Annotated in this window: 41 protein-coding genes (2 of these 41 only partly in view); 27 read left to right on the top strand and 14 right to left on the bottom strand. The window is 62.5% G+C overall.

Annotated features, from left to right (window positions below; all coding sequences use genetic code 11):
• From IPM12_09300 to IPM12_09270, 7 genes are all read left to right on the top strand, one after another.
• On the top strand, window positions 1-4,247 hold the 3' portion of the coding sequence (locus IPM12_09300) for a hypothetical protein (GenBank protein ID MBK9147994.1). 622 nt of this gene lie to the left of the window's left edge; 4,247 of the gene's 4,869 nt are visible here — the last part of the coding sequence; its start codon lies beyond the left edge, outside the window; its stop codon occupies window positions 4,245-4,247.
• Window positions 4,177-4,986, top strand: coding sequence for a hypothetical protein (locus IPM12_09295; protein ID MBK9147993.1), 810 nt, complete (start codon window positions 4,177-4,179; stop codon window positions 4,984-4,986). Before IPM12_09300 ends, IPM12_09295 begins: the two co-directional genes overlap by 71 nt.
• Complete coding sequence (locus tag IPM12_09290; GenBank protein ID MBK9147992.1) at window positions 4,869-8,438, top strand: hypothetical protein; 3,570 nt, start codon at window positions 4,869-4,871, stop codon at window positions 8,436-8,438. The genes IPM12_09295 and IPM12_09290 overlap by 118 nt, the downstream gene beginning before the upstream one ends.
• Before the next feature lie 92 nt (window positions 8,439-8,530).
• A complete protein-coding gene (locus IPM12_09285; GenBank protein ID MBK9147991.1) occupies window positions 8,531-10,396 on the top strand; it encodes a polysaccharide biosynthesis protein in 1,866 nt (621 codons plus the stop codon).
• Window positions 10,397-10,428: 32 nt separating this feature from the next.
• Window positions 10,429-10,926: a DinB family protein gene (locus IPM12_09280; protein MBK9147990.1), complete on the top strand. Its 498-nt coding sequence runs from the start codon at window positions 10,429-10,431 to the stop codon at window positions 10,924-10,926.
• 10 nt (window positions 10,927-10,936) lie between these two features.
• Window positions 10,937-11,383 carry a DUF2214 family protein gene (locus IPM12_09275; GenBank protein ID MBK9147989.1) on the top strand — a complete coding sequence of 149 codons (447 nt, stop codon included), beginning with the start codon at window positions 10,937-10,939 and terminating at the stop codon, window positions 11,381-11,383.
• A gap of 51 nt (window positions 11,384-11,434) precedes the next feature.
• On the top strand, window positions 11,435-14,329 hold the full coding sequence (locus IPM12_09270; GenBank protein MBK9147988.1) for a carboxypeptidase-like regulatory domain-containing protein: 2,895 nt from the start codon (window positions 11,435-11,437) through the stop codon (window positions 14,327-14,329).
• Here IPM12_09270 and IPM12_09265 read toward each other — a convergent pair whose 3' ends face one another.
• From IPM12_09265 to IPM12_09225, 9 genes are all read right to left on the bottom strand, one after another.
• The gene (locus tag IPM12_09265) at window positions 14,330-16,969 is read right to left on the bottom strand and encodes a valine--tRNA ligase (GenBank protein ID MBK9147987.1); all 2,640 of its coding nucleotides are present in this window, start codon (window positions 16,967-16,969) and stop codon (window positions 14,330-14,332) included.
• A 175-nt stretch (window positions 16,970-17,144) separates the two neighbouring features.
• Window positions 17,145-18,749 (bottom strand): S8 family serine peptidase, encoded by a 1,605-nt coding sequence (locus IPM12_09260; protein ID MBK9147986.1) that lies wholly within the window; start codon window positions 18,747-18,749, stop codon window positions 17,145-17,147.
• A gap of 73 nt (window positions 18,750-18,822) precedes the next feature.
• The gene (locus IPM12_09255) at window positions 18,823-20,433 is read right to left on the bottom strand and encodes a GMC family oxidoreductase (protein ID MBK9147985.1); all 1,611 of its coding nucleotides are present in this window, start codon (window positions 20,431-20,433) and stop codon (window positions 18,823-18,825) included.
• 35 nt (window positions 20,434-20,468) lie between these two features.
• Window positions 20,469-22,133 carry an MBOAT family protein gene (locus tag IPM12_09250; protein ID MBK9147984.1) on the bottom strand — a complete coding sequence of 555 codons (1,665 nt, stop codon included), beginning with the start codon at window positions 22,131-22,133 and terminating at the stop codon, window positions 20,469-20,471.
• Window positions 22,133-23,368 (bottom strand): hypothetical protein, encoded by a 1,236-nt coding sequence (locus tag IPM12_09245; protein MBK9147983.1) that lies wholly within the window; start codon window positions 23,366-23,368, stop codon window positions 22,133-22,135. The genes IPM12_09250 and IPM12_09245 overlap by 1 nt, the downstream gene beginning before the upstream one ends.
• 1 nt (window position 23,369) lies before the next feature.
• Complete coding sequence (locus IPM12_09240; GenBank protein ID MBK9147982.1) at window positions 23,370-24,854, bottom strand: hypothetical protein; 1,485 nt, start codon at window positions 24,852-24,854, stop codon at window positions 23,370-23,372.
• Entirely contained in the window at window positions 24,851-26,341 is a 1,491-nt protein-coding gene (locus tag IPM12_09235; protein ID MBK9147981.1) for a LysM peptidoglycan-binding domain-containing protein, read from the bottom strand. Before IPM12_09235 ends, IPM12_09240 begins: the two co-directional genes overlap by 4 nt.
• 87 nt (window positions 26,342-26,428) lie before the next feature.
• Entirely contained in the window at window positions 26,429-27,466 is a 1,038-nt protein-coding gene (locus IPM12_09230) for an agmatinase family protein (protein MBK9147980.1), read from the bottom strand.
• Window positions 27,467-27,490: 24 nt separating this feature from the next.
• Window positions 27,491-27,958: a DUF4293 domain-containing protein gene (locus IPM12_09225; GenBank protein ID MBK9147979.1), complete on the bottom strand. Its 468-nt coding sequence runs from the start codon at window positions 27,956-27,958 to the stop codon at window positions 27,491-27,493.
• Window positions 27,959-28,153: 195 nt separating this feature from the next.
• On the opposite strand from IPM12_09225, the gene rho reads away from it, so the two are divergent.
• Complete coding sequence (gene rho / locus IPM12_09220; protein ID MBK9147978.1) at window positions 28,154-29,962, top strand: transcription termination factor Rho; 1,809 nt, start codon at window positions 28,154-28,156, stop codon at window positions 29,960-29,962.
• Between the two features lie 96 nt (window positions 29,963-30,058).
• Window positions 30,059-30,538, top strand: coding sequence for a hypothetical protein (locus tag IPM12_09215; protein ID MBK9147977.1), 480 nt, complete (start codon window positions 30,059-30,061; stop codon window positions 30,536-30,538).
• On the opposite strand, the gene IPM12_09210 is transcribed toward IPM12_09215, so the two are convergent.
• The gene (locus tag IPM12_09210) at window positions 30,528-31,898 is read right to left on the bottom strand and encodes a peptidoglycan synthetase (protein MBK9147976.1); all 1,371 of its coding nucleotides are present in this window, start codon (window positions 31,896-31,898) and stop codon (window positions 30,528-30,530) included. The two genes, IPM12_09215 and IPM12_09210, sit on opposite strands and share 11 nt — an antisense overlap.
• A 110-nt stretch (window positions 31,899-32,008) precedes the next feature.
• Between IPM12_09210 and IPM12_09205 the strand changes: the two genes are divergently transcribed.
• A complete protein-coding gene (locus IPM12_09205; GenBank protein ID MBK9147975.1) occupies window positions 32,009-32,461 on the top strand; it encodes a hypothetical protein in 453 nt (150 codons plus the stop codon).
• Here IPM12_09205 and IPM12_09200 read toward each other — a convergent pair.
• Window positions 32,458-32,616 carry a hypothetical protein gene (locus tag IPM12_09200; GenBank protein ID MBK9147974.1) on the bottom strand — a complete coding sequence of 53 codons (159 nt, stop codon included), beginning with the start codon at window positions 32,614-32,616 and terminating at the stop codon, window positions 32,458-32,460. The two genes, IPM12_09205 and IPM12_09200, sit on opposite strands and share 4 nt — an antisense overlap.
• Window positions 32,609-32,851 carry a hypothetical protein gene (locus IPM12_09195; protein ID MBK9147973.1) on the bottom strand — a complete coding sequence of 81 codons (243 nt, stop codon included), beginning with the start codon at window positions 32,849-32,851 and terminating at the stop codon, window positions 32,609-32,611. The genes IPM12_09200 and IPM12_09195 overlap by 8 nt, the downstream gene beginning before the upstream one ends.
• Window positions 32,852-32,898: 47 nt before the next feature.
• Between IPM12_09195 and IPM12_09190 the strand changes: the two genes are divergently transcribed.
• From IPM12_09190 to IPM12_09135, 12 genes are all read left to right on the top strand, one after another.
• Window positions 32,899-33,762, top strand: coding sequence for an MBL fold metallo-hydrolase (locus IPM12_09190; GenBank protein MBK9147972.1), 864 nt, complete (start codon window positions 32,899-32,901; stop codon window positions 33,760-33,762).
• A gap of 235 nt (window positions 33,763-33,997) precedes the next feature.
• Window positions 33,998-34,825, top strand: a complete 828-nt coding sequence (locus IPM12_09185; protein ID MBK9147971.1) for a LexA family transcriptional regulator — start codon at window positions 33,998-34,000, stop codon at window positions 34,823-34,825.
• Between the two features lie 149 nt (window positions 34,826-34,974).
• Entirely contained in the window at window positions 34,975-37,140 is a 2,166-nt protein-coding gene (locus IPM12_09180) for a peptidylprolyl isomerase (protein ID MBK9147970.1), read from the top strand.
• Window positions 37,141-37,187: 47 nt separating this feature from the next.
• Window positions 37,188-37,997 carry a hypothetical protein gene (locus IPM12_09175; GenBank protein ID MBK9147969.1) on the top strand — a complete coding sequence of 270 codons (810 nt, stop codon included), beginning with the start codon at window positions 37,188-37,190 and terminating at the stop codon, window positions 37,995-37,997.
• Complete coding sequence (locus tag IPM12_09170; GenBank protein MBK9147968.1) at window positions 37,978-39,345, top strand: peptidylprolyl isomerase; 1,368 nt, start codon at window positions 37,978-37,980, stop codon at window positions 39,343-39,345. The genes IPM12_09175 and IPM12_09170 overlap by 20 nt, the downstream gene beginning before the upstream one ends.
• Window positions 39,342-40,298 (top strand): AAA family ATPase, encoded by a 957-nt coding sequence (locus IPM12_09165; GenBank protein MBK9147967.1) that lies wholly within the window; start codon window positions 39,342-39,344, stop codon window positions 40,296-40,298. The genes IPM12_09170 and IPM12_09165 overlap by 4 nt, the downstream gene beginning before the upstream one ends.
• Before the next feature lie 130 nt (window positions 40,299-40,428).
• Entirely contained in the window at window positions 40,429-41,226 is a 798-nt protein-coding gene (locus IPM12_09160; protein ID MBK9147966.1) for a T9SS type A sorting domain-containing protein, read from the top strand.
• A gap of 44 nt (window positions 41,227-41,270) precedes the next feature.
• Window positions 41,271-42,485, top strand: coding sequence for a hypothetical protein (locus tag IPM12_09155; GenBank protein ID MBK9147965.1), 1,215 nt, complete (start codon window positions 41,271-41,273; stop codon window positions 42,483-42,485).
• 194 nt (window positions 42,486-42,679) lie between these two features.
• Window positions 42,680-45,124 carry a hypothetical protein gene (locus IPM12_09150; protein MBK9147964.1) on the top strand — a complete coding sequence of 815 codons (2,445 nt, stop codon included), beginning with the start codon at window positions 42,680-42,682 and terminating at the stop codon, window positions 45,122-45,124.
• Window positions 45,125-45,196: 72 nt separating this feature from the next.
• The gene (locus IPM12_09145) at window positions 45,197-49,903 is read left to right on the top strand and encodes a T9SS type A sorting domain-containing protein (GenBank protein MBK9147963.1); all 4,707 of its coding nucleotides are present in this window, start codon (window positions 45,197-45,199) and stop codon (window positions 49,901-49,903) included.
• Window positions 49,904-50,266: 363 nt separating this feature from the next.
• Window positions 50,267-52,714 (top strand): phosphoenolpyruvate synthase, encoded by a 2,448-nt coding sequence (gene ppsA / locus IPM12_09140; GenBank protein ID MBK9147962.1) that lies wholly within the window; start codon window positions 50,267-50,269, stop codon window positions 52,712-52,714.
• 54 nt (window positions 52,715-52,768) lie between these two features.
• Window positions 52,769-53,266 (top strand): hypothetical protein, encoded by a 498-nt coding sequence (locus IPM12_09135; GenBank protein ID MBK9147961.1) that lies wholly within the window; start codon window positions 52,769-52,771, stop codon window positions 53,264-53,266.
• A gap of 545 nt (window positions 53,267-53,811) precedes the next feature.
• Here the strand turns inward: IPM12_09135 and IPM12_09130 are convergent.
• Entirely contained in the window at window positions 53,812-54,297 is a 486-nt protein-coding gene (locus IPM12_09130) for a hypothetical protein (GenBank protein MBK9147960.1), read from the bottom strand.
• A 90-nt stretch (window positions 54,298-54,387) separates the two neighbouring features.
• Here IPM12_09130 and IPM12_09125 point away from each other — a divergent pair, with 90 nt between their 5' ends.
• Together IPM12_09125 and IPM12_09120 are read left to right on the top strand one after the other, a co-directional pair.
• Complete coding sequence (locus IPM12_09125; protein ID MBK9147959.1) at window positions 54,388-54,807, top strand: GNAT family N-acetyltransferase; 420 nt, start codon at window positions 54,388-54,390, stop codon at window positions 54,805-54,807.
• Between the two features lie 40 nt (window positions 54,808-54,847).
• Window positions 54,848-55,084, top strand: coding sequence for an RNA-binding S4 domain-containing protein (locus IPM12_09120; GenBank protein ID MBK9147958.1), 237 nt, complete (start codon window positions 54,848-54,850; stop codon window positions 55,082-55,084).
• Here IPM12_09120 and IPM12_09115 read toward each other — a convergent pair.
• Window positions 55,065-56,159: a hypothetical protein gene (locus IPM12_09115; protein ID MBK9147957.1), complete on the bottom strand. Its 1,095-nt coding sequence runs from the start codon at window positions 56,157-56,159 to the stop codon at window positions 55,065-55,067. The genes IPM12_09120 and IPM12_09115 overlap by 20 nt on opposite strands.
• Before the next feature lie 42 nt (window positions 56,160-56,201).
• On the opposite strand from IPM12_09115, the gene IPM12_09110 reads away from it, so the two are divergent.
• The 3 genes in view from IPM12_09110 to IPM12_09100 are tightly spaced (at most 3 nt apart) and all read left to right on the top strand, a layout consistent with a single transcriptional unit that may run on beyond the window.
• Window positions 56,202-56,735 carry a pyridoxamine 5'-phosphate oxidase family protein gene (locus IPM12_09110; protein MBK9147956.1) on the top strand — a complete coding sequence of 178 codons (534 nt, stop codon included), beginning with the start codon at window positions 56,202-56,204 and terminating at the stop codon, window positions 56,733-56,735.
• Window positions 56,732-57,478, top strand: a complete 747-nt coding sequence (locus IPM12_09105; protein MBK9147955.1) for an alpha/beta fold hydrolase — start codon at window positions 56,732-56,734, stop codon at window positions 57,476-57,478. The genes IPM12_09110 and IPM12_09105 overlap by 4 nt, the downstream gene beginning before the upstream one ends.
• A gap of 3 nt (window positions 57,479-57,481) precedes the next feature.
• Window positions 57,482-57,671 carry the 5' portion of a GNAT family N-acetyltransferase gene (locus IPM12_09100; protein MBK9147954.1) on the top strand. Its footprint extends 359 nt past the window's final position, so 190 of the gene's 549 nt are visible here — the first part of the coding sequence; the start codon lies at window positions 57,482-57,484; the stop codon falls past the right edge of the window.

The raw sequence follows: 57,671 nt of genomic DNA, 5'->3' as shown, positions 1-57,671 counted from the left end.
CGGGCGGCGACCCCGGCAATGTCGCCATCGCCCACGAGGGCATCGAGCGCATGCATGTGAACGACGACGGCGAATTGGTCATCGAGACGATCCTGGGCGAGATGGCCCATCCCGCACCATACGTTTACCAACGGAGCAACGGCCGCGAGACACGCATCGACGCCACCTATAAGGTGGACGGCAATGTCCTGCGATTCACCCTGGGCGCATACGACCGCACCCAACCCCTGGTGATCGACCCCATCGCCATGCGCTGGGCCACGTGGATCAACACCAACAGCAGCAGCGACAACCACGGACACTGCATCTGGGTGGACCCGAGCGACGGTGCCATCTACGTGGTCGCCCGAGTGACCGGGACCACCGACCAGATCACGCCCGGCGCGTTCGACGAGACGACGAATGGCGGCTTGGAGATGATCGTGGGCAAGTACCTCGAGCCTGCAACGGTGGGCGGCAGCGGCACCCGGGTGTGGCAGACCTACATCGGAGGCAACGGCGATGACAACCCCTACGCGATGGAGCAGGGACCCGATGGCAACCTGTACATCACCGGCCAGACCAGCAGCACCAACTTCCCGCTCTTGGGCGGTACGGCCTTCACCGGCAGCAGCGTGAACCAGCAGGCCCAGAGCGGCATCGACGTGTTCGTGCTGAAGATCAACACCGCCGGCAACAGCATCAAGGCGGCCGTAGTGGGAGGCAACGGAAGCGACGACAACTACGATGTGCGCCTGGCCGCCAATGGCGATGTGTTCGTGGCAGGCAGCACCACCAGCACCAACCTGCTCACGGTGAACCCTGGCAGCGGGGCCAGCAACACCAACAACGGCGGGAGCGATGTCTTCCTCTTCCGCATCAACCAGGACCTGAGCAGCCTCGTTTGGATGCGGAACTACGGCGGCAGCTCCGCCGACCGGGCCAGCATCATGCTCCACAACCCCGCAACCGGCGACCTCTTCGTTGGCGGGAACACCAGCAGCACCAATTTCCCTACCCTGAACCCGCGCCAGAGCACGCGCGGCGGCAGCACGGCCGGATTCCTCCAGCGCCTCAACGGCACCACTGCTGCCACCGTTTGGAGCAGCTATTACTCCAGCGCCAGCAGCCAGAATGCCAACCTGCTCTGCATGGAGTTCAACACCGCCAAGGATGAGCTCTGCTTCGGCGGAGTCTCAAGCGGACTCAACAGCGCGAACCTCAGCGCCGGTGCTTTCGACACCTCCCACAACGGCAGCAACGACTTCTACGTGGGCCGAATGACCGTCGATCAGACCTTCATCGCCGGCACCTACATCGGCGGCTCCGGCAATGAGGAGAACATGATGGGACTCAACACGGACCAGAACGACGATGTGTACGTGTTCGGATACAGCGGCAGCAGCAACTTCCCCGTAAGCGCTTCACCGGACGTGCCGCTGCAAACCGCGAATCAGGGCAGCCGCGACAAGGTCTTCTTCAAGTTGAACGCCGCCCTGAACCTGCTTGAATTCAGCACCTACTACGGCGGCACCAATGACGACTACGACCCCGTGGGCGAGCGCGGCATCAAGTTCAGCAACTGCCGCATCTACACCATCGTCACAGCGCAGAGCAACAACATCCCCCTCACCCAAGGCGCCGTCAACACCACCAAGAACAGCCCGACGAGCCGCTACGAGCCGGGCCTTGTGGTCTGGGCCAACCCGCCCGACCTGCTCGGCAACAGCATCACCTATCAAGGCGTGTCCATCTGCCCCGGCGCAACCCCAGGCGACATCACGGGATCGGAGCCGAGCTATTCGTTGCCCACCATCGTGCGCAACAACGTCGCCTCTGGGTACCCTGCCTTCCCGAGCGCTGCGACGTATCAATGGCAGATCAGCCCTGATAGCCTCAACTGGACGGACATACCCGGCGCCACGGGCCAGAACCTCAGCGGCGCGCAAATCGGTGCGCTCACGCAGGACACATACATCCGCCGCATCATAGGAGGCGATGCCTGCATCCTCGCCGGCGCCGCCGACCAAGTGGTGAAGGTGCGCATCATGACCGCCGATGGAACGGTGACCGATGCGCTGTGCAACGGTGCGGCCACCGGCAGCATCACCGCAACAGCCGATGGCCAGGCACCATTCTCCTACGCATGGAGCAATGGGCAGACCAGCGAAACCGCAGTGAACCTCGCTGCCGGTCCTTACAGCGTGACCGTTACCGACTTCAACGGCTGCAGTGCAACTGCCAACTTCGTGGTAGGGCAACCCGCTCCGCTCAGTGCGAACGTGAGCACCACGCTCGACGCATGCGGAAGCGGAACAGGCAGCGCCGCAGCGAGCGGAACAGGAGGCACCCCCGGCTACAGCTATCTCTGGAGCACCGGCACGACCGGTCCGAACCTTACGAATGTGAGTGCCGGCGCGTACTCCGTGCAGGTCACCGACTTCAACCAATGCAGCGCGGTGGTGCTGGTCAATATCGATGGAACCTTGCCGCCCTCTGCGAACGCGGGCGACGACGTGGAGATCAATTGCACCACCGGAGCGACTGTGCAATTGAACGGTTCGAGCCAGACGCCAGGCGTGAGCTTCAGCTGGACCGGCCCTGGCATCGTCAATGGCGGCGGTTCAGCCAACCCCACGGTGAACGCTCCCGGCACCTACACGCTTACGGTCACCAATACTCAGACCGGCTGCACGGCGACGGATCAGGTTGATGTCACAGTGAACACCACTGTCCCCGGAGCGCAAGCCGCCGGCGGGACCATCACCTGCGGCAATGAGTGCGTGATGCTCACGGGCACCGGCAACGGTTCGTTCGCATGGAGCGGCCCGAACAACTTCAGCAGCACCGAGCAGAACCCCACCGTGTGCGCCCCAGGCACCTATACCCTGGTGGTCACCGGCACCAACGGCTGCACCAGCACCGCCACCGCTGAGGTGGAGCAGGACACCGATGCCCCCGGAGCGCAAGCCGCCGGCGGGACCATCACCTGCGGCAATGAGTGCGTGATGCTCACGGGCACCGGCAACGGTTCGTTCGCATGGAGCGGCCCGAACAACTTCAGCAGCACCGAGCAGAACCCCACCGTGTGCGCCCCAGGCACCTATACCCTGGTGGTCACCGGCACCAACGGCTGCACCAGCACCGCCACCGCTGAGGTGGAGCAGGACACCGATGCCCCCGGAGCGCAAGCCGCCGGCGGGACCATCACCTGCGGCAATGAGTGCGTGATGCTCACGGGCACCGGCAACGGTTCGTTCGCATGGAGCGGCCCGAACAACTTCAGCAGCACCGAGCAGAACCCCACCGTGTGCGCCCCAGGCACCTACACCCTGGTGGTCACCGGCACCAACGGCTGCACCAGCACCGCCACCGCTGAGGTGGAGCAGGACACCGATGCCCCCGGAGCGCAAGCCGCCGGCGGGACCATCACCTGCGGCAATGAGTGCGTGATGCTCACGGGCACCGGCAACGGAAGCTTCGCTTGGAGCGGCCCGAACAACTTCAGCAGCACCGAGCAGAACCCCACCGTGTGCGCCCCAGGCACCTATACCCTGGTGGTCACCGGCACCAACGGCTGCACCAGCACCGCCACCGCTGAGGTGGAGCAGGACACCGATGCCCCCGGAGCGCAAGCCGCCGGCGGGACCATCACCTGCGGCAATGAGTGCGTGATGCTCACGGGCACCGGCAACGGAAGCTTCGCTTGGAGCGGCCCGAACAACTTCAGCAGCACCGAGCAGAACCCCACCGTGTGCGCCCCAGGCACCTATACCCTGGTGGTCACCGGCACCAACGGCTGCACCAGCACCGCCACCGCTGAGGTGGAGCAGGACACCGATGCCCCCGGAGCGCAAGCCGCCGGCGGGACCATCACCTGCGGCAATGAGTGCGTGATGCTCACGGGCACCGGCAACGGTTCGTTCGCATGGAGCGGCCCGAACAACTTCAGCAGCACCGAGCAGAACCCCACCGTGTGCGCCCCAGGCACCTATACCCTGGTGGTCACCGGCACCAACGGCTGCACCAGCACCGCCACCGCTGAGGTGGAGCAGGACACCGATGCCCCCGGAGCGCAAGCCGCGGGCGGGACCATCACCTGCGGCAACACCTGCGTGATGCTCACGGGCACCGGCAACGGTTCGTTCGCATGGAGCGGCCCGAACAACTTCAGCAGCACCGAGCAGAACCCCCACCGTGTGCGCCCCAGGCACCTACACCCTGGTGGTCACCGGCACCAACGGCTGCACCAGCACCGCCACCGCTGAGGTGGAGCAGGACACCGATGCCCCCGGAGCGCAAGCCGCCGGCGGGACCATCACCTGCGGCAATGAGTGCGTGATGCTCACGGGCACCGGCAACGGTTCGTTCGCATGGAGCGGCCCGAACAACTTCAGCAGCACCGAGCAGAACCCCACCGTGTGCGCCCCAGGCACCTATACCCTGGTGGTCACCGGCACCAACGGCTGCACCAGCACCGCCACCGCTGAGGTGGAGCAGGACACCGATGCCCCCGGAGCGCAAGCCGCCGGCGGGACCATCACCTGCGGCAATGAGTGCGTGATGCTCACGGGCACCGGCAACGGTTCGTTCGCATGGAGCGGCCCGAACAACTTCAGCAGCACCGAGCAGAACCCCACCGTGTGCGCCCCAGGCACCTACACCCTGGTGGTCACCGGCACCAACGGCTGCACCAGCACCGCCACCGCTGAGGTGGAGCAGGACACCGATGCCCCCGGAGCGCAAGCCGCCGGCGGGACCATCACCTGCGGCAATGAGTGCGTGATGCTCACGGGCACCGGCAACGGAAGCTTCGCTTGGAGCGGCCCGAACAACTTCAGCAGCACCGAGCAGAACCCCACCGTGTCGCCCCAGGCACCTATACCCTGGTGGTCACCGGCACCAACGGCTGCACCAGCACCGCCACCGCTGAGGTGGAGCAGGACACCGATGCCCCCGGAGCGCAAGCCGCGGGCGGGACCATCACCTGCGGCAACACCTGCGTGATGCTCACGGGCACCGGCAACGGTTCGTTCGCATGGAGCGGCCCGAACAACTTCAGCAGCACCGAGCAGAACCCCACCGTGTGCGCCCCAGGCACCTACACCCTGGTGGTCACCGGCACCAACGGCTGCACCAGCACCGCCACCGCTGAGGTGGAGCAGGACACCGATGCCCCCGGAGCGCAAGCCGCCGGCGGGACCATCACCTGCGGCAATGAGTGCGTGATGCTCACGGGCACCGGCAACGGTTCGTTCGCATGGAGCGGCCCGAACAACTTCAGCAGCACCGAGCAGAACCCCACCGTGTGCGCCCCAGGCACCTATACCCTGGTGGTCACCGGCACCAACGGCTGCACCAGCACCGCCACCGCTGAGGTGGAGCAGGACACCGATGCCCCCGGAGCGCAAGCCGCCGGCGGGACCATCACCTGCGGCAATGAGTGCGTGATGCTCACGGGCACCGGCAACGGTTCGTTCGCATGGAGCGGCCCGAACAACTTCAGCAGCACCGAGCAGAACCCCACCGTGTGCGCCCCAGGCACCTACACCCTGGTGGTCACCGGCACCAACGGCTGCACCAGCACCGCCACCGCTGAGGTGGAGCAGGACACCGATGCCCCCGGAGCGCAAGCCGCCGGCGGGACCATCACCTGCGGCAATGAGTGCGTGATGCTCACGGGCACCGGCAACGGAAGCTTCGCTTGGAGCGGCCCGAACAACTTCAGCAGCACCGAGCAGAACCCCACCGTGTGCGCCCCAGGCACCTATACCCTGGTGGTCACCGGCACCAACGGCTGCACCAGCACCGCCACCGCTGAGGTGGAGCAGGACACCGATGCCCCCGGAGCGCAAGCCGCCGGCGGGACCATCACCTGCGGCAATGAGTGCGTGATGCTCACGGGCACCGGCAACGGAAGCTTCGCTTGGAGCGGCCCGAACAACTTCAGCAGCACCGAGCAGAACCCCACCGTGTGCGCCCCAGGCACCTATACCCTGGTGGTCACCGGCACCAACGGCTGCACCAGCACCGCCACCGCTGAGGTGGAGCAGGACACCGATGCCCCCGGAGCGCAAGCCGCCGGCGGGACCATCACCTGCGGCAATGAGTGCGTGATGCTCACGGGCACCGGCAACGGTTCGTTCGCATGGAGCGGCCCGAACAACTTCAGCAGCACCGAGCAGAACCCCACCGTGTGCGCCCCAGGCACCTATACCCTGGTGGTCACCGGCACCAACGGCTGCACCAGCACCGCCACCGCTGAGGTGGAGCAGGACACCGATGCCCCCGGAGCGCAAGCCGCGGGCGGGACCATCACCTGCGGCAACACCTGCGTGATGCTCACGGGCACCGGCAACGGTTCGTTCGCATGGAGCGGCCCGAACAACTTCAGCAGCACCGAGCAGAACCCCACCGTGTGCGCCCCAGGCACCTACACCCTGGTGGTCACCGGCACCAACGGCTGCACCAGCACCGCCACCGCTGAGGTGGAGCAGGACACCGATGCCCCCGGAGCGCAAGCCGCCGGCGGGACCATCACCTGCGGCAATGAGTGCGTGATGCTCACGGGCACCGGCAACGGTTCGTTCGCATGGAGCGGCCCGAACAACTTCAGCAGCACCGAGCAGAACCCCACCGTGTGCGCCCCAGGCACCTATACCCTGGTGGTCACCGGCACCAACGGCTGCACCAGCACCGCCACCGCTGAGGTGGAGCAGGACACCGATGCCCCCGGAGCGCAAGCCGCCGGCGGGACCATCACCTGCGGCAATGAGTGCGTGATGCTCACGGGCACCGGCAACGGTTCGTTCGCATGGAGCGGCCCGAACAACTTCAGCAGCACCGAGCAGAACCCCACCGTGTGCGCCCCAGGCACCTACACCCTGGTGGTCACCGGCACCAACGGCTGCACCAGCACCGCCACCGCTGAGGTGGAGCAGGACACCGATGCCCCCGGAGCGCAAGCCGCCGGCGGGACCATCACCTGCGGCAATGAGTGCGTGATGCTCACGGGCACCGGCAACGGTTCGTTCGCATGGAGCGGCCCGAACAACTTCAGCAGCACCGAGCAGAACCCCACCGTGTGCGCCCCAGGCACCTACACCCTGGTGGTCACCGGCACCAACGGCTGCACCAGCACCGCGACTACACAAGTAGGCAGCGACGTTGAGGCGCCGCAAGCCACGCTCAGCAGCACCTTGATCGGCTGCGATGGTGAACCAGCAGTTGTGAGCTACAACAGCAACAGCGCTATTGCTTCAGCCGAGTGGTTCAACACCAGCGGACTCGTGGGCAGCGGCAACTCCATCTCTACCACCGATCCTGGCGCCTACACGCTCATCCTCACTGGAGTGAACGGCTGCACCAATGAGTTCAGCATCGAAGTGCAGCAGAACACCGACTGCGACAAGGACTGCGACCCCTTGATCCTGGAATGCCCTGCTGACATCACCGTGGCGTGCGCCGATGATTTCTCACCCTTCGGCCTCGGCGGCGAACCCATCTTCAACAAGAAGAAGGATGATGATTGCCCGGATGTGGTCCAGGCCTGGTGGAGCGATGCCATCATCAGCAACTGTCCGTATGTGATCCGCCGCACCTGGCATGCTGTGGGTAGCGATGGCAGCACCGAGACCTGCACGCAGTACATCACCGTGATCGACGACGTGGCGCCCATCTTCTACAATGTGCCTGACGGCATCAACATCGCCTGCGATGCGGACATGGACGCGATCACTACGCCCGATGTGACGGCCTACGATGAATGCACCAAGGTGGATGTTGCCGTCTATCACAATATGGAAATCGTGCAAGGCAATTGCGCTGGCAACTACTCCATCATCCATACCTGGACATCGCAGGACCAGTGCGGGAACATCGGCACGGCCACTTGGACAATTGAGGTGATCGACAACGTACCGCCTGTCATCAGCTGCCCGGTGGAAGACATCTCGGTGGAATGCAAGGATGTGCCGGAGCCCACCGACAAATGTGAAGCCACGGACAATTGCTCAGCGGAAGTAACCATCACCGTGGAGGAGGAGAAGGGCGAACAGGATGAAGACGGCAAATACGTCATCACCCGCACCTACATCGCCATGGACGAATGCGGCAACGCGAGCACGCAGGTGCAGCTCATCACCGTGTGGTGCGACAAGAAAGAGGAAGACGGAAAAGGCCCGGTGCAAGCAGGCATCAAGATGGTAGCGAGCGCATGGCCGAACCCCTTCCGCGAGGAGAGCAGCATCAGCATCACAGCGCAGGAGAGCGGAGTTGTCCAAGTGATCATCACTGACCTGCAAGGGCGCGTGGTGAGCGAGTTGTACAACGGCCATGTGGAGGCTGGCGCAATGGTGGTGCTGCCCTTCCGCCCGGCCGAGCGCAATGGCGGCGCCTATCTCTACCGCGTAAGGCTCAATGGCGAGGAACTCATGGGCCGCTTACTGGCGCAGCCCTGAAGCACACCCTGTAACGGAACCGATGGAGCCCTGGCGCAAGCCGGGGCTTCTTCGTTCCTCGTCCCCCATGCGCGCGATCCTATCTTGGCCGCATGGCCGGTCGTCTTTTCCCGCGCTGGGGCATCCTCTTCATCGACTTGGTGCTGTGCATGGTGGCGCTAGCCTCAGCGTACCTGCTCCGATTCAACTTCAAGGTGCCTGCGCATGAGGTTGACCTTCTGCTACCCGTGCTGCCCCTATTCCTGATCGTGCGCGCCGCTACCTTCCTGATCGCTGGCATCCCGCGCATCATGGTGCGGCACACCAGCACGGAGGATGCGCGCCGCCTCTTCCTCACCGTTGCTGCTGGCACAGCGGTGCTCGGCGCGATCAGCTTGCTGCGCTACCTCCTCTTAGATGGCCAGTACTTCCTGCCGCGCGCGGTGATCATCATCGAATTCATGGCCACCGCCATGCTGGTGATCTCAGCGCGCATCGCCTTCAAGCTGCTGCACCTGCGCAGCCAGGGCGCTGGCAAGGAGCGCGTGCGGGTGATCATCCATGGCGCGGGCGAGGCCGGCCTTATCACCAAGCGCACGCTCGAGCGCGAGGGGTCGGTGAAGTATGAAGTGGTGGCCTTCACGGATGACGATGAGCGCAAAGCGGGCAAGCGCCTCGAAGGCGTCGGCATCACGCACACCGGCCGGCTTCCAGCGCTGCTTGCCGAAGGCATCGACCAGGTGATCATCGCCATCGGCAAGCCGGACCCGGAGAAGCGGCGGCGGGTGGTGGATGCCTGCATCGCCGCGAAGGTGCAGGTGCGCACCATTCCGCCGGTGAACCATTGGATCAATGGCCAGCTGAGCGCAGGTCAGATCCAGCAGGTGCGCATCGAGGACCTGCTCGGGCGCGCAGTGATCCACCTCGAGCAGGAGGCCGTGCGCCGGCTCGTGGCCGGCAAGCGCGTGCTGGTCACTGGCGCCGCGGGCAGCATCGGCAGCGAGTTGGTCCGTCAGTTGGCGGAGATGGAGCCGGCCTCCCTCGCGCTCATCGACATCGCGGAGAGCGGCCTGTACGATGTGCAGATGGAACTGGTGGGAAAGGGCCGCAGCGAAAAACTCCATGTGCACGTGGCCGATGTACGGGACGGGAATCGCATGGAAGCCGTGTTCGCGCATGAGCGCCCACAGCTGGTCTTCCACGCCGCTGCCTACAAGCATGTGCCCTTGATGGAGGCCCAACCCGAAGAGGCCGTGCGCACCAACCTCGGCGGAACGGGCACCGTGGCACGGCTGGCGTGCAAGCATGGGGCGGAGCGCTTCGTGCTCATCAGCACCGACAAGGCCGTGAACCCCACCAGCGTGATGGGCGCCAGCAAGCGCGCCGCCGAGATGCTCGTGGGCGCCATCGCGCAGGGCTGCGGAACCGTATTCGTCACCACTCGCTTCGGGAATGTGCTCGGCAGCAGCGGCTCAGTGATCCCATTATTCCGCAAGCAGATCGAGGCCGGCGGCCCCGTGACGGTGACGCATCCGGAGGTCACGCGCTTCTTCATGACCATCCCCGAATCGTGCCGCCTGGTGATGGAAGCCGCAGCCATGGGCCAGGGCGGCGAGATCTACGTATTCGATATGGGACAGCCCGTGCGCATCGCCGAGCTCGCCGACAAGATGATCCGCCTCAGCGGCAAGGAGCCCGGCAGCGAGATCGCCATCACCTATACCGGCCTGCGCCCCGGGGAGAAGCTCTACGAAGAGCTGCTCGCCACTACCGAGAACACGGTCCCGACCCACCATCCGCGCATCCTCATCGGGCAGGTGACGCCGGTTGATGCGGACGATGTGCTTCGCCGGACGGACGCCCTGCTCCGCATGGAGAGCCATGAAGCCATGCAGGCGTTGAAGGACATGATCCCCGAATACGGAATAGGGCCGCGCCCGCCCGCCTCAACTGGAACCCCGTCGCATCCGATGCTTTGATCCGGTCCAGCAACGAGATACCCCCAGCACTCATGAGCCAACACACCGAAGCCCAGTTCCTCGCCCGAATCGTTGAGCGATCGCGGGAATATTCACGTTTCTATCTGAGCCAGCTCAAGGGCCAGGACCCGCATCGCGTATTCGTTTGCGAAGGCAAGCCGCTGAACAGCCTGTTCTGGATCGTAGCGCACATGGCCACCACGCAGAACGGCTTGCTGCTCTACAGCACGGGCGGCCCGTTCGAGAAATTCAGCTGGGCGAAGCACTTCAGCATTGGTGGAAAGGGACTGCCGCCTGATCAATGCCCGCCCTACGAAGAGGTGTGGGGCACCTTCAAGGCGGTGCATGAGAAAGCCATTGCCTACCTGCCCACGCTCACGACGGAGCAACTGGATGCTCCCAATCGCACGGGCCTGCCGCTGATCGGGACAACGGTGCGCGATGCGATCATCCATGCGGCCCGGCACGAATCGCTGCATACCGGGCACCTCACCACCCTGTGCAAGCTCTACGGCATCGCCACCGTTTGAGCACTCGCGCATGCTCACCGGCCGTTTCCTCCTCGCCGTTCTGCATCTGCTGGCGCTCGCCATCGGCATCGCGGCGGTGTATGCGCGCGGCCGGGCATTGCGCCGCACCACCACCGCCGCCGACCTTCCCGACGTTTTCCATGCCGACAATTGGTACGGCATCGCGGCGCTGATCTGGGTCGGCAGCGGGCTCTGGCGCGCCTTCGGTGGAGCGGAGAAAGGCAGCGATCACTACTTGGAGAGCCACTGGTTCATCGGCAAGATGGGCCTCTTCCTGCTCGTGCTCGCGTTGGAGCTGCTGCCCATGATCACGCTGATCCGCTGGCGCATGGCCTTCAAGAAGTACAGTGCCATCCCGCTGGAGAAGGCCCCGCTCCTTGCGCGGCTGACCTTTGCCCAATTGCCCTTGCTCCTGCTGATGGTACTCATGGCAGCGGCCATGGCACGGGGGTTCTGAATACCGCTTCTATCTTCCCGGCGAAACCTGTCCGGCATGCCTGCACTGCGAATGCTCCTGCGCGGATTCCTCCGCCTCTTCATCCCATGCTGCTGCTGCGCGGCGGCGGCCAATGCCCAGCAGTACAAGCTGCGCGGCATCGTGAGCGACGGCGCAACGGGCGAGACCCTCATAGGCGCCAACGTGGTGCTCAAAGGCACCACCATCGGCGCCGTGACCGACATCGATGGGCGGTTCGAGCTGCTGGTGAGCGAGCTGCCGCCGTACACCCTGGTGGTCAGCTACATCGGCTACACGCAATTGGAGCTGGTGGTGAAGAGCCTCGACAAGGAATTGAAACTGAGGCTCAGCACTGACCAGGTCCTGCTCGGCGAAGCCGAGGTGGTGGGCAGCCGCATCAGCGAGAAGCAGAAGCAGGCGCCGCTCACAGTGGAGAGCATGGATGTGATCGCCATCCGCGAAGCGCCAAGCGGCGACTTCTACGAGAGCCTCGGCACCCTCAAGGGCGTGGACATGACAGCAGCGAGCATGGGCTTCAAGGTGCTCAACACGCGCGGCTTCAACAGCACCAGCCCCGTGCGCTCCTTGCAGCTGATCGACGGCGTGGATAACCAGAGCCCCGGCCTCAACTTCTCACTGGGCAACTTCCTTGGCGCAAGCGATCTGGATGTGATGAAGGTGGATGTGATCGCCGGAGCCAGTACGGCCTACTATGGCCCTGGCGCATTCAACGGCGTGGTGAGCATGACCACCAAGAGCCCGTGGACCTTCCCCGGATTGAGCGTGAGCGCCAAGGGAGGTGAACGCGGGCTGCTTGAGGGAGCCGTTCGGTGGGCACAAGTGTTCAAGGACAAGGACGGCAAGCCGCGCGTCGCCTACAAGCTGAACATCTTCGGCATGCGTGCCGAGGATTGGTACGCGCAGGATTACAGCGCCACGAGCAACAGCCCCACGCAACCGGGAAATCCCGGCCGCTTTGATGCCGTGAACATCTATGGCGATGAGAATGTGACGGTGAACAATGATTTCAGCAACAACGCCTTCGACCGCAGGACCTATCCCGGCCTTGGCCTATTCCTGCGCCCTGGCTACCGCGAGGAGGATCTGGTTGACTACGGGACCAACAACCTCAAGGCGGGAGCATCGGTGCATTACAAGATCACCGATAGCGTGGAGGTGATCGCTGCCGCCAACTACAGCACGGGCAGCACGGTCTATCAAGGTGAGAACCGCTACCGACTGGATGGCGTGCAATTCTGGCAGCAGCGGCTTGAGATCAGGAAGGAAGGCAAGTGGTTCCTACGCGGCTACTACACCGGCGAGGATGCCGGGAAAACCTACGACATCTTCACCACCGGCGTGCGCCTGCAGGAGGCAGCTGGCGAGACGCGCGAATGGAACATCAAGTACTTCACGCTGTGGGAGACCTGGATCCGGCCGCGGATCAACAATGAGCGTCCGGACTTCATCACCGTGCAGGAGGCCCTGCTGCCCGGGTCCGGCATCACCTCTCAGGAACAGTATGATGCCTACGTCCAGCAATTCGTGGCTCAGAATCCCGGCCTCTTCACCGGCTACCACGATGAAGTCGCGGATAGCATCGCGCTGATCGACAATAACGAATTGAACCCGGCGTACATCGTGGGAACACCGCGCTTCACCGACAAGCTGAACGAGATCCGCGGCAAGCGATTCACCGAGGGCGGATCGCTCTTCTACGACCGCAGCCAGCTGGTGCACGCCATGGGCGAGTACCGCTTCAAGCCGAAGTTCGGGGAGATCGCCGTAGGCGGCAGCTTCCGGCAGTACATGCCTAACAGCGCGGGGACCATCTTCCGCGACACCGGCAATGTGGTGATCCGAAACAACGAATTCGGGCTCTATGCCGGCCTCGAGAAGAAGCTGCTGAAGGAGAAGCTGAAGGCCACTGCCACGCTCCGATTGGACAAGAACCAGAATTTCAATGCCCTGCTCTCCCCCGCCCTCTCCTTCGTGTACATCCCGCGCCAGGACCGCACCTTCCGGGTGAGCTTCAGCAGCGCGGTGCGCAACCCAACGCTCGCTGACCAGTACCTATACTACAACGTGGGTCGCGCCATCCTGCTGGGCAATGTCGATGGACAGTTCGAGGCGGGCCGCGACAGCCTGATCACCGTGGAGAGCTTCAACGAGTACCGTTCCTCGCCCACCTTGCTCGAGGGGCTCTCGAAGCTCGACTACTTCAACACGGACCGCCTGCGGCCGGAGCAGGTGCGCACCATCGAGGCCGGCTACCGCGGCACGCACGCCGAGAAGTTCTACATCGACGTGAGCGCCTACCACAGCTGGTATACGGACTTCATCGGCTACCTCATCGGCATAAGCGCGCAGTTCGATCAGACCAACGGCTTCCCCGTGGGCGGCCTTCAGGCCTACCGCCTCGCGGCCAACGCAACCACTACCGTGCGCACCCAGGGCGCCAACCTTGGCGTGAGCTACTTCCGCAAAAAGATGACCTACGGCGCGAACTACAGCTACAACGAGCTGGTCACCGGCGATGACGACCCGATCATCCCCGCCTTCAACACCCCACGCAGCAAGTTCAACGTGAGCTTCACCGGACACGACATGAAGGTGCCGTTCAGCGGCAAGCCCAACCTCGGCTTCGGCATCAATTGGAAGTACGTGGAGGGCTTCACCTTCACCGGCTCACCGCAGTTCACCGGCCCGATTCCCAGCTACGACATGATCGATGCCCAGGTGAACGTCAAATTCCCCGTGCAGCATCTAACGGTGAAGCTGGGAGGAAGCAACCTGTTCGGCTTCATCCCAATGTTCGAGGATTCCGAACCCAACCGGCCGCGGTGGGAACGCGTCTTCGACAATCAGGTGCGGATGGTGTACGGCGGTCCCTTCGTGGGAAGGCTGGCGTACGTGCAGCTGATCTATGAATTGGATCGGCGCTGATCACTTCAGCACTGCGAGCCGCTCCTCCAGCGCCTTGATCTTCGCCTCGGCGTCGGCCTTCTTCTTCCGTTCGTTCTCCAGCACCTGCGGCGGTGCGCCATTCACGAAGCGCTCATTGCTGAGCTTCTTCGCCACACTGGCCAGGAAGCCGCGCAGGTGCGCGAGCTCTGCTTCGGTCTTCTTCGTTTCAGCCTCGGTGTCGATGTTGCCGCCGAGGTCCACTGCATACTCGGTTGTCCCTACCAGGAAGGTGATGGAGCCTTCGCTGACCTTCTCCACCTCAGCGATGGCCGTTACGTTGGCCAGCTTGTTCACCAACGCTGAAACGGCCGCGCGCATGGGAGCGGACCCCTTTGCCTGCACTTCCACCGGTTCCTTCGGACTCATGCCGCGCTCGTTGCGGACGTTGCGAACGGAAGTCACCAGGTCGAAGGCGTGCTGCACCTCGGCATCTAGCTTCATATCGCCCGCGCCGCCCTTGGGCCATGCGGCCACGATGATGTCCTCCCCTTCCTTTCGCTCGCGCAGCAGGTGCCACACCTCCTCGCTGAGGAAGGGCATGAAGGGATGCAGGAGCTTCATCACTTCCTCGAAGATGGCCACGGTGGCCTCGTAGGTCTTCCGATCAATCGGTTCGGCCACGCCCTCCCCCGCCGCGTTCTTCAAAAAGGCGGTCTTGATGCTCTCCAGGTACCAGCTGCACAGGTCGTCCCACACCAGCTTGTAGGTGGCCATGAGCGCCTCGCTGATGCGGAACTGCGCGAAGAGCTGATCGATCTCGGTGGTGCTGCGCGCGACTCGGCTCTGCATCCAGGCGACAGCCGCCGCTGAGGAAGCCGGTTGCGGACGATCATCCACGGTCCAGCCCTTCACCAAGCGGAAGGCGTTCCAGATCTTGTTGCTGAAGTTGCGGCCCTGCTCACAGAGCGAATCGTCGTAGGGCAGGTCGTTGCCGGCTGGACTGGTGAGGAGCATGCCCACGCGCACGCCATCGGCGCCGAACTTCTCGATCAGTTCCAAGGGATCAGGGCTGTTGCCGAGGCTCTTGCTCATCTTCCTCCCCTGCTTGTCGCGTACGATGCCGGTGAGATACACGTTCCTGAACGGTACCTCCTGGCGGTACTCCAAGCCGGCCATGATCATGCGCGCCACCCAGAAGAAGAGGATCTCCGGCGCGGTGACGAGGTCGTTCGTCGGGTAGTAATACTTGATGTCGGCGTTGCTCGGGTCCTTGAAGCCGTCGAATACGCTGATGGGCCAGAGCCAGCTGCTGAACCAGGTGTCCACGACATCCTCATCCTGCTTGATGCCGTTGGTGCTTTGTCCGGAGGCCTTGAACTGTGCGATCGCTTCGGCTTCGGTCCTGCACACGGCCACATCGCCAGTCTCATTGTACCACGCGGGCACGCGCTGCCCCCACCACAATTGGCGGCTGATGCACCAGTCGCGCACGTTCTCCATCCAATAGGAGTAGGTGTTGGCGAACTTCTGCGGATGCAGTTTCACGCGGCCATCCTTCACCACTTCCAAGGCAGGCTTGGCCAGCTCGTCCATCTTCACGAACCACTGCAACGAGAGGCGCGGCTCGATCACCGCATCGGTGCGCTCGCTGTAGCCCACCTTGTTCTTGATGTCCTCGATCTTGACGATGTGCCCATTCTCTTCCAGCTCCTTCACGATCTTCTTGCGCACAGCGAAGCGATCCTCACCCACGTAGAGCTGAGCGGCGGGGCTGAGCGTGCCATTCGGTTCCAGGATGTCGATGGTCTCGAGATTGTGCTTCTTTCCCAGTTCGTGGTCATTCGTATCGTGCGCAGGCGTGACCTTCAGCGCACCGGTGCCGAATTCGCGCTCCACGTATTCATCGAAGATGACGGGGATGCTGCGACCGATAAGCGGCACCAGCGCGCGCTTGCCCTTCAGGTGGGCGTAGCGCTCATCCTCCGGGTGGACTGCGATGGCGGTATCGCCGAGTATCGTCTCCGGGCGCGTGGTGGCGATGGTGACCCATTGCTCCGTTGCGCCTTCCATCGCGTAACGCACATGGAAGAGCCTTGAATTCTGCTCCTTCATGATCACCTCTTCGTCGCTCACGGCCGTCAATGCCACCGGATCCCAGTTCACCATGCGCAGGCCTCGGTACACCAGGCCTTTCTTATGCAGGTCGATGAAGACGTCGATGACGGCCTCGCTGAGGTCGGGCTCCATGGTGAAACGCGTGCGGTCCCAATCGCAGCTGGCGCCGAGTTTCTTCAACTGCTCCAGGATCACGCCGCCGTACTTCTCCTTCCACGCAAAGGCATGCTTCAGGAATTCCTCACGTCCGATCGCGCTCTTCTTGATTCCTTGTTCGCCCAGCAGCTGCACCACCTTCGCTTCGGTCGCGATGCTCGCGTGATCGGTGCCGGGCACCCAGCAGGCGTTCTTGCCTTGCATGCGCGCGCGGCGCACCAGCACATCCTGGATCGTGTTGTTGAGCATGTGCCCCATGTGCAGCACGCCCGTCACGTTGGGCGGCGGGATCACCACGGTATAGGGCTCGCGGTGGTCGGGCACGCTGCGGAAGTAGGCCTTGGCCATCCAATGCCGGTACCATTTGCCTTCTGCCTTCTGCGGATCGAAATGCTTGGGGATCTCCATCGCCTGGAATGAGCGGCGAAAGTAGCCCGCTGCCCAGCTATCGCCCGGGGTGCCCATCAAGGAGCTGCTGCCTTCGCATCCGCCGTTCGCGACCGATCCTGGAAAGGCCGTGAACCTCGTACCTGCCGCGAGCGGCCATCATCACCGCGCCGGATGCCCACGGCGGAATGAGGCATTACTGGGCGATGAAGCGCTCTGCGCTCACGCCCTTCGATGTGCTCAGCCTGGCCACGTAGCATCCGGGCATCAACCCTTCTATGCTCACTGGGCCCGTTCCGATGCTTTGGGCATGAGCCAAGCGGCCTGCCCCATCGAGGATCTCCAGGTTGCCGCTTTCAGTTGAATGAATGCGCACACGGCCGCTCGAAGGGTTCGGGTAGATCAGGAGCTCATTCGCTGGTGCAACCACCTCGCCTGTGCCAACGGCGAACATGAGCGCATTGAATGCATTGATCCGCCCATGCCCGTGGTAATGGTCGAATCCTGGCGTGTCCTCCAACGGGTCACCCACCTGGTCCTCTGCGGTGGCCTCGATGATGGCGCGGATCTGCGCGGGCGTTCGTCCCGGTTGCTGGGCCTTGAGCAGTGCAGCCAATGCGCTCACATGCGGCGTGGCCTGCGAAGTGCCGGACCAATAGGAGGTGAATGAGACATTGCTGGCGTGACTGAGCCCGTAGATGTAATCGCCCGGCGCGCAAACGCTGATGTGCGGCCCATAGTTGCTGCCGCTTGAAGCGCTCCAATAGAAAGGCACAGCGCGCCGATCATTCGGCTTGGTGGCGCCCACGGCCATCACACCATTGAGCGCTGCAGGGATGAACGGCACGTTGCTGTTGGTGTTCATCATGCAGGCCACCACGAGCACGCCATTGGCCAAGGCGAAATCGACGGCCGCCTGCATCTCCGGTGAAGGATCGGTTCCACCCATGCTCATGCTGATCACATCCGCGCCGTTATCGATGGCGTAGTACATGCCTGCGATCCACCAGCTGTAGAAGCCCTGATTCGAGCTGTTCAGCGCCTTGATCACCATGGCCTTGCAATTGAGGTCCACGCCCGAGAATCCAACTCCGTTGTTCCCGGCGGCCGCCACGATGCTGGTGACGTTGGTGCCATGGCCTTGGTCATCGGTGGGGTCGTTATCGTTGTTGGCGAAGTCCCATCCCTGAACGTCATCCACGAAGCCGTTCCCATCGTCGTCGGTGCTGTTGCCTGCGACCTCTTCGGTGTTCAGCCATAGGCGATCGCCCCAGTCGGGGTGCTGCAGGCGCGCGCCGCTGTCGATGATGGCCACGGTAACCTCTTCACTGCCCTGCTCAATGTCCCATGCCGCCTGCATATCGATGTCTGCGCCTGCCACCGCCGGCGAGAGCGCGAATGAGCCATCGTTGTGCAGGCCCCATTGCTTGTCGTAGTGGGGGTCGTTCGGCGTGAAGTCGCGATCGCCGCCGCCATGGCCCATGTGATCACGCTCGGCGCGCATCACGCCGGCCAGCGATCGATACCCGGCAAGCGCTTGATCCACATCAACGCCTTCGGGCAGCTCAACCGAATAGAGGCGTGGCATGCCGGCCTTCAACGGCGCGAGGCGCTGGATGCGCTCGGCACGGAGTGATGCGCTCAAGCGATCCACGGGCCCGAGGCCGGTGGCGGCCTTCGCGGCGATGGGAACGGGCTTCAGCGGTGCATCGGGCGAGACGCGAATGATGATTCGATCGCTCGATTGGGCAAGCAGCGAGGCGGTGAACGCGAGGCAGGTGAACGCGACGGGCAGTCTCATGGCGATGTGTTCAAGTTCGCTCAAAGTAAGGCGATGAAATCGCTTCCATGGTCATCATGAGAATTCGGGACTACTACCCGCGCGCCGCGAGTTGCTCGCTCAAGGTCGGCCCTGCGTGCCCTGTCCTGTTCGGCACCAGGCTCATCGCATACTCGGCCAGTGCCGTGATCGTCAGGCTCGGGTTCACGCCCAGGTTCGCCGGGATGATGGAGCCATCGAGGATCCGCAGCTCGGGATATCCGAAGGCCTCGAAGCGCTCATTCACCACGCCCTCCTCGGCAGTCGTGCCCATGGGGCAACCACCGAGGATGTGCGCCGTGCTGCTCATGTCCAGCAGCACTTCGGGCAAAGCGTTCATGGCGGTGCCGCCGGTCTTCGAGGCGTAGCGATGCATCACCTCCTGCCCGATGCCGATGTAGGCCGGCACGCGCCTGCCACCCTCGTGCGCCACGCTCAGCTTCCCACCGAACAAGCCCTTCCGCCAGCTCACGCGCACGGCATTATCCAGGCTCTGCATCACCAACAGGATGATGCTGTGCCTCCCGAAATCGCGTCGCAGCGCATTGAAAGCCCTGCGCGGCTGGGTGATCATGCTCCAGACGCTCTTCGCCACGCGCATGATCGGCGGTCCATCGCCTGCGGCCATCACGGCCAGCAGGCCCATGGCGCCGGAGCCATCGCCGTACTTCACCAGCTCGATGTGCGTATGGGCATCCGGCTCGAACACCCGGCTGATCGCCACACCGTGATTCACCTTCTCCGGGATGCCGCTGATGCCGCAGAGCGATTCGCTGTTGGTGCGCACCATGGCGCCGAGCTTATCCGACAGCTTCTGCAGCGTGCGCAGCTCATGCTTCTGCCGCAGGAGCAGCTTCAAAGTGCCCATCACGCCCGCGCTCACCACAAGCCCTCTTGACCGGAGCACGCGCGCCCTTCGTCCGAACAAGGCCGTGGTGCTCCGCACATGCACATGGTATAATCCGTCCTTGTGCTCGATGCGCGTGACCTCTGTCTCCGCCTCGATGCGGGCGCCGAATCGCTCCGCGAACCAGAGGTAATTCTTGTCCAGCGTGTTCTTGGCATTGTAGCGACAGCCCACCATGCAGTTGGCGCACGCGGTGCATCCGGTCCGGGCTGGGCCAAGGCCGCTGAAGTACGGGTCGGTGGGCGCCTTCGTATCGCCGAGGTAAACGCCCACGTGATCCACGGGCTTGTAAGTATCGGCCCTGCCCATGTCGCGCGCGATCTCCGCCAGCACGCGGTCCTCTGGGCCTTCCTGCTCGTAACGCGTGCTGCCCAGCATGAAGCGGGCGGTGGCGTAATGCGGGGCCAATCGCTCCTTCCAATCGTCGAAGCGAGACCACGCCGGGTGCGAGAAGAAGGCATCGCCAGGCATCATGTGGGTATTGGCGTAAATGAGGCTTCCGCCGCCCACGCCCGTACCACTGAGCACCATGATCCGATTGAGCAACTCGATCCGCTGCGGACCGAAGCAGCGCAGCAACGGTGCCCACAGGAACTTGCGCACGCTCCAATTGGTGCGCGGGAAATCCTTCGCCTCCCATCGCTTGCCCTTCTCCAGCACGACCACGCTGTAGCCCTTCTCCGCCAGCCGCATCGCGCTGACACTGCCGCCGAATCCGGAGCCGATGACGATGTGGTCAAGGACGTCGTTGGCGGGCATGGACCAAAGCTACCGGTGGGCGAGAGCCGTGCGCGCTAGAACTGGAAGTAGATGAATGGCACCATCTCAGCCGTCACGGTCTGGTAGATGAGCGCCACCACGGCCGCGCACGCCAATGCCATCGCCCAGAGCGGGAGCGCCGCGAAGCCCTCGCGATAGCGCTGCTTGAGCGATTCCGGCAGCCAATGCACCACGAGGCCGAGGACCATCACACTGAAAACGCTGCGGAAGGCCCAAAGCACATCACCGGCGAGATGCAGGTTGAAAGACCCGGCCACCTGATGGAGGAACTCATTGGCGGTCTGCAGATCGGGGCTGCGGAACCAGATGCGCGTGAAGCTGATGAAGCAGAAGGTGATCAGGACCTTCCAGGCATGCGCTGCCCAATGCGCGCTCTTCTCCCACGGACTGATGCGCTTCCATTGCTTGTACACCAGCAGGCCCAGGCCATTCAGCCCGCCCCAGATCACGAACATCCAACTGGCACCATGCCATAGGCCGCCGATGAGCATGGTGATCATCAGATTCAAATTGGTGGTGATGGCGTTGTGCGCGGCCGGCGAGAACTGCACCAGCACGTAAGCAGCAGCGATGGCGCTCAAGTACACCACCGGCAGCCACCACCACCCGGTGAGCAGGATCAGTGCCGCACCGACCACCCCGAGCATGATCCATGAGAAGAGCGATCCCCCGCGATTGCCGCCCATGGGGATGTAGAGGTAGTCACGGAGCCAGGTGCTCAGGCTCATGTGCCAGCGCTTCCAGAACTCGGCCACGTTACGCGCCTTGTAAGGGCTGTTGAAGTTCATGGTGAGCCGGAAGCCCATGAGCAGGGCCACGCCGATGGCGATGTCGGTGTAGCCGCTGAAATCGGCGTAGACCTGGAGGGAGTAGCCGAAGAGCGCCATCAGGTTCTCGAGGCCCGAGTAGCGCAACGGATCGGCGAAGACGCGGTCGATGAAGTTCACCGCGATGTAGTCGCCGATGATCATCTTCTTCAGCAAGCCGTTCAGGATCCAGAACACCGCGATGCCGAACTCGGGCCGCGTAAGGCTGTACGGCTTCGCGATCTGCGGGATGAACTCGCTGGCGCGCACGATCGGCCCGGCGACCAGCTGCGGGAAGAAGCTGACATAGAAACCGAAATCGAGCAGGTTGCGGACCGGCCGGAGGTGCCCGCGATAGACATCGATCGCGTAGCTCATACACTGGAAGGTGTAGAAGCTGATGCCCACCGGGAGAAGCACCTTGTTCTCCACGAAATGCGCATCCCATGCGTGGTTGGCCCAGCGCGCGAAGTAGTTGACCGGCTCGAAGGCGGTGCCTGCGATCGCGTTGATGTTCTCCACTACGAAGTGCGCGTACTTGAAGTAGCCGAGCACGAGCAGGTTCAGCGTTACGCTCGTGGCGAGCAGCAGCCGCTTGCGCAGCTTGTCATCAGAGGATGCGCTGGCCCGGCCAAGGAGGAAATCCATGACGATGCTGAAGCCCAGAAGGCCAACGAACAGGCCGCTGGTCTTGTAGTAGAAGAAAAGGCTCACGCCGAAGAGCCATGCGCTGCGCCATTGCGGACGCTTATGCACCGAGCTATAGCCGGCGAGCACCACCAGGAAGAATCCCCAGAAAAAGAAGCGGGTGAAGATGAGCGGCGAATGCTCGTCGTAGAGGAACAGCGATGACCAGTCGATGCCCCCTGTCATCAGCGGAAGGTGAGCTTGAGGTGGTTTCCGTAGGCTTCCATCAATGCGCCGTAGAGGAGGTCGCCGAGCAGCTCATAGCCATTCCGGTTCAGGTGCACGCGATCGGCCTTGGCCAAGCCGGCCTTCTCCCAGGCGCGGATGCTCCCGGCCCCGCCCATCACGCCCCAGGCATCCCACACGCCCACGCCCTCGCTCGCGCTCAACCGGAGCATGGCATCGCGCACCGGCCCTGCGTTCTTGTTCACGAAGCGCCGCTTCATGTAGCTGTCCGTGTTGGTGGTCAGCAGGATAGCGGCCTTCGGATTCGCGATCCGGATGCGGCGGATGAGCTCGCGGTAATTGGCTTCGTACCGCACTGGGCTGAAATCGGGATCGTGCGCGTCGTTGATCCCGATGGAGAGGATCACGAGGTCGGGATGCAGGAGCGCGAGCTCTTCGCTGAAGCGCTGGCAGCGCAGCCAACTCGCGGTGCTGGCGCCATTCACGCCCAGCGGGTGCAGCACGACCCCGGGATCGCCTGTGCCCAACTCGATGCCGTGGAGGATGAATCTGCGCTGAGTCGAGTCCGTTCGCGCGATGCGGAGGCGGAGAGTGTCAGCGTGGCGGTCGTACATGAATTCGGTGAAGCCGCGCAGCTCATCCACGCGCCGTGTGATGCGCACGGTGCTGTCATCGTTCAAGGCGAACACCTGGTAGCTGCTGTCCATGCGGTGCAGCACGCGCACGCGGTCGAAGGAGTAGCCGGGATGGATGTCCTCCCGGAAGCTGACCTTGATCTCGGTGAGCGTATCCGTCGTGGTGGCGCTGATGCCGGCCATGCCCAGCGAAGAGCTGTCCGGCGCATGCACATTGCGCAGGGCCGACCACTGGCCGGTGAATTCCGGCTTGTACCACCACGGGTTGTTGCTCCTCGCCATGTTGTACGGGAAGATGAACCCCTTGGCCGCGCGCATGCCGGGCGACATGCCCTGCAAGCGGTGCCGGAGCTGACCCGTCCACAAATCAGCCTGCACGTGCGAGCCCCCGATATGCACCACGCTCACTTGCCCCTCGCCTGCGAACAGCCCGCGATCCAGGGCCGCATGCCATTCGCCCCAAGCGCTGCTATCGCCCTTGAACACGATGTGATTGGCGGCAGGGTTCATGAATGGCCTCGTATGCACGGCGAAGGGATTCGCCTGGCCTTTCGCCAGCGCCGACAGCAGCATGAATGTGATGATGATGGTGCTGCGCATGCTATGGAGCCGAATTGTGATAGGCCGCGTACTCATTGATCAGCGCCGTGTAGAAGAGCTCGCCCACCTTGCGCGCGCCGATCGGGCTGAAATGCGTGTAGTCATCGGCGGCGAGCGGTGGGTCGGCTTGCACCCAGCTCACCATGCTGTTACGGCCGCCCATGGCCTCGTACATGTCCCAGAAGGCCGCGCCCTGGGCCAGCGCGTTCGCCTTCATGGCATCGCGCACATCCTCCAGGAAGGGCCGTGTCACATAGTCCTCACCCTCCTTGATGCTCATATCGCTGGGGCCGATCACGATCACGCTTGCTCCGGGATTGAGCTTCTTCAGCCGGGCGATCACACCGCCGAAGAAGCGCCCGTAGCGATCCGCTTCCTCCTTGCTCTTGATGTTGGGCAGGGTATTGCCGCCGTATTGAAGGATCAGCAGGCTCGCGCCAAGCTCATGGAACATGGTTCCGAGCACGGATTGATCGCCCTTGCTGAACTCGTAGCCCGCCGCGCCGCGCGCCGAGATGTTGTCCATGGCCACGCCGGCGCTGCCATCGAGGGCGATGCCGAAGACGTCAGGGCTATCGGCGCCCTCCATGGTGATGGTGAGTTCCCCGGGCGTTCGCGGGAAGCGCCACTCGCGCACGAGCATCCGCGCTTCCGGCTCAATGAGCTCCTCGCCCAACGGCTCGCCGTCAGCCTCCGTGCGCAAGGTGAGCGGAGCGCGGTGCCATCCGAAGAAGAGGCGGCACTCGGTCCATGCGCGGGCCTTGCCATAGGCGCGTTTGTCGGGCCGAAGGGTGATGGTGGCCGCATGCTGCAAGGTGTCGATGGGCACGGTGTCGGGCAGGGCCGGCGTGAAGCGGCAGTACGCCGAGAGCGCGCCGTAGCGCTTGTGCGGATGGCTCTTCAGCTTCGGATCCATTGCGCTGAAGCGTTGCCAATTCTCGCTCAGCTCGCGCTGCACGCTGAAGTGCGGCCCCACGTCGAGCACGGCGATCAGCCCCGGTCCGCTGCCGTGGAACTGCGTCTGCAGCTTGTTGCGCACGTACGCCGTGATGCGGTCTCCTTCGATCTGCGAATCGCCGTAGTGGAGGATGCGGATGGGCTCCTTCATCGCATACGCTCCCTTGAGCGCAGCGAAGAAGGGATGCAGCACGCTCGCGCCCGGTTCCGGGAAATGGAAGCGGATGCGTTCCTCGAGCGGCGCCAGCTTGCTCTCGTCGAAGGCGTTGGGCTCGGGCATGCTATCCGTCACGATCGCTGACACAGCTTCAATCGCTACCGTATCCATGGCGGCGCTATCGGCTTGCACGGAGAGGATATCGCTGATGTCCACGTGCACTGTCCGCTGCGCGAAGAGCTGGTCCTGCGCGTTGGGCATACGCAGGGTGAAGAGGCCGAGGTCAAGGCCATCCTTGGGTAGCACCTGGCCCAGCAGCGCGAGCAGTGCCAGAACTGCGCATAGGAAGGCCAGCACGCGGGCGGGGCTCATGGCTTCACCGGGACTTTGATGCGCTGGCCCGGACGGATGCCTGCGCCGATGCCATTCACGCGCATGAGCGAGTCGGCATCAACGCCAGGGTAACGCTTCGCGATGCCGTAGAGCGAATCGCCCTTGCGCACGGTGTACCAGGTGAAGGCCTCGTCGCTCGCCTCCGCTCCGGGCTTGGGCGCGGCCCTCACAGCTGGCGCGGTGGCAGCAGGGCTCCTTGCGGGCGCGGCTTGGTTCGTTGGCTCGTCGCCTTCATCGTTCCTCTCCTGCCCCTTCTCGAATCGAGCGCGCTGCGATGCGGTCACCCACACCACGAGTTCCTCGCCCACATCGATGTGGTCGCTCTTCAACTTGTTCCAAGCCTTCAACTGCGACACCTTCACGTTGAAGCGCTGCGCGATGCGGCCGAGGTAATCGCCGCTGCGCACGCGGTAGTAGATGGCCTCACGGCCATCGGGGCCTTTGGCGATCGCATCCTCACCGGGCTCATTGGCTTTGCGCTCATTCTCGGCCAACCATTGCTGCAGGCGCTGAACGCTGTCAGCCATGGCTTCGTAGCGCAAGCGCTCGCCGGGGGGGAGGAGCAATGCGTGATGGGCTGGCACCCGATCGCCGCACAGGGTAGGGTTCAGTGCGATCAACCGGTCCCTGGCGATGCCCTGTGCGGCGGCGATGGCCGTGATGCGCAGCTCCTTGGGTGAACGGATGGTATCGGCGGGCTCAAGGAGCGTGACATGAATGGGAATGATGCCGAGCTGCTCCGCATGGGTTGCCAGGTAGCTGAAGGCCATGAGCAAGGGCAAGGCGTCGCGACTGCCCCTTGTGAAGTGAGGGTACAGCAGTCGCGGGTCCGTCTCGCCCTTCAAGCGCTCCATGGCACGCGTGACATTCGCCGGGCCGCAAGCGAAGGCGATCACAGCCGTGGTCCAATCGCCATAGCGGGCGTGGAGGTCCTTCAGCCATCGCGCAGCGGCCATGGTGCTCAGGCGCGGATCGCGCCGCTCGTCGATCACGTCATCGATCCGCAAGCCGTAGCGCGCGGCCACCGGATAGCTGAGCATCCAAAGACCGCCCCCCCCCTCGGGCCCAACAGCCAAGGTGTTCATGCACGAGAGCCCGAGCGGCAGGTAGCGCAGCTCCTTGGGCAATCCGTTGCGCGCAAGCTCTCCGTCGATCAGCGGTGCGTATTCCTCCAACAGGCCCAGGGCAGCGCGGAGGTCCTCTCGTCGCTGTTCACCCAGCGTGTTCACGTACCGATCAACCACGCTATCGGTGAACACGGGCAGCACGGTGGCGAGCCGCTCCAGCTTCTCTTCCAGGCCGTGCGTGTCCATGGCGCGCACCACTCCGGGGCTGCTTTGGCGGTGGCTCTGCTCTATGGCCGTGCGCACCGGCCAGGTGGCTACGAGGCTATCGAGCCGCCGCAGGGATTGGGCGGTGGCGGAGCAAGCGCTGATGGCGAATGCGAAAGCGATGTACGTGCGCATGCGTGGCGCGTAAAGCAAGAACCGGACGGGGCTACGGCCGCCTATTCAAGCAACGCAGTTCTTCACGCGGAGGTGTTGAGGCGGACGCTAATTCGCCATCACTCCGCACAGATGCCACAGCAAGCGTGCGCCCACGTTTGCATCCCATTCATCCTTGCCGGGGCTCACCTCCACAAGATCGAAGCCGATGATGGTGCGCTTGGCGGCGAGCCGGGAGAGCAGATAGGCAGCCTCCTCGAACTGCAAACCACCGGGCACCGGTGTTCCGGTGTTGGGGCAGAGCAAGGGGTCGAGCCCATCGATGTCGAAGCTGACGTGCACCTTCTCCGGCAATGCGTTGATGATGGCATCGCATTGCTGTTGCCAACTGGCGCCTTCGAACTGCATGGCGCGGATGTCGGCGCTGCGGACGACGCGTACGCGGTCCTTCTGCTTCAGGAAGACCTCGTTCTCCTGCTGGCAGAAATCGCGGATGCCCACGCTCACGATGCGCTCCAGCTGCGGGATGCGCAGGGCGTTATGCATGATGCTCGCGTGGCTGTATAGGAAGCCCTCGTAGGCGATGCGGAGGTCGAGGTGCGCGTCGAAGTGCAGGATACCGAACTTCCTATGGCGCTTTGCCTGCGCGCGGAAAAGGCCCAAGGGCGTGCTGTGATCGCCGCCCACAAGGCCCACGAGCTTGCCCTTGTTCATCCAGTGCGAGCAGCGCTCCTCCACCCAATCGTTCATCACGGCGCACTCCTCGTTGATGAGCACCATGGCTTTGGCCGCCTTGGCCAGCTTCTTTGGACTAGCCTCGCCGGTCTGCGCGTCGATCACCAGGGCCGCGAGCTTCTTCAGCGCATCGCTCTGCTGCTTCAGGGCCTTGGGCATCTCGTCCATGGCGATGCCGCGCTTCCACAAGCCGGGGAACTCCGGATGGAAGAGGTCCACTTGGAAGCTCGCTTCGCGGATGGCCTCCGGTCCGCGCGATGTGCCGCCGCCATAGCTCGTGGTCACTTCCCACGGCACGGGTACAAGCACGATGTTGGCTTCATCGCAGGTGAATGGCAGACCATAGATCTGCGCGTCGGGGTCGGCCGGGCCGTTGGGGTCGAAGGATTTGATCTTGGCGGCTTTGCTCATGGCGGCCAAGGTAGGATCACGGCGCTACCTCAACCGGTCCGCGCTGCGCACCAGTTCCTCATCCTTGCGGATGGCCCGCTCAGCCAGGATGCCGAAGAGGATCACCGCCGCTGGCAGGAAGAATGCGGCGCCGTATTGCCCCTGAGCGCCTGTTCCCAGATAAGCATCGATGGAATTGCAGGAGATGAACTGCAGCACGCCGGTGAGCAGCGCCACCATCCACCCGCCGCGCACCAGCCTTGCCTGACGCATGCGGTTCGAGTAGAGGAAGATGGCCGCCAGCATCACCAGCGCGACCACGGAATGCAGAACGGCATAAGGAATCGGGAGCCCGATATCCTGGACCTCGACGCCATCGGCGGTCTTCAGGCCTGTTGCCAGGAAGCGCACCGCCGGTTCGCCTTGGGACCAGGAACGGACCGGGAATAGCAACGCGGCGCCGCTGCTCAGCGCTGCCATGAAGAGGAAAGCGGATTGGATGCGCTGGATCATGTGCAGATTCGGTGGGCAAAGATGCTCGCAGCCGGGCTTGCGCATATCAGGGATCCGCTTACGTTTGCGCCGTACGTCAGCAACGGGCTCCGATCGGCGCCTGTACCCCGACTGAAATCTTACCGGATCGCATGAGGCCCTGAAGGGCTTTCGCATGGCGCACAGGCGCCGCTCCATTCACACTACATCACGCACATGCACGACCATGAAGCGCTGAGCGCCATGAAGCTCGCTGAGCTGAAGGACCTTGCCAAGAAGCTGGGCCTGAAGAAGACCGACACCTTGAAGAAACAGGACCTGGTGGCCAAGATCCTGGAGGCACAATCCGCCAAGAAGGGCGAAGGCGAGAAGGCCATCGGACCCACCTTCCGCGGGGACGACAAGGACTTGACTGAACTGGCCACCACGGACGAGCCGACCATCGAAGTGGACCCTGAACCGGCACCGATCGGCACCGAGGAGGATGAGGACGATGATGAAGAGGAGGACGAAGACGACGAAGAAGAGGAGGACGACGGTACGGACGGAGAAGTCCGCGCTGATGAAAAGCAAGCCGCCCACAGCGCTCCACCGCCTTCCCCTTCAGGGCCTGCAACGAATCAGAACCGTGAGCCCCGTCAGGAAGGATGGCGCGATCGGCGGGAGCGCCAACGGCAGGAGCGCCAGCAAGGCGGCGAGCAGCGCCCGGCGCAGGACCAGCGCGCCCAAGAGCAACGCGGCGAACAGATCGACCGTCCGCGCGACGATCGGCGCGATGACCGCAGGGATGACCGCCGCGACCAGCGACAGGATCGGCCACAAGGCAATGGCGGGGAACAGCGCAACGAGCAACGCGGCGATCAGCAGCGGCAGGACCGCCCCTTCCAGCCGCCGCGCGAGCAGATCACCTTCGACGCCTTCGTTGAATGCGATGGCGTGCTGGAAGTGATGCCCGAAGGGTACGGCTTCCTTCGCAGCAGCGATTATAACTACCTCGCATCGCCCGATGACGTGTATGTGACCCAGCAGATGATCAAGCAATACGGCTTGAAGCTGGGCGACACGGTCACCGGGTTCGTGCGCCCCCCGCGTGAAGGCGACAAGTTCTTCCCGCTGGTGAAGATCGACCGGATCAATGGCCGCGATCCCGAATGGGTGCGCGACCGCGTCCCGTTCAAGTTCCTCACCCCGCTCTTCCCCGATGAGAAGTTCACCCTCGCCGCGAAGGGTGCCGACATCAGCATGCGCGTGCTCGACCTCTTCGCGCCCATCGGCAAGGGACAGCGTGGCCTGATCGTGGCGCAGCCCAAGACCGGCAAGACCGTGCTGCTGAAGGATGTGGCCAATGCCATCGCCGCCAACCATCCGGAGGCCTATCTGATCGTGCTGCTCATCGACGAGCGCCCGGAAGAAGTGACCGACATGGCCCGCAGCGTGAAGGCCGAAGTGATCGCCAGCACCTTCGACGAGCCGGCCTCACGCCACGTGCAAGTGGCGGGCATCGTGCTCGAGAAGGCCAAGGCCCTCACCGAATGCGGGCACGATGTGGTGATCCTGCTCGACTCGATCACGCGATTGGCCCGCGCCTACAACACCGTGCAGCCCGCCAGCGGCAAGATCCTCAGCGGCGGCGTTGATGCCAACGCGCTGCAGAAGCCCAAGCGCTTCTTCGGCGCCGCACGGAAGATCGAGAACGGCGGCTCGCTCACCATCCTGGCCACGGCCCTTGTGGATACCGGCAGCAAGATGGACGAGGTGATCTTCGAGGAGTTCAAGGGCACCGGCAACATGGAGCTCCAGCTCGACCGCAAGATCTCCAACCGCCGCATCTTCCCCGCCATCGACATCATGAGCTCCGGCACCCGCCGCGACGACTTGCTGCACGGCAAGGAGGTGCTGCAGCGCACCTGGATCCTGCGCAAGCACCTGGCCGACATGAACAGCGTGGAGGCCATGGAGTTCGTGAAGAAGCACATGGAGGGGACGAAGAGCAACGAAGAGTTCCTGGTATCGATGAATGGCTGAGGGTGGTGACGGATTGCGTGCGAAGCCGCTGTAGCACCGACCTCAGGGTCGACCATGGAAATCCGGGAATTCCGGTTTGAACGATTGAATGATCCGATGGTCTTGGCTGTTCTCACAGCGTTCGTCGTCATCGCGTTGCGATTGATCCTGCATGCCATTGATGCCGCGCCACAGGGTGCCGATTTCATGCTGGTGCATTTCCTGGCGATCGTGACCGTGGTCTTCTTCAATCAACTGCGCTTCCTGCGCAAGGCGAAGGAAGACGCCGGATTCCCGCATCTGGTGCGCGAGGGATTCAAGGGCGCTGCGATCTACGCGCTGATCATGCTGCTCTTCCTCTGGTGGTACTACCATGCCATCGAGATGGACGCCTTCGAGCGGCGGGTGGAGCAGCTCGTGTTCAGTGCTGTTGAAGAAGGACAGGAGGAGCTTCGGGTGCGCCCTATGATCACGCGCTTCTTCACTCCATTCAACTACGCGAGCATGAGCTTCTTCGCGCTCCTGGCGGCAGGGGTCGCGGACGCGCTCATCATCGGTGCCATCCACCACAAGATCCTGCGCCGCGCTATGCGGTGAAGGCCTCGCTGAGCGCCTGCAGGTCCAATCCTCCGAAATTGCCGCTGCTCATCATCAAGAGCACGCTGTCCCCTCCGATGCCCTTGCGCACCTCGCCCATCACGGCAATGGGGTCGTTGAGCACGATGAGGTCCTCGCGTGCGAAGGCACGCTTCACGCGCTCCACAGGGATCGGCGGCAGGCGCTTGAGCTCCACCGCATGCGGGTCGTAGAACACGATGGCGCTGTCGGCGGCGTCCATGCATCCGGCGTACTGGTCGATGAAGCCCTCGTTGAGGCTGCTGTAGGTGTGCAGCTCCATGCAAGCCACAAGGCGGCGTTGCGGGAATTGCTCGCGCACGGCTTCCAAGGTGGCTTTCAACTTGCTCGGTGAATGCGCGAAATCCTTGAAGACGATGCGGCCCGGGGACTCAGCCAGCTTCTCCAGCCGCTTTGCCGCTCCGTGGAAGGTGCCGATCGCCGCATGGAACTCCTTTTCGCCGATGCCGAGCAGATGGCACACATGGCGCGCACCCTCGAGGTTCTGCAGATTGTGCTTGCCGAAGACCTGCAGCGGGACATCGCCATGCGCGGTCTCGAGAATGGTGACACCATCGACGATGCGATGCTTGGGGATTCCATAGGGAATGCGCGTGGCACCCACCGCCTCCTCTTCGGCCAGGGATTCCACATCATGGTCCTCCGCGCAATACACCAGCTTGCCACCGGGCTCGATGCACGCGATGAACTTGCGGAATTGGTCCACGTAGCTCTCGAAGGTCTTGAAAACGTTCACATGGTCCCACGCGATGCCGCTGATCAAAGCGATGTCCGGCCGATACAGATGGAACTTGGGCACCGGCTCCAAGGCCGACGCGAGGTACTCATCGCCCTCGATGATGGCCACCTTGCTCGTATCGCTGAGCTTCACCATGCAATCGAAGCCATCGAGCTGTGCGCCCACGAGGTAGTCGAACTCCACTTGAGCGTGGCGCAGCACATGCACGATCATGCTGGTGATAGTGGTCTTGCCGTGGCTTCCGCCGATCACCACACGGGTCTTGCTCTTGGTGCGCTCGTAGAAGTATGAGGGGTAGCTATAAACGGGGATGCCCAGTTCCTGGGCTCGCTTCAGTTCAGGATTGTCGATGCGGGCGTGCATGCCGAGGATCACGTCGTCAATCTCCTTGGTGATGTCCTCCTGATGCCAGCCGAGCCGATCGGGCAAGAGGCCAAGGCGATCCAATCGGCTGCGGCTGGGCTCGAAGATCTCATCGTCGCTGCCGGTCACATCGAAGCCCTGGCGATGCAGCGCGATGGCCAGATTGTGCATGGCGCTGCCGCCGATGGCGATGAAGTGGAGGCGTTGGGGGGAGGGCATTTCACAAGGGCCAGTCGGACAAGTGCTGCTGACCTCGCCGCGAAGCTGCGCCCACTGGACCGTTGTCGGCGATCATCTGTACGTTTGAAGTGAACGCGCGCTTGTCAGCAATGCGAAGGATCCGCTACGCCTCGACGCTCACATGGGCGGAAATGAAGGCCAAGGCGGATGCCTACGCCCCTAGCCGATTGATGCTCCGTTTCGGCATGCAAGGCGCTTATTCGCGTGGATCCCGGGTAACGGTCATTGGCCTTCAGGCATCGCTCAACCTGAAACAGAGCGCTGATGGGCCATGGTTCATCGGGCGCTTCACACCTGCTTTCGGGGAATGGTTCGTGACCGTGACACTTGTGCTGTTCGCGGCCATGGCCTTGTTCGCACACACCCTGCGCATCAACGGCGAAGCGGCCACGTGGCCCATGCGCATCATCGCCTGCGCAGCGATACTCACCCTTCTCGGGCTGGTCCGTTTCTACTTGCGACTTGAGCGCAAGCATTTCGTGCGCGAGGCCGAGCGCTTCCTTGGATTGGATCGAATGGATGAAGCCGCCCCTATGTCCTAAGGCTTCACCAGCACCACCTTGCCGTCCTTCATCACCGCGATGGCAGTGCCCTTGGCCTTCGCTTCCATCCGCGCGGCTTTCGCTGCGCGTCGAAAGGCGCGGCTGACCATTTCGGTGAACGCTTCCTGTGCCTTCGATTTCGCGGCCTTACTCATGCTTCTGCAGAATCAGTTTGGCGGGACCTGATGTATTGTCATAGACAGCCCAATAATCAGCTACTTCCTTGTCACGCGCTTCAAGGTTTGCACAACCACGCTTGAAGCGCCGCCGCACACCGGACTTGGGCACATCATGGCCACCGCTCTTCACCCTGAGTTCGATGCGCTTCAGGGCGGTTTCGTTTACCTCGATGAGCATCACAGGGAGGCAGCGCGCTACGGTCTTGGCCATGGCTGGCGAAGGTGCATCCTCCATCCAGTCGAGCGATCTTCGCCCCTATGACCCTTCACCCGATCGACACGGGCTACTTCAAGCTCGACGGCGGCGCCATGTTCGGCGTGGTGCCCAAGACCCTCTGGAGCAAGCACCATCCGCCCGATGAGAAGAACCTCTGCACCTGGGCCATGCGCTGCCTGCTGGTAGAGGATGGCGACCGGCTGATGCTGATTGACAACGGCATCGGCGACAAGCAGGATGCGCGCTTCTTCAGCCACTACGACCTGCATGGCGACGATACTCTCGAAGGCTCCTTGCGCAAGCTGGGCTTCAGCCGCGACGATGTCACCGATGTCTTCCTCACGCATTTGCACTTCGATCATTGCGGCGGCAGCATCATGCGCGATGGCGACCGGCTCGTGCCTGCCTTCCGAAACGCGCGCTTCTGGAGCAACGAGCACCATTGGAGCTGGGCCACGCGACCCAATCCGCGCGAGAAGGCGAGCTTCCTCAAAGAGAACATCCTGCCGATCCAAGAGAGCGGTCAATTGGAGTTCGTGCCCGTGGGGCGCCGCAGCGAAGAGGAGAACGTTTACCTGAAAGAGGTCTTTCCTGCATTCGATGTGTTCCTGGTGAATGGCCACACCGATGCGATGATGATCCCGCACATCCGGCACAAGGGCCGCACCATCGCGTACATGGCCGACCTATTGCCGAGCATCCACCATATCCCGCTGCCGTGGGTGATGGCCTACGATACGCGCCCGCTGCTCACCATGCAGGAGAAATCCGATTTCCTCGGAGTGGCCGCCGACGAGGGCATCGTGCTCTTCTTCGAGCACGACCCCGTGAACCAGTGCTGCACCGTGGAGCGCACGGAGAAAGGCGTTCGGCTGAAGGAGGCATTCCCCTTGAGCGCTTTGTGAGCTGCTCCGTTTGGAGCATCGCTCGGGAAGAAGACTGCGCCGGGTCGCAGCCATGGTTGATAACTTGACGGGTATTCCGTCGCGAAGATTCCGGGAAACAGGCCATATACTTGTGCCGGATAATCGGCCAAGACCATGACGGATAGCCTGGCATTGGTGCTGTGTGCCGCTTGATAACCCGGCATATCCCTCTAGCCCCCATCCTGCTTCAGACCAACCTACAACCTCCTGGACCATGGCAAACACAGTCTTCGGAAGCAACATCAAGCTCCTGCGCACCCGGCGCGGCCGATCGCAGGAGGAAGTGGCGGTCGCGCTCGACGTGAAGCGATCGAGCTACAGCGGCTATGAGAACGGCAGCGCCGAGCCCACCTTCGAACTGCTGGTGCGCATGAGCGAGTACTACAAGATCAGCATCGACAAGCTCTTGCGCGACGACCTCACCCAGCTGAGCGAGAGTCAGCTGGGCATCCTGGAGCGTGGCGGCGACATCGACCTCAGCGGCCGGCGGCTGCGCGTGCTGGCCACCACGGTGGATAGGAACGACCGCGAGAACGTGGAGCTCGTGCCCGAGAAAGCCAAGGCCGGCTATGCATTGGGCTACGCCGACCCCGAGTACATCAGCATCCTGCCCACCTTCCAGATGCCCTTCCTGGCCAAGGACCGCAAGTACCGCACCTTCCAGATCAGCGGCGACAGCATGCCGCCCGTGGCCGATGGATCATGGGTGACCGGCGAGTACGTGCAGAACTGGCAGGGCATCCGTGACGGCCAGCCCTACATCGTGATCACCAAGGAGGACGGCATCGTCTTCAAGGTGGTGTACAACCAGCTGAAGGAGAAGGGCTCCTTGCTGCTGTGCAGCACCAATCCGCTCTATGCGCCCTTCGAGGTGCAAGTGGCCAACGTGCTCGAGATCTGGAAATTCACCCACTTCATCAGCGCGGAACTGCCCGAGCCCAACATGAGCCGCGATGAACTGGCCCGCAGCGTGGTTGAACTGCGCAAGGAGGTGGGCCAGTTGCGCCTGGCCATGGAGCAGCAGGGCAGGCTGGCCTTCTGAAGAGCCCGGAAAGCCCCGCGCACCAACGCTTTTGGGCATGCCCAGGCAAGCGTTGGTGCTTGGTGTTTTTTAACGGCGAAGGCAGGAGACCCATGGCAAAAGTGAACGGTTACATTTGGCACCCTTCCAAAGACCTTACGTTCTAGAGAATGACAACGACGAAGCTCTTGTTGGCCGCAGGCTGCGCCCTGTCCATCACCGCCGCGCGCGCCCAGAACGGCAGCACCGACCCCGTCCTCATGACGGTTGACGGCCAGCCCGTGACGCGCACCGAATTCGAGGCCATCTACAAGAAGAACAACAAGGAGGCCTCGGTGACCAAAGAGGCCTTGGATGAGTACCTGGAGCTCTTCATCAACTACAAGCTCAAAGTGCGCGAGGCCGAGACCCTCGGGATGGACACCATCACCAAGTTCCGCAACGAGCTCGATGGCTACCGCAAGCAATTGGCCCGCCCCTACCTGATCGACCGGGAGCTCAACGACGCCCTGATGCGCGAAGCATACGACCGCAGCACACAGGAAGTGCGCGCCAGCCACATCCTCATCCAAGCGGCACCCGATGCGAGCCCTGAGGATTCACTGGCCGCTTGGAAACGCATCACCGCCCTGCGCGAGCGCATCATCGGAGGCGAGGATTTCGCTGCGGTGGCCAAGGGCTTGGGCGGCAGCGAGGACCCCAGTGCGCAGAAGAACGGCGGCGACCTGGGCTGGTTCAGCGCGCTGCAGATGGTCTATCCGTTCGAGAACGCCGCCTTCAATACGCCCGAAGGGACCGTGAGCCAGCCCGTGCGCACGCGCTTCGGCTACCACATCGTGAAAGTCACGGGACGGCGCCCCGCTCGCGGCCAGATGAAGGTGGCCCACATCATGCTGCGCAGCACTGACCAGGACAGCCCGGAGAAACAAGCCAACGCGGAGCAGCGCATCCGCGAGATCCATCGGCAGCTCGGCTCAAACGCGATTAACTTCAACGAGGCCGCGCTCAAGTACAGCGAAGACGAGAGCAGCAGCACAAAAGGCGGCGAGCTCGCGCAATTCGGCACCGGCAAGATGATCGAGGAGTTCGAGGACGCCGCCTTCGCCCTCCGCACGCCAGGCGAGCTCAGCAATCCCGTCAAAACGCGCTTCGGCTGGCACATCATCCGCTGCATCGAGGCCATCCCCCCGCCTTCCTTCGACCAGGCTAAGGCCGAGCTGAAGACCAAGATCGCCCGCGACAGCCGCGCTGAGATCACCCGGAAGGCCTTCATGGAGCGCCTGCGCAAGGAATACGGGTTCGCCACCTACCAGAAGAACATTGACAAGGCCATCGCCCTTGTCGATTCCAACGTGTTCAAGAAAGGCACCGCAACCACCGACACCATCCTGCGCAAGCAATTCGTCGAAGGCCCCTTCGTGAAGGGCAAGGGCAAGCTGGCCGTGCGCTATCGCCGAGAGCTGGCAGGTGCCATCAGCGGCGGCCGCATGCTCGCCGCCAAGAGTCGCCCATATGAAGAGATGACCCAGACCATGGATGATACCGTTGTGGTGCGCGAGGTGATGGAGGGCTGGGCTTACGACCGAAAGAAGGCCGCTAAGCTGAGCAAGCCGGTCTTCTCCTTCGCAGGCGGCTCCATGACGCAGCGCGAACTGCTCGACCAGATCGAATCACGCCAGCGCCGCGAACGCGTGCAGCCGATCGCACCATACATGAACGCCCGTGTTTCCGAGATCGCCGATGAACGGATCCTCGCTTATGAGGACAGCAAGCTTGAGGAGAAATATCCGGAGTTCCGAATGCTGATGAAGGAATACCGCGACGGGATCCTCCTCTTCGAGCTCACTGACCAGAAGGTGTGGGGCAAGGCCGTGAAGGACAGCACCGGGCTCGAGGCCTTCCACAAGGCCAACGCCGACCGCTTCATGTGGCCAACGCGCTTCGAATGCGACCTGTATGCCTGCGCCGACGCCTCCGTGAGCAAGCAGATGCGCGCCCAGTTGAAGCGTGGCAAGCGCGGCAAGGACCTGATGGACATCGTGAACAAATCGAACCCGCTCGCATTGAGCATTGATGGCGGGACCTTCACCGTTGAGGAGAAACCATACCTGGCAGGTCTGAGCACGATCGGCCTCAGCAAGGACATCGCATTCGAGGGAAAGATGATGGTAGTGGACGTGAAGCGCATCCTTCAGCCCACGCCCAAAGCAATCGACGAGGCGCGCGGTGTGATCACCGCCGCCTACCAAGACAACCTGGAGAAGGAGTGGATCGCTGAACTGCGCGCGAAGTACCCGGTGACTGTGGACAAGGCCGTGCTCTATTCCATCAAGTGACCCGGCGGCGCGGTCAGCTAGGCTCAGCGTGCGGCTGGCTCATCGCCTTGGCTACCCTATCGGCTTGCGCCGTTTCGAGCGATGACGATGACCCCGTGGTGGCGCGCGCTTACAATTCCCAACTGCGCTGGAGCGACCTTCGCCAGATCGTGCCCATGGGTACCGCGCCAGAGGACAGCTCAGCGCTGGTGCAGGCCTACCTGAAGAACTGGCTCAGGCAGCAAGTGGAATTGCATCACGCCGAACTGCAGCTCGCGGAGAGCAGGAAACGATTCGATGCCGAGCTGCGCGATTACCGCAATTCGCTGCTGCTCCACGCCTACGAGGAGGAACTCGTGGACCAGCGGCTCGACACTGCCTTCACGCCCGGTGAGATCGAGGAGTACTATCAGGGAAACACGGAGCGTTTCGTGCTGCGCGATGACCTCATGCGAGCACGCTGGTTCAGGGTGGCAGAGAACGACCGCCGAGCCCTCAAGCGGATCGAGGACCGTTTCCTCAGCGGCAGCGCCGACGACATGCGAGAAGTGGAGATCCAATTGGCCAAGCGGGGCGTGACCATCACGGACCGTAGTTCCACCTGGACCACCTTGACCGAGCTTAGGAATGAAGTGCCCGTGGAGACATTGACGTCAGTGCCCGTCGGAGGCAAACGGATCTCCTTGCGCGATGAGGAAGGCGCCTGGTTCCTTGACATACTCGAACTTCGGCCCCGCCTAAGCCCGGCTCCCATCGAGCTCGTGCAACAGGACATCCGCTCGATCCTGCTGAACCAGCGCAAGCTCAGCCTCATCGAGCGCATGCGCGAGGACCTCTACCAACAAGCCCTGGCAGCCGATGCGATCGAAACGCCTTGAGACCCTGATGCTGGTGCTGCTTGCGCCGCTCGGCATGATCGCCCAGCCCCAAGCGCTGCTCATCGACAAAGTGGTGGCCGTCGTGGGCCGCGAGGCCATCCTGCACTCCGATGTCTCTGGCAAAGCCGAGCAAGCCCGCCAAAGCGGGGCTCCGGCTGAAGGGCTGCGCTGCGCCATGCTCGAGGAACTCCTGTTCGAGAAGCTGCTGGTGGAGCAGGGCAAGCTTGACAGCGTGGTGGTGGATGACGCGCAGGTGGAAGCCGAGCTCGACCGCCGGATCCGGTATTTCTCCCAGCAGATCGGCGGCGATCGCAAGCTCGAGGAGTATTATGGCAAGAGCATCGCGGAGATCAAGGAGGACTTCCGCAAGCAGGTGCATGACCAATTGCTCATGCAGCAGGTGCAGCAGCGCATCACCGCTGATGTGACACTGACGCCGCGCGATGTGAAGCGGTTCTTCGATCGCATACCGGAGGACAGCGTGCCGTACGTGGGAACCGAGGTGGAGTTCGCTTCGATCCTGCGCGAGCCCAAGGCCAATGAAGAGGAGACCAGGCGAATCCGCCGCAAGATGGAGGAGTACCGCGAGGCGGTGATGAAGAAGGAGAAGGACTTCTGCGTGCTCGCCATGTCATATTCCGAAGACCCCGGTTCAGCGCGTGAATGCGGTGAACTGGGCATGGTGCCACCGGGCGTCATGGTGCCCGAGTTCGATGCCGTGGCCATGAGCCTGAAGGACGGTGAAGTGAGCAATGTGTTCAGCACGCAATTCGGCTGGCACTTCATGCAGATGATCGAACGGCGCGGCGAACAGTACAATGCCCGACACATCCTCATGATCCCGAAGGTCTCACCGGCCGATCTCCTGCGCGAGCGCGACCGCCTCGACAGCGTGCGCACAGCGGTCCTGGCCGGCACGGGCGATTTCGGTGAGGCCGCGCTGGCCTTGAGCCACGACGAGGACAGCAAGGGCAACCGCGGGCTGATGGTTGAGCCGAATACGAATTCGACCCGTTGGGACCTGAAGGCGCTTGACCAGCAGACCTTCTTCGTGCTCGACAAGCTGAAGCCCGGTGAGATCAGCGAGCCGCAGGTGATCATCAGCCCCGATGGCAGCAAGTCATACCGCCTGCTCCGCTTGCTGAGCCGCTCTGAGCCGCACCGCGCCAATCTGCGAGACGATTACCGACTGATCCATCAAGCCGCGGAAGCTCGCAAACGGCAGGAAGCCGTTGACCGGTGGATCAACGAGCGCGCCGGCGGCACCTTCATCCGCATCGACCCCGATTACCGGGATTGTCCCTTCACACACCCTTGGAACCAGCCGGATATCGGACCACGACCATGAGCAACGATGTGCAGAGCGTAGAGCGATTCGGCGAGCAGTACCGCCGCCTGAAAGCCGAAGTGAACAAAGTGATCATCGGGCAGGATGCCGTGGTGGATCATGTGCTGCTGGGGATCTTCAGCCGCGGCCATTGCCTGTTGGTAGGCGTGCCCGGTTTGGCGAAGACCCTGCTGGTGAACACGGTGGCCCGCTCGCTCGGATTGAGCTTCAATCGCATTCAATTCACGCCGGACCTTATGCCCAGCGACATCATTGGCAGTGAGATCCTGGGTGAAGACCGGCATTTCCGATTCATCAAGGGACCCCTCTTCGCCAACATCATCCTGGCCGATGAGATCAATCGGACGCCGCCCAAGACCCAGGCCGCCCTGCTCGAAGCCATGCAGGAGAAAGCGGTGACCGCCGCCGGTCAAACGCACCGCTTACCAGAACCGTTCTTCGTTCTGGCCACGCAGAACCCAATCGAGCAGGAAGGCACGTACCCGCTGCCCGAGGCCCAGCTCGACCGATTCATGTTCGACATCAGGGTGGACTACCCGACGTTCGCCGAGGAGATCCAGGTAGTGAAATCGACCACTAGCGATGCGCAACCCGAGCTAAAGCCCGTGCTCACGGCTGAAGAGATCCTGCACTTCCAAGGCCTCGTGCGCCGGATCCCCGTGGCGGACAATGTGCTCGAGTACGCGGTCAAGCTCTCCACCCGCACAAGACCCGGCCTGCCCGCCACGCCCGCGATAATCAACGATCATGTTGGCTGGGGCGCCGGGCCTCGCGCATCGCAATACCTGGTGATCGGTGCCAAGGCCCATGCTTTGGCTCACGGTCGATTCTCCCCTGACATCGCTGATGTACAGGCCGTTGCGCTGCCGATCCTGCGGCACAGGATTGTGCGGAACTACAAGGCTGAGGCCGAGGGCGTAACGGTTGATCGAATCGTGCAGGAACTGCTCTAATCGTTTTCGCCCCATTCGTGCTGCCGTTGGCACCGAACTGATCCGCGTCCGTGATACACGCATGCCGATTCACCTAGTTTTGTCCTACCCAAGCCTCATGATCAGGACTATACCGTGGCGCGTTGCCCTTATGGCATCAGCAATCGCAGGATCCGGAGCAACGAATGCTCAGCTCCCGACAGGAGTTGACATCACGCTGGAGCATGATGTCGGCAATCAGCAGCTCCTGGTGAAGCTTCGCGCGAACGATTTCAGCTTCGATCAGTTGCTGAGCAGTTGCGTGTTCACGGTCCGGTGGCCGGATTCCTCACCGGCCACTTTGGGACTCGGGTCAAGTGCTTGGTGCCCGGCGCCCAGCGTGGCATTCCCGGTGGCCCCCTCTAGCACGCAGTCCCCGGGAACCGGGTACAAGTACCGCACATGGACCTCGGTCGGGCTAACCCTGCTCGGCGACCTCTTTGACGATGGAGGATGTGAGCAGAGCCTTCCAGCTGATGAATGGGTGACCGTTTACCAGATCCCCATCACGAATGATCCTGGCGGCACCTCCTTCGAGATCGCTGACGACCAGTGGACCACAGACAACAACCGGTCTTACTTCATATCGCTAGCGGGGGTCAGCATGACACCACCGGGGGTAATCATCACTGGTCCGACCGCAACCGGAGTTCCGTCGCCATCGATCACGCCGACCCTTACCCTGCAACCGAATCCGGCGAGCGACCTGGTGATGGTTCAATTCCCCTTGGACGAACCAATCAGCCTGAACGGCTCCATCACGGATGCCGCCGGTAGGACCGTGTTGGCCCTGAGCAACCTCAAATCAGGAGCGCCGATTGATGTGAGCGGTCTGCCGTCAGGTGCCTACCACATGACTTTGTCCGCGGTTTACCGCGCCTTGGGCGCTCCGTTGATCATTGCACGATGATGCGGATCGCGCCTGTTCTCATAGCAGCTTGTTCATGCTGGAGCATGAAGGCCGGTGCGCAAGCATGGCAAGTCTTCGACATGGCCAATGAAGGACTTCCCAGCAATACGGTACTGGACATCGCTGTGCAGCCCGATGGCGTGGTTTGGGCGGCAACAGACTGGGGGCTATGGCGCTGGGAGAACGGTGAGCACGAGGTCTTCCAGACCAGCAATTCGGACCTTCCTGACAACTCCCTCCGAGCGCTGCTCCATGATAGCCAGGGGCGCCTTTGGATCGGAACTTCAATCAGCGGTGCAGTACTCTTTGATGGACAGGACTGGCAGGTGTTCAGCACCCTTAATTCCGAGATGCCTGATGACCAGGTGAACGCCATCCACGAGGACGTGAATGGCTGGATCTGGTTCGGAACGGTGAGTGGGCTGGCCTGCTATACAGGCTCCGAATGGCGGATCTACGACAGCACTCCCGCAAGCTACAACGGGCGCGTGCTCAACGGCGACCACATCCTTTCCATCGATTCGCGCGACGACGGCCTCTATGTGCTCGGAACGCTAAATGGCGGCTTCCATTTCCTCACTGACACCAGCGTGCACTTCTTCACCACCTTCAACTCCGGCTTTTGGGATAACACCCAGCGCGGCGTGCTCTTGGACCTGGATGCCGATGAGCGCTGGGTAGCGACTCCAGCCGCTGGCCTGCTCAGGCAATTTGGAGATTGGTACGGGGGCACCTGGTTCCAGTACAACAGCTTCAATTCTGATCTCCCCACCAATGCGCTTGTCGGTATCGACCAGGATGCAACGGGCAACCTGTGGCTCGCCTCCCAGGTGGCTGGCTTGATCCGCCGCGATGCGAGCGGCAGCTTCTATAGCTATACTTCCGCGAATTCGGCATTACCGGTCAATACGCTCAATGACGTGACCGTGGCACCCGATGGCGGCATTTGGGTAGCCTTGTACGACGGTGGCGCAGCACGCCTCGACCATACTCTCGGAACCGATGGACTGGGCCCGGATGATTCAGGTTTCCGGATCATTCCAACGCTGAACGATGGGACCTTCACGGTGCATATGGACAATGCCGTCGAGCCAATTAAATGGTCAATTTCGGACACAAGCGGGCGATTGCACGCTAGCGGTCGTGCACAGGACGGCAAATCGCTTCGATTCGAGGGACTTCGGCTCACGCCAGGCGGGTACTTGTTGTGCATCGTCAGTCACGGGAAACCAATGACCAGCCGTTTCTTGGTGCATTGACCTTGTAAGATCCAACTGGTATCTTGCGCGGCCTGATTCGGGCAAATCACCATCGCATGAGGACGATTCAACTCGGAGGCCTGGCCTCATTCATTCTAGCGCTCTTTGGTTCCGGCACCGTTCTCGGGCAGTGCACCACCACAAGCGCGAACACTTGTCAGTGCAGGGTATCGGGGCAAACCACGTGTGACCTATTGCCTGATATCCAAATTTCCTGGTATGCGCTGGCCAACTACTCAGGCGGCCCGAACCAGTACGCGCAGAACGCCACCAGTAACGCCGGCCGTCTCCGAGTGAGCGGAAGCACCCCAAACCAAGGTTTCGGCCCCTTGGAAGTTCGTGGGAAGAACGCTGCGAATGAGCGGACATTCATCTGCGGGCCCGATACGATCGTGGTGGACAACCTTCCCAACGACAACAACGGATTCACCTGCCCGAACGGCTTTGAGGCCAAACAACGCCTCTATCAGCGCGTGTACCGGAAGCAGGGCAGTACGATGACCTATACCGAGGAGCTTCGTGGCACGATGACCTATCACCCTACGCACAATCATTACCATGTGGATGATTGGACCACGATGACCCTTCGGATCGAGCAGCCTGGTGTCTCCGACCCGAGGCTCTGGCCGGTTGTGGCTACTGGGGCGAAGTTGGGATTCTGCTTGATGGACCTGAGCACCTGCCCTTCGAGCTCCGGACACTGCCGGACCTCGCAGCTGTACAATCAGGGCACGGCACTGAACAGTTCGAGCAATTTCCCGAACTATGGCCTCGGTGTCGGCTACAGTTGCTCCGAGAATTTCCAGGGCATCAGCGTGGGAAAGAACGATATCTACTCGGAGGGCTTGGATGGCATGTGGATCAACCTTCTTCCAGGAAACCCAGGGCTTCCGGTGCTTTGCAATGGCAACTATTGGATCGTAGCGGAAGTGGATCCGCAGGATGCATGGCGGGAGGAGAACGAGGATAACAATTACACCATGATCCCAATCTCCATCAACACCCAGAAAGCTTCGGGCAGCGGTGGTACGGGAAGCATTATGGCGAATAAGCGCGCCATGATCGCACAGGGTGAGACCATTACCCTTACTGCCACGCCTGGGTACAGCTATCTGTGGAGCAATGGCGCCACAGCGCGGTCAATCACGGTTTCTGCGGCCGGCACATATTCATGCACCGTCACCGCACCTTGTGGATCCATTGCCACACCGAGCATCACGGTCAGCGTCCTGGCGCCGCCCGCAGCCCCAACAGGAACGGGCGCTACGGTACTCACCGGCAATGCAGCCCAGATCACCGCCACCGGCAGCAATGTGCGCTGGTACGACGCACCTGCGGGCGGTAACCAGATCGGGTCCGGCAACCAGTTCGCCACGCCTGTTCTCACGAGCACCACGAACTATTGGGCCACGGCATCGAATAGCTCGTCTGGCGTTTCGCTCAACGTTGGCAAACCTGATAATTCAGGCGGCGGAGGCTATTTCAACGGCAAGCATTGGCTCTACTTCGATGCCTACGAGCCATTCAAGCTTGAATCCTTCAAGGTGTATGCGAATAGCTTCGGAAAGCGCCAATTCGTCCTGCGTGATCAGCTCGGGAATCTGATTGAGGAGAAATTCATCGAGCTCGCGCCAGGCATGACCGAGGTGACCGTGAACTGGGATGTTCCCGCAGGAACCCAGCATGCGATCACAGCCTTTGATGACAACAGCGATGTGTTTCAGGACCTGTACCGCAACAACGCTGGGGTGAGCTACCCGTACGCCATCGGTTCTTTGGGCTCCATCACGGGCTCCTCGGGCGGATCGGGCGTTTACTATTTCCTCTACGACTGGCGCGTCTCCACCAACGACGTCATCGCGGAAAGCGCGCGCACCATGGTGACCGCCACGGTGCATCAGGGAGTAAGCGCAGATGTGAAGGTGATCCTTGATGGCCCGTTCAACACGACTTCGGGCCAGATGAATGACGGCCTGCGCGCTGCCGGATTGGTGCCAGCAACCGAACCATTTACCGCTTTAGGATTCAATCACGCTGCTGGCGGCGGCGGCGAAACGGCCACTCAAGGCTTCCTGCAGACCACCGGGAATGATGCCCCTGTTGATTGGGTCCTGCTCGAGTTGCGCAGTGCCGGGAATCCCGCTCAGATTGTTGCGACCCGTAGCGCGTTGGTGACCCGCAGCGGGAATGTGGTCTCTGGATCCGGTGGAGTGGTCCGCTTCGGCATGCTCGATGGCAACTTCCATTTGGCCGTGCGTCATAGGAATCATCACGGTTGCATGACCCTCAACCCGGTTTCGCTCACTGAAGGGACCACAATGGTCGATTTCCGATCGGCTGGCACCCAGACCTATGGCACCGATTCGCGCAGGATGAACGGATCGAACATGACGCTATGGTCCGGGAACGTGCAGCGAGACACTTTCCTGAAGTACGTAGGCGAGTTGAACGATCGCGACCCGATTCTGGCAGCGATTGGCGGCTCGGTGCCTACGAATACGGCCACTGGATACCTCATGGAGGACGTGAACCTCGATGGCACGGTGAAGTACGTGGGCGAGGATAATGACCGTGACCCCATCCTGTTCAATATCGGTGGTGCCGTGCCAACCAATGTTAGGGTTGAGCAATTGCCATAATTGGCGACATTGCGCCCCCGGAACGAACAACCCCTTGCTGAACGAATAGCCTCAACCAAAACCCTGGTCAAGATGAACTGGAATCGCAAACCCTTCGAGCGCCTGCTCAGCGCTTGTGCCGCAACCCTCCTGTTTGCAGGTGTGAGCATTGCGCAGTTGCCCACTTCGGTGGACATCGATCTGGTCGAAGGACCAACCGCGAATACGCTCGATGTCCGCCTTCGAGCCAACGGGACCAGCTTCGGGCAGGTGCTCTCGGCGCTGACTTTCACCGTGCGCTGGGTGGACACTTCCCCAGCTACACTCACGGCGGGCTCCTCTCCTTGGTGCTTGGGTGCTTCGTTCCCCATTGCTCCTACCACGCAGGTCCTCGACGGCGGATTCAAGTACCGGACCTACAACGCCATTTCGCTCGTCGCCTTGGATGATGTAGACAATGGCGGCTGCGGCGCCGAATTGCCCGCCGACACCTGGGTGGTGGTTCACCGCATCACGGTGAATAACAACTCGGGATGCACCGCCTTCCAGATCCTGAATGATGGATACACCGCTTCGGCCAACAGGAACTTCTTCATCTCGCTCAACGGCGTCGCCCGGACCGGCACTATTCAGCCGAATAACGTCCTGCGCGGCAGCTGCGCCCCGGACTGCCTCGGCGTGATTGGTGGCACTGCGTTGCCAGGGACGCCCTGCAACGACAACAACGACTGCACGATCAATGATGTGTACACGGGCACCGCTCCGAATTGCGGTTGCGCGGGCACCTTCCAGGACACCGACAGCGATGGCGTGTGCGACGCGAATGACAACTGCCCCAACGTGCCCGGCCAGATCGGCTCAGCCTGCAGCGATGGCGACGATTGCACCATCAATGATGCGCTTGACGCCAACTGCAACTGCGTAGGCACCTTCCAGGACACCGACAGCGATGGCGTGTGCGACGCGAATGACAACTGCCCCAACGTGCCCGGCCAGATTGGCTCGGCCTGCAGCGATGGCGACGATTGCACCATCAATGATGCGCTTGACGCCAACTGCAACTGCGTAGGCACCTTCCAGGACACCGACAGCGATGGTGTGTGCGATGCCAACGACAATTGCCCCACCGTGCCCGGCCAGATCGGCTCGGCCTGCAGCGACGGCGACGATTGCACCATCAATGATGCCCTTGACGCCAACTGCAACTGCGTGGGCACCTTCCAGGATACCGACAGCGATGGCGTTTGCGATGCCAACGACAACTGCCCCACCATCCCCGGACAGATCGGCTCGGCCTGCAGCGATGGCAACGCCTGCACCATCAATGATGCCCTTGACGCCAACTGCAACTGCGTGGGCACCTTCCAGGACACCGACAGCGACGGCGTTTGCGATGCGAATGACAACTGCCCCACTGTGCCCGGCCAGATCGGTTCTACCTGCGATGACGGCAATACGGCCACCATCGACGACGTGATCGACGCCAACTGCAACTGCGTGGGCACCCTGCTCGGCGATGACTGCGAGGGCGTTCCCGGCGGTCCTGCCCAGCCCGGCACCGCATGCAACGACAACGATGACTGCACGACCAACGATGTGTACGACGCGAACTGCAACTGCGCTGGCACCTTCCAGGACACCGACAGCGATGGCGTGTGCGATGCCAACGACAACTGCCCCACGGTGCCCGGCCAGATCGGCTCAGCATGCAGCGATGGCGACGCTTGCACCATCAACGATGCCCTTGATGCCAACTGCAACTGCGTGGGCACCTTCCAGGACACCGATAGCGATGGCGTGTGCGATGCCAACGACAACTGCCCCACCGTGCCTGGACAGATCGGCTCGGCCTGCAGCGACGGCGACGATTGCACCATCAACGATGCCCTTGACGCCAACTGCAACTGCGTGGGCACCTTCCAGGACACCGACAGCGATGGCGTATGCGATGCCAACGACAACTGCCCCACCGTACCCGGCCAGATCGGTTCTAGCTGCGATGACGGCAATACGGCCACCATCGACGACGTGATCGACGCCAACTGCAACTGCGTGGGCACCCTGCTCGGCGATGACTGCGAAGGCGTTCCCGGCGGCCCAGCCCAGCCCGGCACCGCGTGCAACGACAACGATGACTGCACGATCAACGATGTGTACGACGCGAACTGCAACTGCGCCGGCACCTTCCAGGACACCGACAGCGATGGCGTGTGCGATGCGAATGACAACTGCCCCACCGTGCCCGGCCAGATCGGCTCGGCCTGCAGCGACGGCGACGATTGCACCATCAACGATGCGCTTGACGCCAACTGCAACTGCGTAGGCACCTTCCAGGACACCGACAGCGATGGCGTATGCGATGCCAACGACAACTGCCCCACCGTGCCCGGACAGATCGGCTCGGCCTGCAGCGATGGCGACGATTGCACCATCAATGATGCGCTTGACGCCAACTGCAACTGCGTGGGCACCTTCCAGGACACCGACAGCGACGGCGTTTGCGATGCGAATGACAACTGCCCCACTGTGCCCGGCCAGATCGGTTCTACCTGCGATGACGGCAATACGGCCACCATCAACGACGTGATCGACGCCAACTGCAACTGCGTGGGCACCCTGCTCGGCGACGATTGCGAGGGCGTTCCCGGCGGCCCTGCCCAGCCCGGCACCGCGTGCAACGACAACGATGACTGCACGATCAACGATGTGTACGACGCGAACTGCAACTGCGCCGGCACCTTCCAGGACACCGACAGCGATGGCGTGTGCGATGCGAATGACAACTGCCCCACCGTGCCCGGCCAGATCGGCTCGGCCTGCAGCGACGGCGACGATTGCACCATCAACGATGCGCTTGACGCCAACTGCAACTGCGTAGGCACCTTCCAGGACACCGACAGCGATGGCGTATGCGATGCCAACGACAACTGCCCCACCGTGCCCGGCCAGATCGGCTCGGCCTGCAGCGATGGCGACGATTGCACCATCAACGATGCCCTTGACGCCAACTGCAACTGCGTGGGCACCTTCCAGGACACCGACAGCGATGGCGTGTGCGATGCCAACGACAACTGCCCCACTGTGCCCGGCCAGATCGGTTCTACCTGCGATGACGGCAATACGGCCACCATCGACGACGTGATCGACGCCAACTGCAACTGCGTGGGCACCCTGCTCGGCGACGATTGCGAGGGCGTTCCCGGCGGCCCGGCCCAGCCCGGCACCGCGTGCAACGACAACGATGACTGCACGATCAACGATGTGTACGACGCGAACTGCAACTGCGCCGGCACCTTCCAGGACACTGACAGCGATGGCGTGTGCGATGCCAACGACAACTGCCCCACGGTTGTCGGACAAATCGGTGAAGCCTGCGACGACGGCAACATCGGAACCGAGAATGATGTGCTGAACGCGAATTGCGAATGCCAGGGGACACCGGTTGGTGGCTGCGACCATCCTGTGAACCTGGTGATCGAGACCGACGCGAACGGCAGCGAGACCAGTTGGGAGATCGTGCTGCAGGGTACCGAGATCGCTGTTTGCTCTGGTGGCCCGTACCCCGGCGTGGACAACTCATTCATCGGCGAACAGTGCTGCCTGACCAGCGCATGCTATGTGCTGCGCGTGTTCGATAGCGCAGGCGATGGGATGACCACCGGCGGATACGTGCTCGCCCGCTTGACCGGCGGCCGCATCATCGACAACCGGGACAACGGCGCTGGCTTCACCACGGAGAGCGCCCTAGCGAACGGCGAAGGCTTCTGCCTCCCGCTGGGCAGCGATGAGATCAGCGTGGCCTCGTGCGATAAGGAATGGTGGCTCACGGGCGATATCCTCAATGCGAATGTCAACCCGGCGGTGTCGGCCGTGTGGAGCAGCTTCCCGGCTGGAAGCCCCGAGCGCAGCAGCACAGGTTACCAGATGTGGTGGTTCAACCCCAATGGCAGCTACAGCTTCCGTCGCTACCAGAGCCATAACACAACGAACAGCCTGCCTGCCAGCGCGGTCCGTGCGTCACGGTTCGTGGTGAATGGCTGGCTCGGCAACCAATTGCAGGAAGGCGAGCTCTACAACGTGCGCGTCCGGAGCCGCATCCTCGGCACGTACAGCGAATTCGGACCTGCTTGCCGCTTCCGCCTCGATGCTCAATTGGCCGAATGCCCTCCCACCCAGCTCGTGAACATTCCCGGACATCCGGAGTACTCCTGCGGCGTGACCCGCCAGGCCCCCTCGAACCAGAAGATCTGGGCCTTTGCGCGCCAGGGCGCGGACATCTACCAATTCCGCTTCAGCGTGCCGTCCGAAGGCATCACCTTCAACCGGAACTCCCCCACGCATTGGATTGCCTTGAGCGGACCTGGTGGCAATGCATTCCAGAACGGTACCACCTACGAAGTGCAAGTGCGCATCTCGAAAGACAATGGAGCGACTTGGTGCCCCTTCGGCGAAGCATGCTCTGTGACCATCGATAATGGCGGCAGTGAAATGATCCTCGCGGATGACGCAGGAACTGGCGCCGCAGCCGATATCGAGGCGAGAATGACGGTCTGGCCGAATCCGAATCGCGGCGAACTGCTCAACATGAGCATTGCTGGCATCCCAGTGCCGGATGCGGTCCTCACGATCAACTTGTATGACATGCTCGGCAACCAGGTGGTTTCCACCACCCGTGCGGCACAAGAGGGCATCGTGAATGGCGCGCTCGAACTGCCCGCCAGCATTGGCACCGGCGTTTATGTGGTGCAGGTCACCGGCGCAGGCGGCTCGTGGACCGAGCGCATCATGATCCAGCGCTGAACCTAGGAACTCCTTCCAAGAGGGCCGTCTCGCAAGAGGCGGCCCTCTTGTTTCCGGGGCTTGGTGATGAGCGCTTCATCCATCCCGCCTTTCGGACGGGCGCACGCCATCAAACAATCACGAGGACTGCACATGTCCGAACGCTTTCCGGAATGCCCGGCGAGCTCGAATAGCTCTGGCCTTTGTTCGATTCCAATATTCCATGAGCGACGGCTTCTCAAGGCTCGAAAAGCCCCCACGCCTCTTGCCGATCCTTGCTCGGCATCATGCATCCTCACAACATGAATTGCCGCCATCAACACCGCAGGGCCGATCTTTGCCCATTGCAGCGCGCATCACGGGCTTCTAAAAAGCAGAATCACCATGGCCGGCATCAACTACCTCAAGTGGCTCCACGAAGTCGAACTCTCGGACATCCCGACCGTGGGAGGCAAGAATGCCAGCCTCGGCGAGATGATCCAGCGCCTGAGCAAGTTGGGCGTGAAGGTTCCCGGGGGCTTCGTGGTCACCGTGGCGAGCTACGAGGCCTTCATCGCGCACAATGAGTTGGACCAGAAGATCAAGGACCTGGTGGCAGGATTGGACCCCGACGATGTGGAGAGCATCCGCCGTACCGGCCTCAGCGTGCGCACCCTGATCAAGAACGGCAAGTTCCCGGAGGAGATCTGGAAGGGCATCCTCAAGCGTTATGAGGAGATGAGCCAGCAATACGGACAGGAACAAACGGACGTGGCGGTGCGTTCCTCCGCCACGGCTGAAGACCTACCGGATGCTTCGTTCGCCGGTCAGCAGGAGACCTATTTGAACGTGCGCGGCCCCCAGGACCTGATCAGCGCCGTCCGCAACTGCTTCGCCTCGCTCTGGACCGATCGCGCCATCGTTTACCGCCACGGGCTGGGCTACGACCATTTCGAAGTGGGCATCAGCGTGGGCGTGCAGAAGATGGTGCGCTCAGACCTCGGTGCGAGCGGCGTGGCCTTCAGCCTCGATACGGAGAGCGGCTTCAGGGACGTGGTGCTGATCAACGGCAGTTATGGCTTGGGTGAGATGGTGGTGCAGGGCGCGGTGAGCCCCGATGAATTCCTCGTCTTCAAGCCGACGCTGAATCAGGGCTACGCCTCCATCATCGAGAAGAAGCTGGGCCACAAGGACAGGAAGATGATCTACGGCGTGGAGCCCGGCAAGCCCACGCTCACCATCCCCACGGAGCGGCCCATGCGCAACCGCTTCTGCATCACCGACGAGCAAGCGCTCGAAGTGGCGAAGAGCGTGGTGGCCATCGAGAAGTACTACAGCGACAAGAAAGGAACCTGGTGCCCGATGGACGTGGAGTGGGCCGTGGATGGATTGACGAAGGAGCTCTTCATCGTGCAGGCGCGGCCGGAGACGATCCACAGCCGCGGCGATGCGGACAAGGTGGTGGAGTTCAAGCTCAACCACACGGGCAAGGAGAACGTGATCGCCAAAGGCATCGCCGTGGGCGCGAAGGTGGGCGCAGGCAAGGTGCGCATCCTCTTCAGCCTGGACGGTCGTGGAGGCAGCACCGACGGCAAGGACTTCCAGCAGGGCGATGTGCTCGTGACCGACATGACCGATCCGGATTGGGAGCCGATCATGAAGAAGGCCAGCGCCATCATCACCAACAAGGGCGGACGCACCTGCCACGCGGCGATCGTGGCGCGCGAAATGGGCGTGCCCGCCATCGTAGGCTGCGGCAACGCCACCGACGTGCTCGAGACCGGCATGGAAGTGACCGCGAGCTGCTGCGAAGGCGATACGGGCATCATCTACAGCGGCATCATCCCCTACCAGAAGGAAGAGACCTCGCTCGCCGATCTGCCGCACGTCAAGACGCCCATCATGCTCAACGTGGCCAGCCCTGACCTGGCCTTCAAGTTCGCGGCGCTGCCGAACGCAGGCGTGGGGCTTGCCCGCGAGGAGTTCATCATCAACAACTACATCCAGGCGCACCCGCTCGCGCTCCTGCAGCACAAGGAGCTCGGCGACGTGAACCTCAGCGGCAAGATCAGCTACCTGATCAACGGCTACGAGGACGAAGAGACCTTCTTCGTTAAACGACTGAGCTACGGCATCGCGAAGATCGCCAGCGCCTTCTACCCCAACAAGGTGATCGTGCGCTTCAGCGACTTCAAGAGCAACGAGTACAAGGGCTTGCTGGGCGGCGAGCACTTCGAGCCCGACGAGGAGAACCCGATGATCGGCTGGCGCGGCGCATCACGCTATTACAGCGATGCCTACAAAGAGGCCTTCGGGCTGGAGTGCAAGGCCATCCGCCGCGTGCGCGAGAAGATGGGTCTGAAGAACGTGGTGGTGATGATCCCCTTCTGCCGCACCGTGACCGAACTGAAAAAGGTGATGGCCGTGATGAAGGAGTATGGACTGGAGCGCGGCAAGGAGGGCCTTGAGCTTTTTCTCATGGCCGAGATCCCCAGCAACATCATCATGGCCGATGAGTTCGCGCAGTACATCGATGGCTTCTCCATCGGCAGCAATGACCTCACGCAGCTCACCCTCGGCCTCGACCGCGACAGCGCACTGGTCTCGCACATCTACGACGAGCGCAACGAGGCCGTGAAGCGCATGCTCCGCATGCTCATCACCAGCGCCAAGAAGACCAAGACCAAGGTGGGCATCTGCGGCCAAGGGCCGAGCGACTTCCCCGACTTCGCGCAATTCCTCGTGGAACTCGGTATCGATTCCATCAGTGTTACACCCGACTCGCTGCTACGAACGATCAAAGCGATCGCAGAAGTGGAGGCGAAGCTGCCGGGGGATCGGGTGAGGGCGTAGCACGCAGCTTGGCTTCCGCAGGATTCGCCAACTTCGCCGTACACGCCCAGCACCATGGACCTCCTGCACCACATGACCGAGTACTACAAAGGCGAACGCCTCGGCGCGATCTGCTACACGGTGGGCGGCATCGTTTTCCTGTTACTGGCCTTCGCCTTCTGGAAGGTGGCGGAGCCGGGCACGATCACGCGCGGCATGCTGGTGCCCGTGGCAATCGTGGGATTGCTCGGCGCAGGCGCCGGTCCCGTGCTCCTGCGCAGCAACAACCTGCGGCTGGAACAATTCCCGAAGGAGATCTCAGTCGATGCAGCGACCTTCCTCGCAAAGGAGGTACCCCGCATGAATGGCGTTCATAAGACCTGGCTGCCGTTGAAGATCGCATGGACGGTACTGCTGATCGCCGGGGTCTGCCTGGCCTTCATGGGCGGCACGCCGATCTGGAAAGGCGTTGGACTTGGGCTGCTCCTGATCGGCACCGTTGGCCACACGGTGGACGGCATCGCGAGCGAGCGCAGCCGCATCTATGTTGAACGCCTCGCCGAGGCAAGCTGAAGGCACATGCACGTTGGCGCCCCCTGCGTGCGTTAGGCAAGCATGAAAGCCCTCCTGGTCCTTGCCCTCATCCTGTTGCTGAGCTCTTGCGCCAGCAATTACAGCGTGCGCAAATGCGATGGGCGACGCGGCGAACGCGTGCCCATGGGCGTGCTCTAGCCGCTCCGGTCACTTACCCTGCTTCATCCAACGCAAGGCGTCGAGCACGGCCTGGCGCAGGATGGTCGCATGGTCGCGCTTGGCCAGGTAAGCATATTCGACACGGATGCCCTTCCCCCTGCGCAGCAGCGCCGCGAGCTGTTTCGATCAGCGTTCGATGCTCCTGCCCTCTTTTCCCACGGCGATGAAGAACGCATGCGGCGCTGTCCGGTGAGTAACCCTGCGGGAGCACGATGTTCAGGATGCGATCCTCGCCGAGCGCGTCTGACCGCAAGGTGCTCGTCACTCCGATCGTGAAGGGCCGCAGCGACTGGGTGATCAAGGCCGGCCCGATGGCGGAAATGAGCGCGTACCTGCGCATCGCAAGAGGAACATTTCCCGTGCCCTCAAGGCCCGAGCCGTTTCAATTGGCTGCCGTATGCGGCGGTCATGCCAATGGCCATCAGGGGGCCGAAGACCCCGAGCATGTCCCATGGGAGGTAGAGGTGCGGCGCGAAGATCCCCAGCAACTGCGCCGCCGCATAGAGATGGAATCCGCTTCGTTTCGCTCGCCAGATGCCGATGGCCCCCGCCAGCCGCAGCACCGTGCGCAGGAAGAAGATGCCCATGATGGCGGCGCCATGCGCGTGCAGCAGGGCGATCATCGCATCGAATTGGTCCGGATCCTCGCCACCGAGCATGCCGCGCGCGTCATCGAAGAGGGCATTGAACTCATCGAATGGCATCTGCTGCACGGCCAGCATGGCCAGGATGCCCAAGCCATAGATCAGGACGAAAACGCCGCTATTGATGAAGGAAAGGATCCCCAATCCGAAGATGAGGCCCGGTCGTTCGGTGCTGCCGGAACTGTCTGGCAGGAAGGTGGAAGGCATGGCTTGATTGCGAGGCCGGCAAGGTACCGTCAGAAAGGCTGTGGAGCCTCTCGACTCCGAGCATTGGGGATGCTCGCCTTCCTTTGCCGCATGCACCTGCGCAGGCTCGCCAAGGTCGAGGAGATGCTGCCTCTGCTCCCGCTCATCCAGCAGCTCACCCCTTCGCTCCCCGAATCTGATTACCGTTCATTGATCGAGGCCATGATCCCGCACCGCTACGCCATGCTCGCCGCCTTCGAGGGCAATGCCTGCCTAGGCCTCAGCGGCTATTGGATCGGCCACAAGCTCTACTGCGGCCGCTACTTGGAGATCGACAACTTCGTGGTGGATGCCAAGCACCGTTCGCGCAGCATCGGGCAGTTGCTGGTGGACGAGCTGATCCGCATCGCGCAGCGTGAAGGCTGCGCTCATGTGATGCTCGATGCGTACTTGGAGAACACGGCGGGCCATCGCTTCTATGAGCGCCATGGCTTCGTGAAGCGCGGGTATCACTTCATCAAGCCGCTCTGATCGGCGAGCCGCTGGGCGCTATCCGCGCTTCCTTTGCGGCATGGCCACCATCACCATCGAGCTTCGCGGCGAGTACATCGAGCTGAATCAATTGCTGAAGCTCGCCGGCGTGTGCGACAGCGGCGGTCAGGGCAAGCAGCTCGTAGCTGAAGGGCGTGTGAAAGTGGATGGCCAGGTGGAAATGCGCAAGACCAACAAGATCCGCGCAGGCCAGGTGGTGGAGTGCGAGGGAGCGAGGATCGAGGTGATGACACCGCTCACATCGCCGCCCTCGTGACCTTCACGTAGTCCAGCTTCAGCACCTCATTCCCCAGAAGCGGCTCGCGCAACTCCAAGGCACCGGCGCGCTTGCCGCCGCCCGCTGCCGCCCCCACCTTCAACGCAGCGTTGCAGCGATCGATGCTGATGCGCGGCGCCGACACCCGCGTGGCGATCACGAAGCCATCGTCCCACCAGCCGATGCTGCTGAGGTTGAGCTGCCCGCTGATGTAGTCGATCACCGGAGCGCTCATCCTGCCGTTCCAGTAGATGCCGCTGAGATCAACTGCAGCGCGCGGCGGCATGTTCACATGGATGCTGGCCTTGCGCGCGGCGTGCTCCACATGGAAGTTGGATAGCACGAACTGCTTCACCACGGTGTTGCGCGCGGGCTGGTCCTCCTTGCCATCGATCGCTGCGCTGAGGAAGAGGTCGTGATCGCAGGGCGTCCCTTCGCTGATGCAATCCGCCATGCGCACTCCGCTGCTGTGCAGCACGCTGAAGGCTTGCGTGGTGGTGGCCGTGCAGTACACGCGGCATTGCTCCAGCACCGTGTGGTTGCTCTGGCTGTTGCTCCACGATGCGCCGGGCCAATCGCCTTGTCGCACCACGATGCCGCGCGCCTTGGGATTCGTGACCAGCACATTGCTCACTCGGGCCATCAGGCAGAAGCGCAGGTCGATGGCCGCCTCGCTCTGTCCCACGCAGCGCACGTTCTCGATCACGCTGCCAAGCGTGGCCTTCAGGTCGATGGCCTTCCTGCCGCCCTCGATGGCCGCGAAATCGCGGATCGCGTAGCGGCTGCCCACGCGGGCCAGCGCATCCTTCTGGTCCTTGATCGCGCGTGTGAAACCGTTGCTGTTGGGCCCGAGCACCAGCTTCGCCCCTGCCCCATCGATCACGAGCAGTTGGGCGTCGGGCAGCACGATGTCGGTGTTGCACTTGTACACGTCAGCCGCAGAGAACGTAACGCGCGTGGCATCCTTGGGCAGCGTCGCGAAGAAGCCGGCGACATCGTTGGCGGGGACGATGTAGTCCTTGGCCCAAGCGGCATTCAATGCAAGGAGCAGGGGGAGCAGCGTGCAGGCGCGCATGGCCGCAATCTAGCACGCTGGGTGGGCGCCTAATTTGGCGCCATGGCCAAGTTCATGGACCGCCTCGATGACCGGCTCATGGCATTCATCGCTGCGCAACGGATGTTCTTCGTGGGCACGGCGCCTAATCATGGAAGGGTGAACCTCTCACCGAAGGGCCTTAACACCTTCCTTGTGCTCTCACCTCAACGAGCGGGTTATCTGGACCTGACAGGAAGTGGCAACGAAACGGCTGCGCACCTGCGCGATAACGGAAGGCTCACATTCATGTTCTGCGCGTTCGAAGGTGCCCCCTTGATCCTGCGCCTCTACGGAACTGGACAGGTGGTGCGGCCCGCCGATGAAGGCTGGCTTGCACTCCGTCCTTCCTTCGGCGATACCATCCCCGGCGAGCGGCAGATCATCTTGCTCCACATAGAATCGGTGCAGACCTCGTGCGGATTCGGCGTGCCCTTGTACACGCACGAAGGCGAACGGCAACAACTGATCGACTGGGCGGTGAAGAAGGGCGAGGACGGGGTGCGTGCCTACCAAGCCGATAGGAACGCGCGCAGCATCGATGGACTCCCGGCATGAAGCAAGCCCTCCTCCTCATCCACGGCTTCCCGCTCGACGGGAGCTTCTGGCAACCGCAGGTCGAAGGCCTCTCATCGGTTGCTGAGGTGCTGGCGCCCGATCTGCGCGGCTTCGGCACTGACCGTCGCGAAGTGCCACGCGCCATGTCCATGGAAGCCTATGCCGATGACCTGCATGCCCTGCTCGATGAGCGCGGCATCGAGCGCGCCGTGCTCTGCGGCCTGAGCATGGGAGGTTACGTGGCCATGGCCTTCGCGGAGCAATGGCCGGAACGCGTGCAAGGGCTGATCCTCTGCAACACCCGATCCTCCGCCGACACCGATGAAGGCAAGGCCGCACGCGAACAGACCGCATCGGATGCGCTGGACAAAGGAGCGGCCGTGATCGCCCGCGCGATGATCCCGAAGGTGCTCAGTGAACGCACGCGGCGGGAACAGGCTGATGTGGCCGCACGCGTTGAAGCGATCATGGCAAGCCAACGGCCAGAGGCCATCGCAGCGGCATCACGCGGCATGGCCCTCCGTGCCGACCGCACGCATGTGCTGAGCAACTTCAACGGACCTGCACTGATCATCACCGGTAGCGTTGATGCCCTGATGCCCCTGCCTACCAGCGAAGCCATGCATGCTGCTTTGCCCGGCAGTCGATTGGTGGTGATCGAGGGCGCTGCGCACCTCAGCCCCGTGGAGGCCCCGGAGCGCTTCAATGCAGAGGTGTCGCTGTTCCTCAAGCAACTTGCGTGAACCATGCTTGAACCCGATCTCTCCGCATTCCCGGTCCTGCGCACCGAACGCTTGGTACTGCGCGAGATCACCGCGGCCGACGCGCCCGCGCTCTTCGCCTTGCGCACGGATGAACGCGTGATGCGGCACCTGGCCCGCCCGCGCGCCAGCACAGAGCAGGACGCCGCCGGACTCATCGAACAGATCGCCGAAG

Source organism: Flavobacteriales bacterium, assembly GCA_016716605.1.
Lineage (GTDB): Bacteria > Bacteroidota > Bacteroidia > Flavobacteriales_F > PHOS-HE28 > PHOS-HE28.
The sequence above is the reverse complement of the archived record's forward strand: the minus strand, read 5'-3'. Positions and strand labels throughout refer to the sequence as shown.

Bases quoted from the DNA above. Each gene is read 5' to 3' on its own strand.
- IPM12_09285 (MBK9147991.1), top strand. From the start codon at position 8,531: ATGGCCGGTCGTCTTTTCCCGCGCTGGGGCATCCTCTTCATCGACTTG.
- IPM12_09280 (MBK9147990.1), top strand. From the start codon at position 10,429: ATGAGCCAACACACCGAAGCCCAGTTCCTCGCCCGAATCGTTGAGCGA.
- IPM12_09275 (MBK9147989.1), top strand. From the start codon at position 10,937: ATGCTCACCGGCCGTTTCCTCCTCGCCGTTCTGCATCTGCTGGCGCTC.
- IPM12_09270 (MBK9147988.1), top strand. From the start codon at position 11,435: ATGCTCCTGCGCGGATTCCTCCGCCTCTTCATCCCATGCTGCTGCTGC.
- IPM12_09265 (MBK9147987.1), bottom strand. From the start codon at position 16,969: ATGGAGATCCCCAAGCATTTCGATCCGCAGAAGGCAGAAGGCAAATGG.
- IPM12_09260 (MBK9147986.1), bottom strand. From the start codon at position 18,749: ATGAGACTGCCCGTCGCGTTCACCTGCCTCGCGTTCACCGCCTCGCTG.
- IPM12_09255 (MBK9147985.1), bottom strand. From the start codon at position 20,433: ATGCCCGCCAACGACGTCCTTGACCACATCGTCATCGGCTCCGGATTC.
- IPM12_09250 (MBK9147984.1), bottom strand. From the start codon at position 22,133: ATGACAGGGGGCATCGACTGGTCATCGCTGTTCCTCTACGACGAGCAT.
- IPM12_09245 (MBK9147983.1), bottom strand. From the start codon at position 23,368: ATGCGCAGCACCATCATCATCACATTCATGCTGCTGTCGGCGCTGGCG.
- IPM12_09240 (MBK9147982.1), bottom strand. From the start codon at position 24,854: ATGAGCCCCGCCCGCGTGCTGGCCTTCCTATGCGCAGTTCTGGCACTG.
- IPM12_09235 (MBK9147981.1), bottom strand. From the start codon at position 26,341: ATGCGCACGTACATCGCTTTCGCATTCGCCATCAGCGCTTGCTCCGCC.
- IPM12_09230 (MBK9147980.1), bottom strand. From the start codon at position 27,466: ATGAGCAAAGCCGCCAAGATCAAATCCTTCGACCCCAACGGCCCGGCC.
- IPM12_09225 (MBK9147979.1), bottom strand. From the start codon at position 27,958: ATGATCCAGCGCATCCAATCCGCTTTCCTCTTCATGGCAGCGCTGAGC.
- rho (MBK9147978.1), top strand. From the start codon at position 28,154: ATGCACGACCATGAAGCGCTGAGCGCCATGAAGCTCGCTGAGCTGAAG.
- IPM12_09215 (MBK9147977.1), top strand. From the start codon at position 30,059: ATGGTCTTGGCTGTTCTCACAGCGTTCGTCGTCATCGCGTTGCGATTG.
- IPM12_09210 (MBK9147976.1), bottom strand. From the start codon at position 31,898: ATGCCCTCCCCCCAACGCCTCCACTTCATCGCCATCGGCGGCAGCGCC.
- IPM12_09205 (MBK9147975.1), top strand. From the start codon at position 32,009: ATGCGAAGGATCCGCTACGCCTCGACGCTCACATGGGCGGAAATGAAG.
- IPM12_09200 (MBK9147974.1), bottom strand. From the start codon at position 32,616: ATGAGTAAGGCCGCGAAATCGAAGGCACAGGAAGCGTTCACCGAAATG.
- IPM12_09195 (MBK9147973.1), bottom strand. From the start codon at position 32,851: ATGGCCAAGACCGTAGCGCGCTGCCTCCCTGTGATGCTCATCGAGGTA.
- IPM12_09190 (MBK9147972.1), top strand. From the start codon at position 32,899: ATGACCCTTCACCCGATCGACACGGGCTACTTCAAGCTCGACGGCGGC.
- IPM12_09185 (MBK9147971.1), top strand. From the start codon at position 33,998: ATGGCAAACACAGTCTTCGGAAGCAACATCAAGCTCCTGCGCACCCGG.
- IPM12_09180 (MBK9147970.1), top strand. From the start codon at position 34,975: ATGACAACGACGAAGCTCTTGTTGGCCGCAGGCTGCGCCCTGTCCATC.
- IPM12_09170 (MBK9147968.1), top strand. From the start codon at position 37,978: ATGCGATCGAAACGCCTTGAGACCCTGATGCTGGTGCTGCTTGCGCCG.
- IPM12_09165 (MBK9147967.1), top strand. From the start codon at position 39,342: ATGAGCAACGATGTGCAGAGCGTAGAGCGATTCGGCGAGCAGTACCGC.
- IPM12_09160 (MBK9147966.1), top strand. From the start codon at position 40,429: ATGGCATCAGCAATCGCAGGATCCGGAGCAACGAATGCTCAGCTCCCG.
- IPM12_09155 (MBK9147965.1), top strand. From the start codon at position 41,271: ATGAAGGCCGGTGCGCAAGCATGGCAAGTCTTCGACATGGCCAATGAA.
- IPM12_09145 (MBK9147963.1), top strand. From the start codon at position 45,197: ATGAACTGGAATCGCAAACCCTTCGAGCGCCTGCTCAGCGCTTGTGCC.
- ppsA (MBK9147962.1), top strand. From the start codon at position 50,267: ATGGCCGGCATCAACTACCTCAAGTGGCTCCACGAAGTCGAACTCTCG.
- IPM12_09135 (MBK9147961.1), top strand. From the start codon at position 52,769: ATGGACCTCCTGCACCACATGACCGAGTACTACAAAGGCGAACGCCTC.
- IPM12_09130 (MBK9147960.1), bottom strand. From the start codon at position 54,297: ATGCCTTCCACCTTCCTGCCAGACAGTTCCGGCAGCACCGAACGACCG.
- IPM12_09125 (MBK9147959.1), top strand. From the start codon at position 54,388: ATGCACCTGCGCAGGCTCGCCAAGGTCGAGGAGATGCTGCCTCTGCTC.
- IPM12_09120 (MBK9147958.1), top strand. From the start codon at position 54,848: ATGGCCACCATCACCATCGAGCTTCGCGGCGAGTACATCGAGCTGAAT.
- IPM12_09115 (MBK9147957.1), bottom strand. From the start codon at position 56,159: ATGCGCGCCTGCACGCTGCTCCCCCTGCTCCTTGCATTGAATGCCGCT.
- IPM12_09110 (MBK9147956.1), top strand. From the start codon at position 56,202: ATGGCCAAGTTCATGGACCGCCTCGATGACCGGCTCATGGCATTCATC.
- IPM12_09105 (MBK9147955.1), top strand. From the start codon at position 56,732: ATGAAGCAAGCCCTCCTCCTCATCCACGGCTTCCCGCTCGACGGGAGC.